The sequence below is a fragment of the Actinomycetospora sp. genome, assembly GCF_036497245.1.
In the GTDB taxonomy this organism is placed as follows: Bacteria; Actinomycetota; Actinomycetes; order Mycobacteriales; family Pseudonocardiaceae; genus Actinomycetospora.
Genome location: NZ_DASXJS010000076.1, coordinates 1 through 57671 on the forward strand (window position 1 = coordinate 1; position 57671 = coordinate 57671).

Consider the following 57671-nt stretch of genomic DNA (forward strand, 5'->3'; position numbering starts at 1 on the left):
CGTCGGGCTGGTCGCGCTCCTCGTCGTGCTCATCGTCCTGGTCGCGACGATCCTCGTGGTCCGCTCGCTCACCCGGCCGCTGCGCGCGCTGCGCCGCGGCGCCCTCGACGTCGCCGACGACCGGCTGCCCACGCTGGTCGGGCGGATGGGGCGCGAGGACCCGTCGGGTGTGGACACCGCCGTCGAGCCGATCGACGTCCGGTCCGACGACGAGATCGGCGAGGTCGCGCGGGCCTTCGACGAGGTCCACCGGGAAGCGGTCCGGCTCGCGGCGGCCGAGGCGCGGCGCCGAGCCGCCACCGGCGCGATCGTGGTCAACCTGTCGCGGCGCACCCAGTCGCTGGTGGAGCGCCAGCTCGCGCTGATCGACGACCTCGAGTCCGGCGAGGAGGACCCGGACCGCCTCGGCGACCTGTTCCGCCTCGACCACCTCGCGACCCGCATGCGCCGCAACGGCGAGAACCTGCTGGTCCTCGGCGGCGAGGAGCCGCTGCGCCGCTGGAACCGGGTGATGCCGCTGCTCGACGTGCTGCGCGCCGCCGCCTCGGAGGTCGAGCAGTACGAGCGCGTCGAGGTCCGGGCCATCCCCGAGGTGTTCGTGGCCGAGGACGCGGTGAGCGACCTGGTGCACCTGCACGCGGAGCTGATCGAGAACGCCACCGCGTTCTCCGCGCGAACCGCGCCGGTCCGGGTCGGGGCCACCGTGCTGCGCGACGGGACGGCGCTGGTCGAGATCAGCGACCGCGGCATCGGGCTCGCCGAGGACGAGCGTGACGCGCTCAACGAGCGCCTCGCCGTCGCCGGGGAGCCTGCAGACCTCGGGGCGGACGCCTCCCGCCGGATGGGCATCGTCGTCGTCGCCCGCCTGGCCGCGCGGCGGGGCGTGCGGGTCCGGCTGCGCCCCGGCGACGACGGCGGGACGACGGCGACCGTGTCGGTCCCGGCGCGGCTGTTCGCCTCCGACGGGCCCCGCGACGCGCCGGAAGCGGTCCGCGGACCGGACGCCCCGCGGCGCCCGTCCGCCCCGGTGCCCGCCGACGACGACGGCGCCCCCGGCTGGTTCGGTGGCTCCCCGCTCGCCGCGGGCGCCCCGGAGCCGGCACCCGCACCGTCGGGGTCGCCACCCGCCCCGACGTTCGTGCCCACCGCGGCGGGCACCACCGCCACCGGGCTGCCGCAGCGCGCCCCCGGCGCGAACCAGGTCCCGGCAGGCCGGGCGGTCGACGACGAGACCCCCTCGCCCCGGACCCCCCGGCCCGCGCCACGGCCGGCGCACGCCCGGTCGGAGGCGCCCCGGCCCGACGCCCCGACCTGGGACCGCTCGCCCGCCGCAGTGCGGCACCGCTACGCCGGGGTCGCGCAGGCCCGGGCCCGGGCCCGCGTCGAGCAGCCCACCGCGACCCCGTCCGCCGGGATCCCCCGGCCCGCCCCGTCCCCTGCGGCCGCGCCCGAGGCCACCGGCGCCGACCCCGTCGCGAACCCCGTCGCGAACGGCACCACCGCCGACGGCCTGCCCCGCCGCGCCCCCGGCGCCAACTACGTCCCCGGCGCCGCCCCGTCCGGGACGCCGCCCACCGGCCCGGTCACGGACCCGGCGGAATCCGGTCCGGCCTGGGACCGTTCGGCGGATGCCGTCCGTGCCCGGTTCGCCGGGTACCAGTCCGGCCGGGACCGCGCCCGCAGCAGCACCGCCCACCCCGAGGAGGCCCGACCGACATGACGAGCGGGGACCAGCACACAGCGGCGAGCGATCTCGACTGGCTCGTCACCGACTTCGTCGAGCGCGTCCCGGGTGTCGCGCACGCCGTCGTCGTCTCCTCCGACGGGCTGCCGATCGCCCGCAGCGCCGAGGTCCCGGCCGACCGCGCCGACCAGCTCGCCGCCATCACCTCCGGCCTGGCCAGCCTCACCGGCGGCGCGGCCAAGGTGTTCCAGGGCGGGCCGGTCGACCAGACCGTCGTCGAGATGCGTCACGGCACGTTCCTCGTCACCGCGATCTCCGACGGGTCCTCGCTCGCGGTGCTCGCCGCCCCCGGCTGCGACATGGGCCTCGTCTCCTACGAGATGGCGCTGCTCGTCGATCGCGTCGGGCACGGCCTGAGCCCCGCGGCCCGCCCGTGAGCGCGGCCCCCGGGCCGGAGTCGCGCGACGGGCCCGACGCTCCCGACGGCACCCCCCGGGCGCTCGTCCGGCCCTACACCGTGACCGGCGGTCGCACCGTCACGGCGGACTCGTGGCCACCGGAGACGGTGGTGTCGGCGACCGGCCGGGTGCCCTCGCCGCGCACGCCCCCACCGCAGCCGGGCCGTCCCGCGCCCGGACACGACCTCCCCGACGGCGACCTCCGCCGGCTCGCCGACCACGTCCGCGGCCCGGTGTGGCTGCCCGGCGACCCGGGGTTCGACGAGGAGATCGCGTCGTCGTACTCCAGCGTCGCGCACCGCCCGCTCGTGCTCGTCGGGGTGCGCGACCCGTCCGACGTCGCCGCGGCCGTGTCGTTCGCCGTCGAGCGGGGCCTCCCCGTCGCGGTGCAGGCGACCGGGCACGGGGCCGTCCGGCCCGTCGACGACGGCGTCATGCTCTCCACCCGGCGGATGCGGACGCTGCGCGTCGACCCGGACGCCCGCACGGCGACCGTCGGAGCGGGGGTGGTCTGGAGCGAGGTGATCGCCGCGGCCGGCCGCCACGGCCTCGCCCCGCTGTGCGGCAGCGCGCCCGCCGTCGGCGTGGTCGGGTACACCCTCGGCGGCGGCATCAGCCCGCTCGCGCGCACGTTCGGGTTCACCGCCGACCACGTGGCCGCCGCCGAGGTCGTCACCGCCGACGGGCGCATCCGCCTCGCCGACGACGCCCACGAGCCGGAGCTGTTCTGGGGCCTGCGCGGCGGCAAGGGCAACCTCGGGGTGGTCACCGCCCTCGTCGTCGAGCTGTTCCCGATCACCAGCCTCGTCGGCGGCGGTCTGTTCTTCGACGGCGACGCCGCCGACGCCGTGCTCCGCGCCTACCCCCGGTGGACCGCCGGGCTGACCGAGGCGACGACGACGTCGGTGTCGCTGTCCCACCTGGGGCACCGCAGCCGTGCCGGGAGCCCCCTGCCGACGGTGCACCTGCGGTTCGCCCACGTCGGCGCCCCGGACACCGCGGCCGACGTCCTCGCCCCGATGCGCGCGCTCGCCCCGACGCTGGACACCGTCGGTGAACTGCCCTACGAGGCCATCGGCACCATCCACGACGACCCGACCGAGCCCGCCGACGTCTGGAAGCGGGGACTGCTGCTCGGCGACCTGCCGCCCGGCGTCGTCGAGACCGTCCTGCGCTCCTGCGGGCCCGACGTCGCCGACCCCGTCGCGAGCATCGAGATCCGCCACCTCGGCGGGGCGATGGCCCGGCGCCCGCGGCCCGACAACGCCGTCGGCGGCCGCGACGCCCGCTACGGGGTGTTCGTGGTCGACGTGCACGGACCGGACGGCGACGCCCCCGAGCGCGGCAGGCGGCTCGTCGAGGCGCTGGAACCCCACTCGACGGGCGCCGCGGTGAACTTCCTCGGCACCGTCACCGACTCCGACGTCGTCGCCACCGCCTGGTCCCGGGAGGACTACACCCGCCTGGCCGCGCTCAAGGCGCAGGTCGATCCCGACGAGGTGTTCCGCTTCGGCTACGCCATCCCGGCGCGCCCGGACGCGGCGGTGGACGCCGGGCCCGGACCCGACGCCGGACCGCCCGAGGCGCGCGCCATCGTCGAGGCCGCCCGGCCCTGGCGCTCGCTCGCCGAGATCGCGGCGGGCACCCGACTCCCGCTCGGCGTCGTGCGCGTCCTCGTCACCGATCTCGCCGACGCGGGCCTCGTCCGCGTCCACCGCCCCGGCGCCGGGGCGGACACCGACCAGCTGGAAAGGGTATTGCGTGGACTCCAGCGACGGCTCTGATCCCTCGGCCCCCGGCCCGACCGTCACCGCGCTCAAGATCGTCGTCGCGGGTGCCTTCGGGGTGGGCAAGACGACGTTCGTCGGCGCCGCGTCCGACATCACGCCGCTGCGCACCGAGGAGGTCATGACGGCGGCGAGCGTCGGCGTCGACGACCTCTCGGCCACCCCCGACAAGCGCAGCACCACCGTCGCGATGGACTTCGGGCGCCTCGACCTGGACCCGGGCGACACCGACACCGCCGGCGCGCTGCCGCTCTACCTGTTCGGCACCCCGGGCCAGTACCGGTTCTGGTTCATGTGGGACGAGCTGGTGCGCGGGGCCGTCGGCGCGGTGGTGCTCGTCGACACCCGCCGGCTGCTCGACTCGTTCCCCGTCCTCGACTACCTCGACCGCACCGACCTGCCCGTCGTCGTCGCGGTCAACGGGTTCGACGGCGAGTACCCGCACGGCGTCGATGCGGTCCGGGAGGCCCTCGCGCTGCCCGCGACGACGCCGATCGTCACCTGTGACGCCCGTGACCGGGCGTCCGCGACCGGCACGCTCGCGCGGCTCGTCGAGCACGCGCTGACGGCGCGCGGCGGAGCGACCGGCCGGGAGCCGCAGCCGGTGGCGTCGTACCGGAGACGGGGCAACGAGGGGAGCACGCCGATAGGGGAGCTCGACCATCGAGACCGGCGCGATCCGCAGGAGACGACCACGGGAGGTGCCCGGTGACCCCGGCGGCGCTGATGCTCGACCTGCTGCGCGACGAGGGCGTCGACCGCGTCTTCGGCAACCCGGGGACCACCGAGCTGCCGTTGCTGCGCGAGCTCGCCGGCACGTCCGACCCGTCCTACGTCCTCGCGCTGCAGGAGTTCTCCGCGGTGTCGGCCGCCGACGGCTACGCGCGCGGCACCGGGCGGCCGGCGTTCGTGTCGGTGCACGCCGTGCCCGGCGTCTCCAACGCGCTGATCGGGCTGAACAACGCCCGTCGCTCCCGCACGCCGCTGGTGGTCACCGCCGGGCAGCAGGACCAGCGGTTCCTGCGCGACGCCCCGATGCTCGGCGGCGACCTGGTGGGCCTCGCGGGCCCGGCCTGCCTGTCCGCGGAGGAGGTCCACACCCCTGGCGACCTGCTGCCGCTGCTGCGCCGGGCGTTCGCGCGGGTGCGCCGCCAGCCGTCGGGACCCGCGTTCCTCTCGATCCCGATGAACCTGCTCGGCGGGGACGGGTCCTCGGAGGGCTTCCCCGAGGGCGGGCCGACGCTGCCGGGCCGGATCCCCGTGCCCGACGCCGGGCCCGCCACGACGGTCGACGCGGCCGCGGAGGTGCTCGCCGCCGCCGAGCGGCCCGCGATCCTCGCCGGCGACCGCGTCGGGGCGACCCGGTCGGTGGCGGAGCTGACCGCGGTCGCCGAGGCCCTCGGCGCGACGGTCTACCCGCAGCCGCAGTACGAGTACGTCGACGCCGACTCCGAGCACCCGCTGACCGCGCCCTCCCCGCACTTCACGGGCACCGAGATCGCCAAGGCCCTCGCTGGCCACGACGTACTGCTCGTCGCGGGGGCGGCGATCCGGCCGCACATCTGGACCGCGGAGGCCCCGATCCCCGACGGCATGCGGGTGGTCCAGCTCGACGACGACCCCGCCGAGCTCGGGCGCTCGTACCCCGTCGAGGTCGCGATGGCCGGCGCGATCGGGCCGTCGCTGGCCGCGCTGGCGTCGTCGTTGCGCCCCGGCACCGAGGCCCGTCGGGAGACCGTCGAGCGCCGCGCGGGCCGGACCGCCGAGGTGCTGGTCGCCCAGCGGCGGGCGTGGCGGGAGAGCGCCCGCTCGGGGCTGTCGGTCGCGGGCCCGGTCGACGCGGCGAGCGCCGCCCAGGCCGTCGCGGACGCGCTCACGCCGGGCAGCGTCGTCGTCGAGGAGGCCCCGACCAGCGGTCCCGCGCTGCGCCGGGCGCTGCCCCAGCGCGACGCCGGCGACTACCACAACTCGTCGGGCAACGGCGGGCTCGGCTGGGGTGCCGGGGCCGCCGTCGGGCTCGCGCTGGCGCAACCTCACCGGCCGGTCCTGGCGTTCCTCGGGGACGGGTCGGCGATGTTCGGCGTGCAGGGACTCTGGACCGCCGCGCGGGTCGGCGCGCCGGTCACCTACGTCGTCGTCGACAACGGCGGGTACCGGGCGGTGTCCGACGCGCTGCCACCCGGGTTCGCCGGGACGACGCTGGGCGGCGTGGACTGGGCGGCGCTCGCGGGCTCGCTCGGGCTGCACGGCACGCGGGTGGAGCGCGGCGAGGAGATCGGCCCCGCGGTCGCGGCGGCGCAGCGCAGCGGCGAGCCCTCGCTCGTCGTCGTGCCGATCAGCGCCGCCAACGAGACGACGGGCGGGGGTGCGTCGTGAGGCGCGCGCTGCTCGGGGTGCTCGCGGTGCTGGTCCTCGCCACGGGGTGCGCGTCCGGGGCGCCGACGGCCGCCGCGCCGGAACGCACGAAGGTGACCGTCACGAGCCTGCCGATCGTGGACGTCGCACCGCTCTACCTCGCCCAGCAGAACGGCTTCTTCCGCGACGCCGGGCTGGACGTGACGATCAAGCCGCTGACCTCCTCACCGCAGGGGCTCGCGGGCCTCGCCGACGGCAGCGTCGACATCGTCGCTGGCGCCAACTACGTCAGCTACCTCGAGGAGCAGGCGCGCGGGAACGCCGACCTGCGGGTGGTCGCCGAGGCGGCACTGGCGTCGCCGGGGCTCGACCAGGTCGTCGCCTCGCCCCGCTCGGGGATCCGGGACGCCTCGCAGCTCGCCGGGCGCACGATCGCGGTGAACACCCCGCCGCCGAACATCCAGACCCTGGCGCTGGACCGGGTGCTCGCCGCGCGCGGCGTGGATCCGCGGACGGTGCGCTACGTGCCGATGCCGTTCGCCCAGGCCGTGACGGCGCTGGGGAACGGCTCGCTGGACGCGGCGTGGCTGGTGGAGCCGTTCGTGACCCAGGCCGAGCAGGCGGTGGGCGCGCTGCCGGTGATCGACCCCGCGAGCGGGCCGACCGCCGCGCTCCCGCTCGACGGCTACTTCACCACCTCGCGCTTCGCCGAGCAGTTCCCGCGGACCGTCGACGCGTTCCGGTCGGCGCTGGCCCGGGGCGCGGCGCTCGCGGCCGACTCGCGCGCGACGACGGCGGTCCTGCCCGGGTTCGCCCCGGTCGACGCGCCGACCGCCACGCTCATCACACTGCCGAACTATCCGACGACGGTGGAGGCGGCGCGGATCCAGCGCGTCGCGGATCTCATGACCCAGGCGGGCATGATCGACCGGCGCCTCGACGTGGCGTCGCTGATCGCGGGGTGAGGCGACGATGACCGAATCCGAACGGATCGAGGGCGAGCAGCGGTACCGGGATCCGCCTCCGGCCGAGGTGCGGGACCCGCGGGACAGCGGCGCGCTGCCCGGCCTGATGTTCGACGACGTGACCGGGCGGGTGATCCGGACCGGGGACGGGCCCGTCCCGGAGGAGGAGAGCCGGCCCGGGGCGGACGGCGGATCGTCCTCGGAACCCGGACCGGCACACGTCCCGGATCGGGGACCCTCGCGGGTGCAGCGGCGGACCGACGGCCGAGCCATGATCCCGCTCCTGTCGCAGGCTCTGTCGTCGCAGCTGACCCAGCTCGCGGACGACGACGACCCGGTGCCTGGCGGCTGGTGGTTCACGCCGGACACGGACCGCTGAGCCCGGCGTCAGAAAAGTCCCGTTGCCGACGCTGAACGTCCGCAAGTCGTCGTTCACGACGAGCGGCTCGGCGTGGTCCGCGCCACACTCCTCGGGTGGGCGGGACGGCGGACGGCGAACCCTGCTGGGCGGACCTCGCGCTCGTCGAGGGCGCGGACACGGTCACCGCGTTCTACGGCGCGGTCCTCGACTGGACGTTCACCGACGAGGGCGCGGCCGAGCACCACGAGGCGGTGGCGCTCGCCGGTGAGCGCCGCGTCGCGGGTCTCGGCGCCCCCGACGGGAGCCCGCCCGGCTGGACGCTCTACCTCGCCGTCGAGGACGCCGCGGACGTCGCGGAGCGCCTGGTCGAGGCCGGCGGCATGCTGCTGCACGGTCCCGACGACGACGGGTGCGGCGGCCTCGTCGTCGTCGCCCTCGATGCCGGCGGGGCGACGGTCGGGCTCTGGGAGTCCGACGAGCCCGCCGCGCCACCTGCCTGGGTCGAGGCCGCGTCGGCGGATCCGGGGCTGACGAAGACGTTCTACGGCACCGTCCTCGGGTTCACCCACGAGCCGACCGACGAGCCGGGCACGACGACGCTGCACCGCGACGGCCCGGCCCTCGGCGCGGTGGTGTTCGCCGGTGACGCGCTGCCGCACTGGCTCGTGCACTTCGGCGTGGACGACGTGGACGCTGTCGCGGCCGCCGCCGAGGACGCGGGCGGCACCGTCGTCGAGGCTCCGACGGAGGCCACGTCCGGGCGCCGCGCCGTGCTCGCCGACCCGTCGGGTGCGCGGTTCGCGGTGATCACCCGGGGCTGAGCTCGGTCCGGCGAGGGCCTCAGCCGATCAGCTCGTCGAGCAGCAGGTAGATGAGGAACCCGACGAAGAAGCCGACCGAGCCCAGCGCCGTCTCACCCTGCTCGTGCGCCTCGACCAGCAGTTCCTCGGTGGCCAGGTACATGAACGCGACCGCCCCGAACGCGAGCACGCCCGCCAGCACCTGGGCCGAGACGTCCGCGAGCAACACTGCGCCGACCGCGGTCCCGGCCACGGTGAGCAGGGACAGCGCGGTGGGCGCGGTCGCGGTCAGCGTCCGGGAGGCGCCCCGGGCCATCGTTGCCGACAGCGAGAGCCCGACGAACAGGTACTCGACGGCGAGCGCGATCGCGAGCAGCAGCCCCGTGGTCGGGCCCGCGGCGAACCCCGCCCCGAGGACGAGCCCGTCGACGGCGAAGTCCACCCCGGTGGCGACCGCGAGCCCGACCGGCAGCGCGGGCCCGTCGGCGCGGCGGCGCCGCTCGAGCGCCGTTGATAGCGCGCGGAAGGCGAACATCACGACGATCCCGGCCGAGAACCCCACGACCGCGACCCACGGCTGTTCGCGCAGCACACCGGGGAGCAGCTCGATCGCCGCGGCCGCGAACACCACGCCCGCCGCGAAGTGCTGGATGCCGCTGGTGACCCGCCGGCCGGGCGCACGGATCGCCGCGACGATCCCCGAGACGCCCGCGGCCGCCACGGGGATCAGCGAGAACAGGACCGCGCGCAGGAGCACCCGCGAACGCTAGCCCGGCATCAGGACCCGTTCGGGATGCCCTCCACCGGGGCCTCGGGCGTGCCGATGTGCTCGCGGGTCATCGCCTCGACCTGCTTCTGCGCGAGCGCCGGGTCGGTGACCCAGGTCTTGTAGAAGTCGAACGGGCACTCCGCGACACCGGAGTCACCGCCCCCGGACTGGATGACGCCGGTGTAGCCGCGGTGCAGGAGCTTGAACAGGTGGTTCTGCGACTGCCAGTTCTTCCGGGCGTCCCGGATCATCGACACCGACAGCTCGGCGTACTGCACGCCCATCTCCTCGGTACCGCACTCGCCGAGCGTGCGGCCGTCGAACCCGACGATCGCGGAGTGGCCGAAATAGGAGTAGACGCCGTCGAACCCGGTGGCGTTGGCGACGGCGACATAGACGTTGTTCGCCCACGCCATCGACTTCGACATCATGATCTGCTGCTCCTTGGCCGGGTACATGTAGCCCTGCGGCCGGACGACGAGCTCGGCGCCCTTCATCGCGCAGTCACGCCAGATCTCGGGGTAGTTCCCGTCGTCGCAGATGATCAGGGCCATCTTGAGGCCCTTCGGCCCCTCGACGACGGTGGTGTGCTCGCCGGGGTACCAGCCCTCGATCGGCACCCAGGGCAGGATCTTGCGGTACTTGTTGACGATCTCGCCCTGGGCGTTGATCAGGACGAGCGTGTTGTACGGGTTCTTGTCGGGGTGGTCCTCGTGACGCTCGCCGGTCAGCGAGAACACGCCCCAGACCCCGGCCGTCCGGCACGCCTCGGCGAAGATCTCGGTCTCGAAGCCGGGACAGGTGGCGGCGTTGGTGAACATCTCGTCGCGGTCGTACATGATCCCGTGGGTCGAGTACTCCGGGAAGACGATCAGGTCCATGCCCGGGAAGCCCCGCTTGATCCCGACCACCATGTCCGCGATCTGTGCGCAGTTCGCGCGGATGCCCGCCTCGTCGTGCAGCCGGGGCATCGTGTAGTTCACGACCGCCACGCCGACGCCGTCGTTGCTGCTGCTGATGTCCCCGTGCCGCATGGAGAACCGCCGTCCCTCGTCGTCGCGTGCTGCCGTGGACCGACCGTACGAGCACGCACGGGCGCGGCAATGGTGCGAGCGAAGTCGTCATCGGAGCGCAATATGCGTCGCGATCCGGGCCCGGGTCACCGCCAGGAGGGCAGCCAGAGCTCCGCGTTCCATCGCGCCGCGGTGATCGAGGCGCCGACGAGGATCGGCCACAGCCACGCGAAGTTCGCGACGACGAGGCCGACGTAGATCGCGACCACCATCCGCCCCGTCGCGCGCCGTTCCGGACCGGACGTGCGGCGCCCCAGGACCTCGCCCAGCACCAGCGTCACCGCGAGCACCAGGAACGGGATCACCGGCGCCATGTAGAAGAAGTACATCTGCCGGTCGATGTCGGTGAACCAGGGCAGGATGCCCGCGCCGTAGCCCACGAGGACGGCGGCATAGCGCCAGTCGCGGCCCGTGATCCAGCGCCAGATCCCCCAGCCGAGCACCGGGAACGCGGTCCACCACAGCGCGGGCGTGCCGATCGCCATCACGGCCCCGACGCAGTCGTTCGTCCCGCAGCCCGGAGCGGCCGCACCCGACTCGTAGTAGTAGAGCATCGGGCGCAGCCCCATCGGCCACGTCCAGGGCTTGGACTCCCACGGGTGCGGGTTGCCGCGCGGCGTGAACAGCGTGGCGTGGAACTCCAGCACCTTCGACGAGAAGTAGGCCATGCCGCGCACCCAGTCGGGCAGCCAGTCCGGGAGCAGGGCGACCAGGGTGACGGCGTCCGCCTTGGCGTCGGGGACGTGCCGGTCGGTGCCGGTCTCGGAGGCGATCCAGGGCAGCCAGCTCGCGACGTAGATCAGGATCGGCAGGAGGAAGCACGCCCAGACGAGCGGCGCGAGGTCGCGCACCAGCGTCCCGACCCACGGGCGCGCCACCCCGGCGGCCCGCCGCGCGGCGACGTCGAACCCGATGATCAGCGCACCGAGGAAGACGATGTAGTAGAGCCCGGACCACTTGCTGGCCAGCGATGCCCCGATGCACAGCCCGGCCGCGAACCGCCACCAGCGCACTCCGAGCCGCGGCCCGAACGGGGTGTCGAGGATGCGTCCCTCGGCGACGACGACCGCCATGCGGCCGCGGACGTCGTCCCGGTCGGCGAGGATCGCGGCGAAGGCGCCGAGCACGAACAGCGTCGGGTAGATGTCGATCATCCCGACGCGGCTGGTCACCTGCGAGAGCCCCTCGCAGATCAGCAGCACGCCCGCGATGCCGCCGAGCAGCGTCGAGCGGGTGAGGCGGCGTGCGATCCGGATGATCAGCAGCACACACAGTGTCCCGGCGAGCGCGGAGACCACCCGCCAGCCGACCGGGTCGTAGCCGAAGATCCACTGCCCGACGGCCATGAGCTGCTTGGACAGCGGCGGGTGGACGACGAGCTCGTAGCCCGGGTTGTCCTCGTACCCGCCGTTGCGCAGCGCCTGCCACGTCTGCGGCACGTAGTGCTTCTCGTCGAAGACCGGGGTGCCGTTGTCGGTGGGCCGGCCCAGGTCCCACATCCGGACCACGCCCGCGATCAGCGTGAGGACGATCGTGACGATCCAGCCGCGCAGCCGGTCGGTGGGCATCGGGCGCCCGAGGAGGCTCTCGACGCCGCGCGGTCCCGGGGCGAGGACACCGCGCGGGTCCGCGACGGTGCCGGCCGCTGCCCTCCCCGTCGCGGGCCGTTCCATGGTGCTGCCGGCCGTCACGGGGGCCGATCGTACGGGCCGCGCTAGAGGAGCACTCGGCCGCCGAGTGGGCGCTGAGGGCTCGCTCGGCAACCGTGGGAGTCCACTGGCGGCGTGAGGGCGCCGTCCGGAAGCGCCGACGCGGCCACCGGCCGGGTCTGATCTAGGGTCGGGACCCGTGTCCGAGGGTGTCCTGCTGCTGGCGGCGACCCCGCTCGGCGACCCCGGTGACGCCTCCGCCCGGCTGCGGGACGCGCTCGCGACGGCGGACGTCGTCGCCGCCGAGGACACCCGGCGGCTGTCCCGGCTGACCTCCGCGCTCGGGGTGAGCGTGCGCGGCAGCGTCGTGAGCTTCTACGAGGACGTCGAGCGGGCGCGGATCCCGCGGCTGCTCGAGGAACTGCGCGGCGGCGCGACGGTGCTGGTGGTCTCCGACGCCGGGATGCCCGCGGTGTCCGACCCCGGCTACCGGCTGGTCGCGGCGTGCGTCGCCGAGGGCCTGCGGGTGCGCTGCCTGCCCGGCCCGTCGGCGGTGCTCGCCGCGCTCGCGGTCTCCGGGCTGCCCACCGACCGGTTCTGCTTCGAGGGGTTCGCCCCGCGCGCGGACGGCAAGCGCCGCTCCTGGCTCGCGACGCTGGCGGCCGAGCAGCGCACCACGGTGTTCTTCGAGTCCCCCCGCCGGCTGGCGTCGCTGCTCGCGGTGGCGGTCGACGTCCTCGGCGCCGCGCGGCCCGCCGTCGTGTGCCGCGAGCTCACCAAGACCCACGAGGAGATCGTCCGCGGCGGGCTCGGCGACCTGGCGGCGTGGGCGGGGGAGCGTGACGTGCTCGGCGAGGTGACGGTCGTGCTCGGCGGCGCCGTCGTCGTCGCCCCGGAGCCCGACGACCTCGCCGACGAGGTGCTCGCGCTCGTCGCCGGCGGGCGGCGTCTCAAGGACGCCGCCCGCGCGGTGGCGAGCGAGCGCGGGGTCTCGACGAACGCGCTCTACGAGGCGGCGGTGCGCCTGCGCGGCACCTGAGCGGACGGGATCATGCGGTGGTGAGCACGAGCTTCCCGCTGACCGCACCCGTGCGGTTGTCCTCCTGCGCCTGCCCCGCCTGCTCGAGCGGGTAGACGACCACCTCGGGCGCGCGGTAGCGGCCCGCGGCCAGACCGGCGACGAAGTCGGCGAGCGAGCCCTCGACCTCGCCGTCGGCCCCGGCGGAGAACGTCACCCCGTAGGTCCCGGCCTCCGGGTCGGCGATGGTGATCACGCGGTCCGCGGAGCCGGTGAGGGCGACGAGGTCGCCCAGCGCGCCCTTGCCCGCGGTGTCGAACGCGGCGTCCACGTGGGCGGTCAGCCCGCGTACCCGGTCCGCGAGGCCGTCGCCGTAGACGACCGGGGTCGCGCCGAGGCCCTTGACGACGTCCTGGTGGCGCTCGCTCGCGGTGCCGATCACGGTCACCCCGCGCGCCGCGGCGACCTGCGTGGCGACGACGCCGACGCCGCCCGACGCGCCGCTGATCACCAGGACCTTGCCCGCGGTGTCGTCGCCCTCGCCGAGGCCGAGCAGGGCCAGCCCGCGGTAGGCGGTGGTCACGACGACCGCCAGCGACCCGGCGATCTCCCAGCTCACGCCCGCCGGCTTGGCGACGAGCCGGGCCGCGTCCGCGAGGGCCCGCTCGGCGTAGGCGCCGCCGACGGCGTGGCCGAGCACCTCGTCGCCGACGCCGAACGCGGTCACCCCCTCACCGAGGGCCTCGACGGTGGCCGCGAGGTCGATCCCGCCGATCACGGGCTTCTCGGGCGCGTCGGAGGACGCCATGCCGCCGCTGCGCAGCTTCCAGTCGATCGGGTTGACGGATGCGGTGCGCACGGCCAGGCGGACCTGGCCCGGGCCCGGCTGCGGGTCCTCGCGCTCCACGATCTCCAGCACTTCCGGCCCGCCGAAGCGGGCGTACTGCACGGCTCGCGATGTCATGTGGTGCGCAACGCCGCGGGGCCGTCAGGGCTTCCGCCCGAGTGAGGCTCGTGGTCGTCAGGACGACGAGATGCGCTCACCGGCCCGGAGCGCCGCGGTCGCCCCGAGCTCCCAGGCCGCCTCGCGGTCGGCGGCCTCGACGGCCCCGGTGGTCTCGACGACGGCCGTGGCCTGCTCCCAGCCCAGCGCGCCGGTGATGCGCAGGACGTCGCGGACCGCGCCCGCGACGTCGTCGCCCCCGTGCACGTAGAGCCCGAACGGCAGCGCCCGGGTGTCCTGCAGGCACGGGTAGTAGATCTGGTCGAAGAAGTGCTTGAGCGCCCCGGACATGGTCCCGATGTTCGCCGGCGTGCCCAGCACGACCGCGTCGGCGGCCAGGACGTCGGCCGCTCCCGCGACCAGCGCGGGCCTCGTCGTGATCTCCACCGGCTCGGGCAGCTCGTCGGTCCCCGCACCCTCCAGGACGGCCTCGAGCAGTTCCTGGCACGACGGCGACGGGGTGTGGTGGACCACGAGCAGACCGCTCACGCCGGCGCTCCGTTCACGGACAGGGCCGCCGTCACGAGGTCCCGCAGCAGCCCACCGGTGCGCGCGGCGGCGGCGTGGACGGCGTCGAGGACCGCGAGGTGGTCGATCCCCTCGTCGGTGGTGCCGGCCGCGGGATTGCTGACCAGCGCGATCCCGGCGACCCGGGCACCCGCCGCACGGGCCGCGATCGTCTCCAGCACCGTCGACATCCCGACCAGGTCCGCACCCAGCGTGCGCAGCATCCGGATCTCGGCAGGCGTCTCGAAGTGGGGGCCGGGCAGCCCGGCGTAGACGCCCTCGACGAGGCTCGGGTCGAGGCGGCGGGCGGCCGTGCGCAGCCCCGGGTCGTAGGCGTCGGTGAGGTCGACGAACGCCGGGCCGACCAGCGGGGAGCGGCCGGTGAGGTTGAGGTGGTCGCTGATGAGCACCGGTTGCCCGACGGCGTAGGAGGGGTCGATGCCGCCCGCGGCGTTGGTGAGCACGACCGTGCCCGCCCCCGCCGCGCACGCCGTCCGGACCGCGTGCACGGCCTGCGCCTCGCCGTGGCCCTCGTAGAGGTGCGTGCGCCCGAGCAGGACCAGGACGTGGTGGCCCGCGACGGTGACCGAGCGCGCCGTCCCGCGGTGGTCCGGGGCCCCGAGCGGGGTGAAGCCCGGGAGCTCGGCGACCGGGACCTCGGCGTCCGCGACGCCGATCCCGTCGGCCGCCGGTCCCCATCCCGAGCCCAGGACGACCGCGACGTCGTGGGCATCGACCCCGGTGCGCCGTGCCAGTTCGGCCGCGGCGGCGCGGGCGGCGCCGTCGGGATCGGTGCGGGGACTCGTGGCGGCGACGTCGGGGCTCATCGAGGACGCAGGCTAGACCGGCGGCGTGAAGCTGTCGGCGACCGTCGCGAACTGCTCGGGGGCGCCGCCGGGCGCGGTGCTGGGCACCGTCATCCGCACCACCCACAGGTCGGTCCCCGACGGGATGAGCCGCGTCCACGTGGTCCGGTCGTCGGTGGGGCCGGAGCGCGCGCGGTAGACGGTCTGCTGCACCGGTTCCTCGGCGCCCGCCCGCGGGGGCGCGACGACGGTGAGCGGCTCGACCCGCACCGCGTCCGCCCCGAGCCGCGACGGGTCGCCGAGCAGCGCCACGTACGCCGCGGTGCGCTGGGCGGGGTAGAAGCGCACCAGCCGGTCGATGCGCAGCTCGCGGGTGGCGTCGTCGGACACGTAGCGCACCACGATGTCCCCGGTCGTCTCCTGCAGGCGGAACTGCTGCCAGCTGCTCGGCACGAGTGCGGTGAACCCCATGCCGGTGCCGCTGTACCGGGCGTTGTCGTCGCTGTGGGCCACCATGCGCTCGCCGTCGACCACTGGTCCGTCGGGCGCGAGCGACACCGAGAACGGTGGTTGCCCGCCGATCATCCGGACCGCTGCGTAGCCGCCGATCAGCCCGGCGAGGGCGAGCGCGACGACGAGCGCGACGACGCCCACCCGCCACCCGCGGCTCGGGGTGGCCGGGGCCTGGCGCGACGGGGCGAACGGCAGCGGCCCGGGGTCGGGCGCCAGTGCCTGCGGACTCCCGGGACGCCGGGGCGCGGCCATCGGCGCGCGGGGCGGCCGCTGGTAGGGCTGCGACCACGGACCCGGTGCCGACGGGCCTGCGGGCCGCGGGGCGGGTCGTGCCCCCTCGGGCACGCGTGGGGTGACCATCGTCGTCTCGGCAGCGCTCGGCTCGGGGACCGCCGCGTTCCCGGACGACGGCGTGGGCGTGCGCGGGTTGCCGGAGGACGGCGTGCTGGTGCGGGGGGTGCCGGACGACGGCGTGGGCGTGCGCGGGGTGCCGGACGGCGGCGTGCCGGGGCGGGGGGTGCCCGAGGACGGCGTGGTGGTGCGCGGCGTGCCCGAGGACGGCGTGGTGGTGCGCGGCGTGGCCGTGGACGGCGTCGCGGTGGGGGTGACCGGGGTGTCGTCGCCGGTCCGGCGGTCGTCGCCGGTCCGGCCGTCGTCATCCTCGGCGTCGGTGGCCGCGGCCGGCGTGGCCGCACCGGTGCCGGACGCGGTCGAGCCGGTCGACCCGCCGGTGGACGTCTGCTTCTTCGCCCCGGACTCCGACTTCGGCCCGGACTCCGACTTCGCCGCGGTCTCCGACGAGTCCTCGTCCGGTGTGTCGTCCGACCCGTTCCCCGCGATGCCGCCCGCCGTCGACGCGACGCCGTCGTCCGGCTCCGGTGCCGAGTCCTCCGGCGCTGTCGTGTCGGAGGTCGCGCGGTTCGCCGCGACGGCGGCCGCGCCACCCGCCGCGAGTGCCGCGGCACCGCCGGCCACGACGGCGGCCGCGCCTCCCGACCCGGCGTCACCGTCGTCGGCCTCGTCGTTCCCGGCGTCCGGGGACCCGTCGGCGTCCGGGGCCGTCGCGGTGGACTGCTCCCCGGTGGATTGCTCCCCGGTGGTCGGTGTGACGCCGGATCGCTTGCCGGCGTCGCCCGGACCGCTGGGCGCTGCGGCGGAGGCCTTCCCGGTTCCCTCGGCCGCTTCCGACGCGGAGACCTCGGCGACCTGCGCCCCGGCGACCTGCGCCTTGGCGTCCGTCGCGGAGCGGTGCTCGTCGTTCGCGGCCGGACCGTCCGAGGACTGCTTCGCCGACGCGTCGTCCGGCTGCTCGTCGGTGCTCACGGCGGTGTCCGGGACGTCGTCCTCGGCATCGCCGTCCGCCGCCGCGGCGTCGTCGGGCCCGTCGGTCGTGCCGTCGTCGTCGGCGCCCGGACCGTCCCCGTCGGGATCGTCGGTCCCGGAGGAGGACGCGGCGTCGCCGCCCGATGACGCGTCGCCCGCCGACGCACCTGCCGCGACCGCTCCGGCCGCCGCCGCTCCGGCCGCGGCCGCACCCGCGGCACCGTCGTCGGCGTCCTCGGAGGTCCCGGTCGACGGCGCCTCCGCGGGCGCGGCGACCGCGTCCACCGCGGCGTCGGAGGCAGGCTCGTCCGCCGGCGGGGCGGCGGGGGTGTCGCGCAGCGGCCCGGCGAACGGGGCGGTGCGCGGCGCGGGCGGCGTCGGGGACGGTCGCCGCGGCGCCGGGCCGGGCTGCGGAGGCCGCTCACCCGAGGGATCGGCGCCCTCGACCAGCGTCCCGCTGCGGCCGCGGACCGGGATGAGCCCGGAGCGGGGATCGTCGGTGGACGCGGGCGGCGTCTGCGGGAGGCGGAACTCCGTCGTGGCGGGCGACGGCGGCGCCGAGAGCATCGGCCCCTCGGGGTCGGCCATCAGCGGGCGCAGGCGCCGGCGCACGGCGGGCAGCGGCATCCGCAGGCCGGGGTCCTTGACCATCAGGCCGCGGATGACGTCGGCGACCGGTCCCTGCCCCGACGGGCGCGGGATGTCGCCGTGCACGACCGCGGAGACGGTCGAGACCGGGTCGCCCGCGTCGTACGGCGGGCGTCCCTCGAGGCAGGCGAACAGCGTCGCGCCGAGGCCCCACAGGTCCGCGGGCGGGCCGACCGCGCGTCCCATCGCCACCTCGGGCGCGATGTAGGGCGGCGAGCCGAGCACCGTGCCGGTCTGGGTCATGGACGACTCGGCGGCGTTGCGCGCGATCCCGAAGTCGGTGAGCTTGATCTGCCCGTCGGTGCCGATGAGGACGTTGCCGGGCTTGACGTCGCGGTGGGTGATCCCGGCGCGGTGCGCGGTCATCAGCGCCGACGCGACCGCCGACCCGATCTCCGCGGTCTCGGCGTGGCTCAGCGTCCCGCGCTCGCCGATGTAGGCGGCGAGGCTGCGCGAGGGCAGCAGTTCCATGACGACGTAGGGCTCGGAGTCGACCTCGACGACGTCGTAGAGGGTCACGACGTTCGGGTGGCTGAGCATCGCCGTCGCGCGGGCCTCGCGGAGGGTCCGCTCGCGCACGATCGCCCGCTCGGAGACGGGCACGAGCGAGAGTCGCACCTCCTTCACCGCGACGGGACGGTGCAGCACCTCGTCGTACGCCGACCAGACGGTGCCCATCGCGCCCCGCCCGAGCTCGGAGTCCAGGCGATAGCGCCCGACCAGGCGGCGGGTGTCGGCGGGGCGGGGACTCACGCCCCCCATGATGGCGCCCTGGTCGCCGGTGACCGTCGCCCCACCCGTCCAGCCGTGCCCCCCGGCGACCGACCGTGCGCAACCGGAATGAGGCCGCTCGTCACCGCCTGTGCGACCGCTCGTCGGGCGACGACCGGCGTTTGTGGGCCGCTGGCCCGGTGACCTGCACCGTTGCGCCGCTCGTCTCGTGGCTGACGGGGGTGTGACACCACTGACAGCAGCGTCCGGACCCCTCGGCGCCATCGGTGGCGGACGCCACCAGGAGGCCGTCCGGGGGATGCATGCTGGGCCTACCAGTCGCTGGACGGTCCTCGTCCGCGGCTCGAGGAGGTGGAACAGTGACGCTGCTGCAGACCCGTCCGGACGGCCCGACGTCGCGCGAGAGCGTGGCGGACCTCGGGAGCGGCACCGGGCCGCAGTGGCTCGACGCGTGGCTCGCCGAGCACGCCGGTGACGTCCTCGGCTGGCGGCGCACCATCCACGCGCACCCGGAGCTGGCGCGCTCCGAGCACGCCACCACCGCTCTCTGCGCCCGGGTGCTGGAGTCGGCGGGCCTGTCGCCCCGGCTGCTGCCCGGCACCGGCCTGATCTGCGACATCGGCACGGGGCCGCGCACCGTCGCGCTGCGCGCCGACATGGACGCGCTGCCCCTGCACGAGCACGCCGACGTGCCGTGGGCCTCGCAGACCCCCGGCGTCGCGCACATGTGCGGTCACGACGCGCACACCTCGGTGCTCCTCGGCGCCGGTCTCGCCCTCGCGTCGGTCGCCGACCGGCTGCCCGGGCGTGTGCGGCTGATCTTCCAGCCCGCCGAGGAGGTCCAGCCCGGCGGCGCGCTCGACGTCATCGCCGCGAACGGTCTCGACTCGGTCGACCGCATCTTCGCGCTGCACTGCGATCCGCGCCTCGAGGTCGGGCACGTCGGCACCCGGGTCGGCCCGATCACGTCGGCCTGCGACATGCTCGAGCTGCGCCTGACCTCCCCGGGCGGGCACACTTCGCGGCCGCACCTCACCGCCGACCTCGTGCACGCGCTCGGCACCGTCATCACCGGCCTGCCCGACCTGCTCTCGCGCCGGGTCGACCCGCGCTCGGGCACCGTGATGGTCTGGGGCCAGGTCGACGCCGGGCACGCCGCGAACGCCGTGCCGGAGCTCGGCACCCTGTCCGGGACGCTGCGCACCGCCCAGCACGCGACGTGGAACGAGCTCGAGCCGCTGGTGCGCCAGCTCGTCACCGCACTGCTCGCGCCGACCGGTGTCGGCTACGTGCTCGAGCACCGCCGCGGCGTGCCGCCCGTGGTCAACGACCCGGTCTCGGCCGACCTACTCGCCCGCGCCGCCGAGCGCGCGGCGGGCCCGGGCGCGGCGGCGGACACCGAGCAGTCGTCCGGCGGCGAGGACTTCGGCTGGTACCTGGAGCACGTGCCCGGCGCGATGGGCCGGCTCGGCGTCTGGTCCGGCGAGGGCCCGCAGTCCGACATCCACCAGCCGACGTTCGCGCTGGACGAGCGCGCGCTCCCGGTCGGCGTGCGGACGATGGTCCAGGCGGCGCTGCTCTCGCTCGAGGGCTGAGCCCCGCCCGGATGTCAGAAAAGTCCCTTTGCTGACACTGGACGTCCGGAAACCGTCGTCGATCATGGCGCTGCCACACGGGTTCCGGACGACAGGTGCCGGGCCCGGGCCTGACTGTCGGACCGGTGTTGCACGATGGCTCCTGTGACCGCGACTGCTGCTGCGACGCCCACCGCGCTGCCGCCCGTGCCGAGCCGTATCGCCTCCGAGCTGGAGGTCGGCGAGGGCCAGGTGCGCTCCGCGATCGAGCTGCTCGACGGCGGCGCGACGGTGCCGTTCGTCGCGCGCTACCGCAAGGAGGTCACCGGCGGGCTGGACGACGTCCAGCTCCGCACGCTCGACGAGCGCCTCGGGTACCTGCGCGAGCTCGAGCAGCGCCGGGCGTCCGTGCTCGAGTCGGTGCGCGAGCAGGGCAAGCTCACCGGTGAACTGGAGGTCGCACTCCTCACCGCGGAGACCAAGAGCCGCCTCGAGGACGTCTACCTGCCCTACAAGCCGAAGCGCCGCACCAAGGCGATGATCGCCCGCGAGGCCGGCCTGGAGCCCCTCGCCGACGGCCTGCTCGGCGACCCGACGGTCATCCCACGGGTGGCCGGCCACGCGTTCGTCGACGTCGAGCGCGGTGTACCGGACACCGATGCCGCCCTCGACGGCGCGCGGGCCATCCTCGTCGAGCGCCTCGCCGAGGACGCCGACCTCGTCGGTGAGCTGCGTGAGCGGATGTGGGCCCGGGGCCGGGTGGTCGCGGCGGTCCGGGAGGGCAAGGCCGAGGACGCCGCCGCGTCGAAGTTCTCCGACTACTTCGAGTTCGACCAGCCGTTCACCACGTTGCCCTCGCACCGGATCCTCGCGCTGCTGCGCGGCGAGTCCGAGGAGGTCCTGCAGCTGACCTTCGACCCGTCCTCCCTCGACGACGACGGCGACACCTCGGCCTACGAGGCCCGCGTCGCCGTGGCCGGCGGCATCGCCGACCGCGGGCGCGCGGCGGATTCCTGGCTCGTCGGCGTCGCCCGCTGGGCGTGGCGCACGCGAATCTCCTCGCGGCTCGTCGTCGACCTGCGGGTGCGCTTGCGCGAGGTCGCCGAGGAGGGCGCGGTCGTCGTGTTCGCGGGCAACCTGCGCGACCTCCTGCTCGCCGCGCCCGCGGGGGCCCGCCCGACGATGGGCCTCGACCCGGGGCTGCGCACCGGCGTGAAGGTCGCGATCGTCGACGGCACCGGGAAGGTCCTCGCCCACGACACGATCTACCCGCACGTCCCGCGCAACCAGTGGGACCAGTCGTTGGCCACCCTCGCGCGCCTCGCCCGGGAGCACGGGGTGGAGCTCGTCGCCATCGGCAACGGCACCGCCTCCCGCGAGACCCACAAACTGGCCCAGGAGCTCGCACGGTCGACCCCAGGGCTGATCCCGGCAATGGTCTCCGAGGCGGGCGCCTCCGTGTACTCCGCGTCGGAGGAGGCCTCGAAGGAGCTGCCCGATCTCGACGTGTCGATCCGCGGCGCGGTGTCGATCGCCCGGCGGCTGCAGGACCCCCTCGCCGAGCTCGTGAAGATCGATCCGAAGTCCATCGGCGTCGGCCAGTACCAGCACGACGTGTCCGCGACGAGGCTCTCGCGCTCGCTCGACGGCGTCGTGGAGGACTGCGTGAACGCCGTCGGCGTCGACGTCAACACCGCCTCGGCGCCGCTGCTGCGCCGCGTGTCCGGCATCTCGACGAGTCTCGCGACGACGATCGTCGGTTTCCGCGACGAGAACGGCCCGTTCCGGTCGCGGACCGCGCTGACGAAGGTCCCGCGGCTCGGGGCGAAGGCGTTCGAGCAGTGTGCGGGCTTCCTGCGCATCCCCGACGCCGCGGACCCGCTCGACCGCTCCGGCGTGCACCCCGAGGCCTACCCCGTCGTGCGCCGCATCGTCGCGGAGACGGGAACCGACGTGGCCTCGCTGGTGGGGAACTCCTCGCTCCTCGGCCGGCTCGACCCGGGCACGTTCACCGACGAGACCTTCGGTGTCCCGACGGTGTCCGACATCATCGCCGAGCTCGACAAGCCCGGCCGCGACCCGCGCCCGGCGTTCGAGACGGCGACCTTCGCCGAAGGCGTCGAGCAGATCACCGACCTCGCCGCCGGGATGGTGCTCGAGGGCGTGGTCACCAACGTGGCCGCGTTCGGCGCCTTCGTCGACGTCGGCGTGCACCAGGACGGCCTGGTGCACATCTCGGCGATGTCGAAGGAGTTCGTGTCGGACCCGCGCACGGTCGTCGGGCCGGGCGACGTGGTGCGGGTGAAGGTCCTCGAGGTGGACGTCCCCCGCAAGCGCATCTCGCTGACGCTACGGCTCGACGACGAGCCCGGCGCGGGCGGCGGCGAGCGGTCCGGTGGGCGTCGTGAGGGCGATCAGTCCGGCGGCGGCCGCGGCAAGGGTGCGCCGCGCGGCGGCGGCCGGCAGCCGCAGGGCGGCAAGCCCGGCCAGGGCGAGGGGAAGCAGCCGCAGGGCGGCAAGCCCGGCCAGGGCGACGGGAAGCAGCCGCAGGGCGGCAAGCCGGGTCAGGGCGACGGTGCGCGTGCCCAGGGCGGTAAGCCGGGTCAGCCCCAGGGCAGCGGCGGTTCGGACCGTCAGGGCGGCGGCACGCAGCCGCGTGGCGGTGGGGACGGTGGCCAGGGCACACAGCGTGGGGGCGGTCGGCGCGGTGGGAACGACCGCGACCGGAAGCCGGCACCGAGCGGCGCGATGGCCGACGCACTCCGCCGGGCCGGGCTCGACCGCTGACGACTCCCGACGAGGGGTACATCAGGCAGTTCTGAGGGCCTGGCGACCTGCGTGATGTACCACTCGATCTCGGGTATGGCCCCCACCGCTCCGCGAGGGGCACAAGGCGCAGCCTGAGGGGCCCGGCGGCCTGCGTGATGTGCCCGTCGACCACCCGGGCGTGCCCCGTCCGCCGGGCGTGCCCCGTCCGCCGAGCCTGCCCCGTCCGCCGGGGCCCTCCGGACTAGAGCGAGGTCCCGGGCCCGATCGAGCGGCACGGGCGCTCGCGCAGGGCCTGCACGTAGTCGTCGGGAGCGCCCGCGGCCTCGGCGGCGTCGGAGAGCACCCCGATGTAGCGGGCCGAGGGCAGGCCCCCCTCGTACGCGTCCAGCACGTAGACCCAGGCGAGCTGCGGTCCGGCCATCGTCTGGATACGAAGCCGCAGCTTCTTGTGCATGCCGAGCTCGCCGCCCTCCCAGCGGTCGAGCTGGTCGACGTCGAGCGGGCTGACGTCGTACAGCACGACGAAGACCCGTGATCCGGGGTCCTCGACGACGGTGGACAGCGCGCCCTCCCAGCCGAGGTCCTCGCCCCCGAACGTCAGCCGCCAGCCCTCGAGCCAGCCGGTCCCCGACACCGGAGAATGCGGCGCGCGTTGCATCATCTGCCCGGGATCCATGTTCGACCCGTAGGCGGCGTAGAGCGGCACGGCGGACAGGGTATCCACCCCGGGGGCGTTCGACCGACGCCGGAATCCCGCCCGTTACGCCGAACGGGCAGGATGGTCCGTGACCGGCAGGCCGGGCACCCCACCACCGCTGCCCGGCGCCACCACCCGAGGGCTCGCACCCGCCCCCGGCGCCGTCACCGAAACGGAGGACCCCCTTCCATGACCCGCATCGTGATCCTCGGCGGCGGACCGGCCGGGTACGAGGCGGCCCTCGTCGCCGCCCAGCACGAGGCCGACGTCGTCCTGGTCGAGGAGGACAGTGTCGGCGGGTACTGCGTGGCCTACGACTGCGTGCCGTCGAAGACGTTCATCGCCTCGGCCGGCGTGCGCGCGGGCTTCCGCCGCAACATCGACATGGGCATCGACGTCGACTCCGATGAGGCGACCGTCGACCTCCCCCGCGTGAACGGACGCGTCCGGGGGCTCGCGCTCGCCCAGTCGGCAGACATCAAGGTGACGCTGCAGCGGGCCGGGGTGCGGGTCTGCGACGGGCGCGGGCGGTTCCGCGCGAGCGACATCCACAGCGCCACGCACGACATCGAGGTCTCGCACTCCGACGGGCACGAGGAGGTCGTGACCGCCGACGTCGCGCTGATCGCCACCGGCGCCTCACCGCGCGTGCTCCCCGACGCCGTGCCCGACGGTCGGCGCATCCTCACGTGGCGCCAGCTCTACGACCTGGAGGAGCTGCCGGAGCACCTGATCGTCGTCGGATCGGGCGTCACGGGAGCCGAGTTCGTGTCCGCGTACGCCGAGCTGGGCGTGCCGGTGACCCTCATCTCCAGCCGCGACCGGGTGCTCCCGCACGAGGACCCGGACGCGGCGGCCACGCTGGAGGAGGTGTTCACCGAGCGCGGGGTGACGATCGAGCCACGGTCGCGGGCCGAGAAGGTCGTCGCGACGGCGGACGGGGTGCGGGTGACGCTCTCCGACGGCCGGGAGGTGTCCGGTTCGCACGCGCTGATGACGGTCGGGTCGGTGCCGAACACTCAGGACATCGGGTGCGAGGCGATCGGGCTCGACCTGCGCGACTCCGGCCACATCACCGTCGACCGGGTCTCGCGCACTTCCGTCCCCGGCGTCTACTCGGCCGGTGACTGCACCGGGCTCCTCCCGCTCGCCTCGGTCGCCGCCATGCAGGGCCGGGTCGCGATGTGGCACGCGCTCGGCGAGGGGGTCGCGCCGTTGCGGCTCAAGACGGTCGCCTCGGCGGTGTTCACCCGCCCCGAGGTCGCGACCGTCGGCATCGGGCACAAGCAGGTGGAGTCCGGCGAGTTCGCCGCCCGCGAGGTGCTCCTGCCCCTGGGGACCAACCCGCGCGCCAAGATGCAGGCCCTCTCGCGGGGCTTCGTCAAGGTGTTCTGCCGGCCGGCGACGGGTGTGGTCATCGGCGGCGTGATCGTGGCGCCGGTCGCGAGCGAGCTGATCCTCCCGCTCGCGATGGCGGTGCAGAACAACCTCACCGTGGACGACCTCGCCCACACGTTCTCGATCTACCCGTCACTGTCCGGGTCGGTCACCGAGGCGGGTCGCCGCCTCATGCAGCACGACGACCTGGACTAGGTGGCCTCCGGCCATGTGAGCACTTTCGGTCGCGATAGCGACCGAAAGTGCTCACATGCGCGAAGCGCACCTATGCCCAGTCGAACGTCCGGGTCACGGCCTTGCGCCACTGGCCCATCAGGGCGTCCCGGGCGGACGGCTCCATCGACGGGGTCCAGGTCTTGTCCTTGGCCCAGTTGTCGCGAATGTCCTGCTCGGAGGACCAGAACCCGACGGCGAGCCCGGCCGCGTAGGCCGCGCCCAGCGCCGTCGTCTCCGCGACGACGGGACGGGTGACCGGGACGTCGAGGATGTCGGCCTGGAACTGCATGAGGATCTCGTTGCCGACCATCCCGCCGTCCACCTTGAGCTCGGTCAGCGGCACGCCGGAGTCGGCGTTCATGGCGTCGATGACCTCGCGGGTCTGGAACGCGGTCGCCTCGAGCACCGCCCGGGCGATGTGGTTCTTGTTGACGTAGCGGGTGAGCCCGACGATCGCCCCGCGCGCGTCGGCGCGCCAGTACGGGGCGAACAGCCCGGAGAACGCCGGGACGACGTAGGCGCCACCGTTGTCCTCGACCTGTGCGGCGAGCGTCTCGACCTCGGGCGCGGAGGAGATCATCCCGAGGTTGTCGCGCAGCCACTGCACCAGCGAGCCGGTGACCGCGATCGAGCCCTCCAGCGCGTAGACCGCGGGCTGGTCGCCGATCTTGTAGCAGACCGTCGTGAGCAGGCCGTTCTTGGACTCGACCTTCTCGGTGCCGGTGTTGAGCAGGACGAAGTTGCCGGTGCCGTAGGTGTTCTTGGCCTCGCCGACGTCCAGGCACGCCTGCCCGAACGTGGCCGCCTGCTGGTCGCCGAGGATGCCGGACACCGGGACGTCGCGGAACGTGCCGCGGGCACGGATGGGCCCGTAGTTCTCCGACGACGAGCGGATCTCGGGAAGCATCGCCATCGGCACCCCGATCTCCTCGCAGAGCTGGGCGTCCCACTCGAGGGTGTCGATGTTCATGAGCAGGGTGCGCGAGGCGTTCGTCGGGTCGGTGACGTGCAGCCCGCCCTCGTTGCCGCCGGTGGCGTTCCACAGCACCCAGGTGTCCATGGTCCCGAACGCGAGCTCGCCGCGCTCGGCCCGCTCCCGCGCGCCGTCGACGTGGTCGAGGATCCAGCGCGCCTTCGGCCCCGCGAAGTAGGTGGCCAGCGGGAGGCCGGTCTTCGAGCGGTAGCGCTCCGCGCCGCCGCCGAGCGCCCCGAGCTCCTCACAGATCTGCTGGGTCCTGGTGTCCTGCCAGACGATGGCGTTGTAGATCGGCTCGCCGGTCGCGCGGTCCCACACGACGGTGGTCTCGCGCTGGTTGGTGATCCCGACGGCGGCGATGCTCGACGGGTCGAGGTCGGCCCGGGCGAGGGCGCCGCCGCACACCTGGCGCGTATTGCCCCAGATCTCCGCGGCGTTGTGCTCCACCCACCCGGCCTGCGGGAAGATCTGCTCGTGTTCGAGCTGGTCGACGGCGACGACCCGCCCGGAGTGGTCGAAGATCATGCACCGCGTCGACGTGGTGCCCTGGTCGATCGCCGCGACGTACTGCGCCATCTCGTATCTCCTCCTGCTTGCCTGAGCGTCCGCGCTCTGGCTGTCGACGGTTGCCCACCAGGTCCGTCTTGACAAGGGGTTGACGCAGGTCACACGCACGCGCTTGCCTGGACCTGCAGAACCGTGCGCTCCGTGCGGGTCGGCACTCATGGAGGAGGTGGCAGCTGTGACCCGTGCGCAAAAGCCGGCTGGGTGGCGATCCGGGACCGGCGGGGAAATGTTGTCGGAGTTCCTCGGGACTTTCGTCCTGATCATGTTCGGTCTCGGGTGCGTGGCCGTCGCGGTGGTGGGTCTCCCAGGGTCGGGCCGCCAGACCGTCGACTTCGGGCCGGCCAACTGGATCATCATCGGCTGGGGGTGGGGGCTCGCGGTCGTGTTCGGCGTCTACATTGCCGGCGGCGTCAGCGGCGCCCACATCAACCCGGCGGTGACACTGGCCTTCGCCGTCCGGCGCGGGTTCCCGTGGCGGAAGGTCCCTGCCTACTGGCTCGCTCAGGTGGTGGGTGCGTTCGCCGCAGCCGCGCTCATCTATGCGGTCTACTACCCGGCGATCAACGCGTACAACGCCACCAAGGGTGTTGCCTCGCGGGCCGCCGCGCAGGACACCTTCTCGATCTTCGCGACATTCCCGGCCAAGTACTTCGGCGGCGCGCTGTGGGGCCCGTTGTTCGACCAGATCGTGGGCACAGCGCTCCTGGTCGCCTTGATCGCGGCGATCATCGACCAGCGCAATCAGGCGCCGACCGGCAACCTCGGGGCATTCATCATCGGCCTGGTCGTCGTCGGCATCGGGTTCAGCTTCGGGACCGACGCGGGCTACGCCATCAACCCGGCCCGCGACCTCGGTCCGCGGCTCTGGACCTACATCGAGGGCTGGGGTCCGCTCGCTTTCCCAGGGGCAGGCACGTATTTCGACAACTACTGGTGGGTCCCCATCGTCGGCCCGCTGGTCGGAGGCGTCATCGGCATCATCGTCTACGACCTGATCATCGGCCAGGTACTCGACGCCCGGGCCGAAGCGGCCGGCGGTCACGAGCCGCCGCCGCCTCCGGGACGGACCGGGGACGCCGCGGGACCGGCGCGGGTCGCGCGTGAGGAGGCGACGACGAGCGGCGAGGAGCGAGCCGGGCCCGAGCAGGTGTGATCACCGCACCGGAACGCGTGCGGAACGACGGCGAGGGGGATACCCCACTGTCAGTTGATTGAGTACGAGGAGGTTCGAGGTGGCCGCGAAGTCCCCCGAGCACGACACGGCACAGCAGTCCGCGACGGACGCCGACGACCTCGATGCCGCGGTGGAACCCTCCCGCCTCGGTCCGGCGGAGCGGGAGGCCGCCTGGGAGCGGCTCGCCACGGAACGATTCGACGTCGTGGTGGTCGGCGGCGGCGTGGTGGGCGTCGGCGCGGCGCTCGACGCGGCGACCCGCGGTCTCACGGTGGCGCTCGTCGAGGCCCGCGACCTGGCGTCCGGGACCTCGAGTCGGTCGTCGAAGCTCTTCCACGGCGGTCTGCGCTACCTGGAGCAGCTCGACTTCGGCCTGGTGCGCGAGGCACTCCGCGAGCGGGAGCTGAGCATGACCCGGCTCGCCCCGCACCTGGTCAAGCCGGTCAGCTTCCTCTACCCGCTGACCAAGCACTGGGAGCGGCCGTACGTCACCGCCGGCATCACGCTCTACGACACCATCGGCGGCACGAGCTCGCTGCCGCACCAGAAGCAGCTGACCCGCTCCGGCGCGCTGCGCATGGCGCCGGCGCTCAAGCGCGACGCCCTCGTCGGGGCCATCCGCTACTACGACGCCCAGGCCGACGACGCCCGCCACACGATGATGGTCGCCCGCACCGCCGCGCAGTACGGCGCGGTCGTGCGCACGTCGACGCAGGTCGTCGACTTCCTGCACGAGGTGGACCGCGTCGCGGGTGTGCGCGTGCGCGATGTCGAGACCGGGCGCGAGACCGAGGTCCGGGGCCACGTCGTCGTGAACTGCACCGGCGTCTGGACCGACCAGATGCAGCACGCGGCTGGGACCCGGGGCCGCTTCAAGGTGAAGGCGTCGAAGGGCGTGCACTTCCTGGTGGCCCGGGACAGGATCCCGTCGGACGTCGGGATGATCCTGCGGACCGAGAAGTCGGTCCTGTTCGTCATCCCGTGGCGCAACCACTGGATCGTCGGGACCACCGACACCGACTGGCATCTGGATCTCGCGCACCCGGCGGCCACCCGGCACGACATCGACTACCTGCTCGAGCACATCAACAGCGTGCTGGTCACGCCGCTGAGCCACGACGACATCGAGGGCGTGTACGCCGGCCTGCGTCCGCTGCTCGCGGGGGAGAGCGAGGAGACCTCGAAGCTCTCGCGCGAGCACGCGGTGTCGCGGGTGATGCCGGGCATGGTGTCGATCGCAGGCGGCAAGTACACGACCTACCGCGTGATGGCCAAGGACGCCCTCGACGCGGCCGCGGAGGACATCCCGGCCCGCGTGGCCCCCTCGATCACGGACCGGGTGCCGCTCATCGGGGCGGACGGCTACTTCGCGCTGGTCAACCAGGCCGAGCACATCGGGCTCCGGTACGGGCTGCACCCGCACCGCATCCGCCACCTGCTCGACCGGTACGGCTCGCTGTTGCACGGGCTGCTGGCGATGAGCGAGGACGACAAGTCGCTCCTGGAGCCGGTGCCCGGTGCGCCGGACTACCTCAAGGTGGAGGTCGCCTACGCGGTCGCCTACGAGGGCGCGCTGCACGTCGACGACGTCCTCACCCGCCGCACGCGCATCTCCATCGAGTACGCGCACCGCGGGGCGGAGTCGGCCGCCTCGGTCGGTGACCAGATGGCGGTCCTGCTCGGGTGGGACGAGGCCACCCGCGAGCGTGAGGTCCGCTCGTACGTCGAGCGGGTCGAGGCTGAGCGCCGCTCGCAGACCGTCGACACCGACGAGGAGGCCGACAAGCTGCGGATCTCCGCGCCCGATCCCCGCGCCGAGCGTCTGGCGGCGCTCGGGACGGCCTGAGGGCCTCCGACGCCGGGAACGTCCTCCGGTCGCCCGCACGGGCGACCGGGGGATGTCCCGCGTCAGGCTCCGGCGGCGGGCTCCGGCTCGCGCCGCGAGGAGACCGGGCCCGGCGAGGCCGGCTCGGCCGCGACGGGCAGTGGGACGTCGTGGGTGAGCACCGAACCGGTTCCCTGCGCCACGAGGCGGGCGGCGTGCGGCGCGTGTCCGGGGGCGCTGACCACGAGCAGCCAGGCCCCCGGTGAGGGCAGCGCGATCTCGTAGTCCCCATTCCGGGTCCCGGCGCGGCCGTGCTGGGCGCCGTGCTCGTCGACCAGCGTGACCACGGCCTCGCCGGGCCCGGCGAGGTCCACCTGCCCGCGCACCACCGTGCCCGCGCCTGCCCCGCCCGACGGGACCACCGGCCCGCGGGCCGGGGCGTCAGCCGGGACGGTGTCCACCGAATCCGGGCCCGCCCACGTCGCGCCTGCCGCCCCGTCATCGACGGCGGGCTTGCCGCCCATGAACAGCGACACGATGACCGCCAGCACCCCGATGACACCCGCGGCCATGAAGCCCACCCGGAGGCCCTGGGCGTCGGGAGTGCCGCCCAGCGAGGCCGACGCGATCGCCGAGATGGTCACGAAGGCGGCCGTACCGAACGCGCCCGCCACCTGCTGCAACGTCGCCAGGATCGCGCTCCCGTGGGAGTACAGCGACCCCGGCAGCGAGGAGAGCCCCTCGGTCATCAGCGGCGTCATCATCAGACCCAGCCCGGCCATGAGCAGGACGTGGATCCCGACGACGGCGCCCAGCGACGATCCCGCCCCGAGCAGGGTGAACAGCCACAGCGCGACCGCCATCATGATCGAACCGGGGATCACCAGCGGCCGTGCCCCGACCTTGTCGTAGATCGCCCCCACCGGACGGCCGAGCAGCCCGAGCACGAGCCCGCCGGGCAGCACCGCGAGACCCGTCCAGAACGTGCCCTCGCCGAGCACCGTCTGGAGGAACAGCGGCAGCAGGATCGCTGCGGCGCCCAGCAGCGACATGAACAGCAGCGCGATCAGGATGATCGAGACCACGAACCGTCGATGGGTGAACGGCCGCAGGTCCAGCAGCGCCGCGTTGCGTTTCTGCAGGGCCAGCTGGCGGAGGACGAAGACCACGAGGGCCACGGCGCCGATGACGATCGACACCCACGGCGGGGGCCCGGATCCGCCCGCCTCCCCGATCGTGGAGAAGCCGTAGAGGATGCCTCCGAAGCCGATCGCCGAGAGCAGCACCGAGCCCACGTCGAGCGGGACCCGGCGGGTCTCGCTGGGCAGCCGCAGCAGGATCGCACCGACGATGAGAGCGGCCACGGCCAGCGGCAGCACGATCCAGAACATCCAGCGCCAGCTGAGCGAGGCCAGCACCGCGCCACCGATGGTGGGACCGATCGCCGGTGCGACCGCGATGACGATCGTGATCGTGCCCATCGTCGAGCCGCGGCGCTCCGGCGGGACCAGACGCATGATCGACGTCATCAGCAGCGGGATCATCACCGCCGTGCCGCAGGCCTGCACCACCCGCCCGACGAGCAGCACCGCGAAGCCCGGCGCGAGCGCGCTGATGAGCGTGCCGAGGCTGAACAGCGTCAGTGACGCGAGGAAGACCTGGCGTGGGGTGAAGCGCTCGAGCAGGTAGCCCGTGGTCGGGATGACCACCGCCATCGTGAGCAGGAAACCGCTGGTCAGCCACTGCACCGTCGTCGTCGAGACCCCGAGGTCGACGGTGAGGTCCTTGAGCGCGACCGACAGGATCGTCTCGTTGAGGATCATGACGAACGCGGACACGACGAGGACCGCGATGACCACGCCTGCGCGCGTGGTGCCCGGCGGAGTGGCCTGCGGTGCCGAGGCGTCCGGCGTCTGGCCGTCGGCCGAAGCCTCCGGCGTGGTCGGGGCCGAACTCATGGAGAGAACCTCTCGGGTCACAGGGAGCGGCATGCGGGCTGCAGTGGGTCGGCGGGAGGGGCTTCGTCGCCGACGCTGTCCAGAGAACCACGACCCCCCGACAGCCGACGACCGGATTCGTCCCGCACGTGACGCGGATCCGCTCCCGGCGCACCCGTTCGGAGGCAGGAGGCCCGGGGATCAACCGCCGTGGCGGTGTCCCAGATAGCCGAGGAGGGCGATCGCGAGGGGCACCAGCAGGAACACCTGGGGGAAGCGGAATCCCGTCAGCACGAACAGGCCGATCGCGATGACGGGTGCGAGCGCGGAGAGCTTGCCTGCGTTGCGCCCGAGCCGGGCACCGAGCGGGGCGACCAGCTCCGGCAGGTCCTTCTCGGGCCGGTCGTCGTGCACGTCCGTCGTCGGGGGCGCCGGGGACGAGGAAGCCTTCGACGGTGCGGGGGCGTCCGCCTCGGGGGTGACCGGGGCCGTCACGGGGGTGGAGGGAAAGGCCGGGTGCGGGGCGGGCAGGTCGGTGAACAGGGCGTCGAGCTCGGAGCGGAACCGCGCGTCGGACGCGACGGCCGAGCGCTCGGCGTACTCGCCGGGGTCGAGGCGGCCCTCGCGCAGGTGCTCGTCGAGGGCGCCCATGGCGAGCTCGCGCTCCCGGGTCCCGATCCGCATCTCGCCCACCGCATCCAGGGTAGGCGCCGTGAACGACGCTTTTCAGACGTTGAGTGTCTGCAACGAGACTTTTCTGACGTCAGTCGGCGATCTCGCAGATCACGGCACCCTGGTTGACCGACGCGCCCGCCTCGATCGACAGCCCGGTCACCGTGCCGTCCTTGTGCGCGGTCACCGGGTTCTCCATCTTCATGGCCTCGACGACGAGCACGAGGTCGCCCGAGGACACGGTGTCGCCCTCGGAGACCGCGACCTTGACGACGGTGCCCTGCATCGGCGAGGTGACCGCGTCGCCGGAGACCTTCGCGCCGCCGCCGGTGCGCTTGCGGGACTTCTTCTTGGCTGCCGGCGCCGCGCCACCGCCCCCGCCCAGGGACAGCCCCGCGGGCAGCGAGACCTCCAGCCGCTTGCCGCCGACCTCGACGACCACGGTCTGACGGGCGCCCGCCTCGTCGTCCTCGTCGTCGCCCGCGCCATCGGCGACGAAGGGCTCGATCTGGTTGTCGAACTCGGTCTCGATCCAGCGGGTGTGCACCAGGAACGACGACGCGCCCTCGGGGGCCGCGAACGCCGGGTCGTCGACGACGACGCGGTGGAACGGGATGACGGTCGGCATGCCCTCGACGACGATCTCGTCGAGCGCGCGGCGCGAGCGCTGCAGCGCCTGCTCCCGGTCCTCCCCGGTGACGATCAGCTTGCCGACCATCGAGTCGAACTGGCCGCCGATGACGGTGCCGGACTCCACGCCCGCGTCGACGCGCACGCCCGGCCCGGCCGGCGCGACGAAGCGCGTGACGGTGCCCGGGGCGGGCAGGAAGCCGCGGCCGGCGTCCTCGCCGTTGAGGCGGAACTCGATCGAGTGGCCGCGCGGCTCGGGGTCGGAGTGGAAGCGCAGTTCCTCGCCGTTCGCGATGCGGAACTGCTCGCGCACCAGGTCGAGCCCGCTGGTCTCCTCGGAGACCGGGTGCTCGACCTGCAGGCGGGTGTTGACCTCGAGGAACGAGATCACCCCGTCCTCGCCGACGAGGAACTCGACGGTCCCCGCACCGGAGTACCCGGCCTCGAGGCAGATGTCGCGGGCGGAGGTGTGGATGCGCTTGCGCTGCTCGTCGGTCAGGAACGGCGCGGGCGCCTCCTCGACGAGCTTCTGGTGGCGACGCTGCAGGGAGCAGTCGCGGGTGCCGACGACGATGCAGTTGCCGTGCTGGTCGGCGAGGACCTGGGCCTCGACGTGGCGGGGCCGGTCGAGGTAGCGCTCGACGAACGACTCGCCGCGGCCGAACGCCGACACCGCCTCGCGCACCGCGGCGTCGAACATCTCGGCGATCTCGTCGCGCTCCCGGGCGACGCGCATGCCGCGTCCGCCACCGCCGAAGGCGGCCTTGATCGCGACCGGCAGCCCGTGCTCGTCGGCGAAGGCGATCACCTCGTCCGCGTCGGCGACCGGGTCCTTGGTGCCGGGGACCAGCGGCGCTCCCGAGCGCTCGGCGATCTTGCGGGCGGTGACCTTGTCGCCCAGGTCCCGGATGGCCTGCGGTGAGGGCCCGATCCAGATGAGGCCCGCGTCGAGGACGGCCTGCGCGAAGTCGGCGTTCTCCGAGAGGAAGCCGTACCCGGGATGGATGCCGTTGGCCCCGGCCTCCTTCGCGGTGTTGATGATCTTCTCGATGTTCAGGTAGGTGTCGACCGCGGTCTCACCACCGAGGGCGAAGGCCTGGTCCGCGAGGCGCACGTGCGGCAGGTCGCGGTCGGGATCGGCGTAGACGGCCACGCTGGTCAGCCCGGCGTCCTTGCATGCCCGTGCCACGCGGAGGGCGATCTCCCCGCGGTTGGCGATCAGCACGGTGTGCAGCGGAGCCTGCTGGGCCGGCGTTGCCATCGGACTGCCTCCTGGGGCGGGCGCATCGTTGCGTGGACAAAGGGGTGAATCCGCGCGCAGTGTAGGGGCGACGTCGCCGCCCGACCTGTCGGGTCAGGGTCGAACGGTCGGCCGTGACCGTTCGGGCGACTCTCCCGCACCTCGCGACGACGAACCACCGGTGTGCGCGGTGGTCATGGCCACAGCTGACGGGGACGGCGGTGGCGGGCCCGTCGGCGGCGGTCGCTACCGTCGGTCCCCGATGAGCCGACGCGAGACCGAGCGCAGCGGAGCAGGACTCCAGGCCGGGGGGACGACACCCCCCGGTGGGTCCGGTGCGGGCCGCTGGTGGGGGCGGGCCGTCGTGGCGTGCGCCTCGGTGGCGGCGCTGGCCGGCACCGTGGCCGCGGTGGCGACCGCCGCCGGGGCCGACGGCGACCAGGCCGACCGCACCGAGGCGGCCGCCCGGGACGCCGCGGACGCCTCCCGCCTGCCCGCCCCCCGCCCGGCCGCCGACACGGCGACGGCCGCGCCCGCCGTCACCACCAGGCCGTCGGCAGGCCCGGAGCGGGTCGGCGCCGCGCCTCTCGGGGCCACCGTCGAGGTCCCCGCCGGATGGGACCCGGTGCCGGGCCAGGACCTCGTGCCGGTCCCGCCCGGCCGCTTCCCGACCGTCGTGGCCCGCCCGGACCGCGCGGCCGTGCTGGTCGGGCGTCTCGACGCGGCGCGCGGCTTCGGGCCGGACGCACTCGCCGACGAGGCGCGCCGTCTCGTCGGGGCGTTCGCCGACGGGGCGATGCGTCAGGATCCCGGCGACGGCGGGCGGATCGCGGACGTCTCCGACGACGCCGGCCGCCTCGACGGGCGCGATTCCCACACCGTCGTCCGGCGGGTGACGGTGGCCGGCCGTCCCGGGCCGCTGGTCCGCGTGACCACGGTCGCCGGGCAGGGCGGCGAGCCCGGCCTGGTGCTGCTCGCGGTCGCCGCCGCCGGGCCCGGGCAGGGCGCCGACGCGGCGGCCGCGGACCGGATCGTGCGCTCGCTGTCCTCGGCCCCGCCCGACGCGCCGCCGCGCAGCGGCCGGGCGCAGGCCCCGCCCGCGTCGGCCGCGCCGGGGCTCCCGCCGCGTGGCGCACCGGCGTCCCGGGCGCCGGTGTCCGCGTCGCCCCGGTCGCCCTCGCGCGCTCCGGTCAGCCCGCCGCCGGGCCGCCCGGCGCCCCCGGCGCCCACAGATCGTTGATCCCGACGCCCAGCTCGGCGAGCAGGTGGCGGGTCAGCGGCAGGCTGATCCCGACGACGTTGGACGGGTCGCCCTGGATGCCCTCCACGAACCACGCGCCGAGCCCGTCCAGGGTGAACGCGCCCGCGACGGCCAGCGGCTCGCCGGAGGCGAGGTAGCCCTCCAGCTCGGCCTCGGACGGCGTCCCGAAGGTCACCATCGTCGCGGCGTGCCCCGAGATCTCGGCGTCCGGCAACCCGCCGCGCAGGCGGATGACGGCGTGCCCGGTGACGAGCTCGCCGTGCCCGCCCGCCAGCTGCTGCCAGCGGGCCCGCGCCGCCTCGGTCGTCCCGGGCTTGCCGACCAGCTCGCCGCCCACGTCGAGCATCGAGTCGCACCCGACGACGACGCCGTCGAACCCGCCGTCGACCTCGGCGGGCACCCGCCCCGCGACCGCCCGCGCCTTGGCCATCGCCAGCGCGGTGACCTTCTCCGCCGGGCTCGCGTCACCCAGCTCGGCGAGCAACGCCTCCTCGTCGAGATCGGAGACCACGACGACGGGCTCGACACCGGCGGAGCTCAGCACGGCACGGCGGGCGGGGGACGCGGAGGCGAGGACCAGCTGCACGGGCCGGGACCCTACGGGGGCGCAACGATCACCCGCCCGGCACGGCGAGTGAGGGGCCGGCTCAGCGCGGCAGCGCCGACGCCCGCCAGGCCCCCGGGCCGGGGGTGAGCGGACGGCGGACCAGCGACTCCCGCTCGACCCACACCGACGCCGGGCCGGTGTCCTCGGGCTCGCCGGATCCCCCGGAGGCAGCCGCGAGGACGGCGGTCAGCGCGGCCACCTCCTCGGGCGTCGGGTCGCCGCGCACGATGCGCAGGACCGGGCGCCGCGGCGCGTCGTCGGGAACCTCATCGGTGTTCTCCGGCCCGGTCACAGCGGGATGTTCCCGTGCTTCTTGGGGGGCAGCGTCTCGCGCTTGGTGCTCAACGAGCGCAGCGTCCGCGCGACGTAGCCGCGGGTGTACGACGGCGGCACGACCGCGTCCACGTAGCCACGCTCCGCCGCGATGTAGGGGTTCGCGAGGGTGTCCTCGTACTCCTGCTGCAGCTCGGCCCGGCGCGCGGCGACAGCGTCCTCGTCCCCGGTCTCCTCGACCTTCTTGAGCTCCTTGCGGTAGAGGATGCTCACCGCCCCGGAGGCGCCGGTGACCGCGATCTGGGCGGTCGGCCAGGCGATGTTCACGTCGGCCCCGAGGTGCTTGGAGCCCATGACGTCGTACGCGCCGCCGTAGGCCTTGCGGCAGATGACCGTGATCAGCGGGACGGTGGCCTCGGCGTAGGCGTAGATCAGCTTCGCGCCGCGGCGGATGATGCCGTTGTACTCCTGCTCGACGCCGGGCAGGAATCCCGGCACGTCGACGAAGGTCAGCACCGGGACGTTGAACGCGTCGCAGGTCCGGACGAAGCGGGCCGCCTTCTCGCTGGCCCCGATGTCGAGGCAGCCGGCGAGCTGGCTGGGCTGGTTGGCGACCACGCCGACCGCGCGGCCCTCCACGCGGCCGTACCCGACCACGATGTTCGCCGCGTAGAGCTCCTGGACCTCGAGGAACTCCTCGTCGTCGACGACGCCGCGGATGACCTGGCGGATGTCGTAGGGCTGGTTCGGCGAGTCCGGGATCAGCGAGTCGAGCTCGCGGTCGGCGTCGGTGACCGCGTCCTCGACCGCTCCGGTCTCCTCGTCGGCAGGCAGCCGCGGCGCCTCGGAGAGGTTGTTCGACGGCAGGTAGCCCAGCAGCTCCTGCACGTAGGAGATCGCGTCGTCCTCGTCGGAGGCCAGGTAGTGCGCGTTGCCCGAGGTGGTGTTGTGGGTGCGGGCGCCGCCGAGGTCCTCGAACTCCACGTCCTCGCCGGTGACCGTCTTGATGACGTCCGGACCGGTGATGAACATGAACGACGTCTCGTCGACCATGACCGTGAAGTCGGTGAGCGCGGGGGAGTACACCGCACCGCCCGCCGCCGGGCCCATGACGAGCGAGATCTGGGGGACGACGCCGGAGGCGTGCGCGTTGCGGCGGAAGATCTCGCCGTAGAGCCCGAGCGCGACCACGCCCTCCTGGATGCGCGCGCCGCCGCCGTCGTTGATGCCGATCACCGGGCAGCCGATCTTCATGGCCACGTCCATGACCTTGACGATCTTCTCGCCGTAGACCTCGCCGAGCGCCCCGCCGAACACCGTCGCGTCCTGGGAGAACACGCACACCGGGCGGCCGTCGACGGTGCCCTGGCCGGTGACGACGCCGTCGCCGTAGGGCCGGTTCGCCTCCAGGCCGAAGTTGGTGGAGCGGTGGCGCGCCATGGCGTCGAACTCGAGGAAGCTGCCCTCGTCGAGCAGCAGGTCGATGCGCTCACGGGCGGTCTTGCGACCGCGGGAGTGCTGACGCTCGACGGCGCGCTCGGAGCCGGCGTGGACCACGTCCTCCTGCCTGCGGTGCCAGTCGGCGAGCTTCCCGGCGGAGGTGTGCACGTCGGGAGCGTCGGCGGCCTCATCGGGCTCGGGCGGCGGCTTCGTCGCGGCGGTCATGAGCGCGGACCCTAGCGACACCGGGACGGGCGCACCCAGACGAACCGGGTAGTGAGACCAGCCACGTCCGGGGAACGCGGGTGTCGGAGGCGCCCGCTACCGTGCGTGCATGCTCCCCGGGATACAGGAGGCCGCGGCGTGGGCCGCGCTGCGGCAGACGGCCGTCGCACCGGAGGGCCCGTGGGCCCGTATCGACGTCGTCGACCGGACGGGCTCGACGAACGCCGACCTCGTCGCGGCCGCGGCCGACGGTGCGCCCGACCGCACGGTGCTGGTGGCCCACCGCCAGGACTCCGGGCGGGGACGCCGCGAGCGGGTGTGGGAGTCCGCGCCCTCCGAGGGCCTGACGTTCTCCGTGCTCCTGCGCCCGTCCGAGGTCCCGGTCGCGCAGTGGGGGTGGGCGCCGCTGATCGCGGGCCTGGCCCTCGTCGTGGCGTTGGAGGACTACCGGCCCGCGGCGGGCGACGCCGCGCTCCCGGTCGCCCTGAAGTGGCCGAACGACCTGCTGATCGGCCCCGGCCGGCGCAAGGGCGCGGGCATCCTCTCGGAGGTCGTCGACGGCGGCGCCCGGAACGGGGGCTCGTCGGCGCAGGCCCTCGTCGTCGGGATCGGGATCAACGTCGCCACGCCGGAGGCCGAGCTGCCCGAGGGCGGCACCTCGCTGCTCGCGCAGAGCGTGCGCCGCTCGCGGCCCGACGTGCTGGGTGACGTGCTCGCGACCTTCGCCTCGCTCGACGCCGACTGGCGCGCCGCTCGGGGCGACGCCGCCCGGGCCGGCCTGCTCGCCGGCTACCGCCGTCGCTGCGCGACGCTCGGGGCCACCGTGCGGGTGGCTCTCCCCGGTGACCGGGTGCTCGAGGGCGTCGCGGAGGAGATCGACGACGACGGACGCCTCGTGGTGCGCGGACCCGACGCGTCACTGACGACGGTCTCCGCCGGGGACGTCGTGCACGTGCGCACGGTCGGGTCGTAGCTGTCGGCGGCCTGCCCGTGCGGTGGGCCCGCCCGGCGCGGCGCTCGGATCCCGGCCTCCTCGCGGATACGCTCGAACGGACCATCTCGAGCGTGAGGGGGATCCGTGCCCTACCCGGAGCGCCTCCTCGTCGCCGGGGAGCGGGTCGCGCGGCACGTGCGGCCGCACTGGCGGATGCTCGTCCTGCCCGCCCTCCTCCCGCTCGTGGTCGCGTTCCTGGGCGCCTGGCTGGTGGCCCTCGCCCGCGGGACGTCCTGGTCGATCACCGTGCTCGTCGCGGTCCTCGTGGTGGGGATCGGGCTCGTCGGGTGGTTCTCGGTGGCCCCGGTGATGCGCTGGCGCGCCACCCACTTCGTCGTGACCGACCGCCGCATCCTCGTGCGCGAGGGGGTGTTCTCCCGCAGCGGCGTGGCCGTGGTCGGGGCCTCGATCACCGCGGTGCGCACCACGCGGACCGTCTCCGACCGCTTCCTGGGCTGCGGGACGCTGGTCGTGGCCGTGGACGACACCCGGGAGCCGTGGCAGTTCGACGGCATCGGGCGCGTCGACCGGGTCGCGTCCGAGGTCGAACGCATGGCCCGGCGCCGTGGCGGCCTGCGCCCCGACCGGTGGGGCGCGTGGCGGGGTGACGACGCCGGCGACGCCGATGAGGACGACGATCCCGAGGACTGGGACGACGACGCCGACTGGGATGACGCGGACTGGCACGACGAGGACGACGACGACGCGCGCGACGACGAGCGCGACGGCTCCCTCGCGGACGACGAGCGCGACGGCGCCCTCGCGGACGTGCCCGCACCCCGTCCTCGGCGACGCCGGCTGCCGTTCACCCGCCGTCGTGCGCTCACCGCGGGCCGGTAGGCCTGCGCTGCTTGATCAGGAGCACTCGGGGCAGGCTCGGGGCGCTCCTGGGCTGGGTGGTGTGCCCTTCGCGGAGACGGGGTGGGCTCGGGGCGGTGCCGTTCCGCGCCCGACGGAGATCAGGAGCACTGGAGGCAGCCACCGGGCGGCCCGGGGCTGGGTGGTGTGCCCCTCGCGGCGGGACGGAACCGTCAGCGGGCCCGCGTCGTCGGAACCGGTGTGGGAGTCGATGTTCTGCCGGGCTGGCTCGAGGCGCTGGGGCTGCCGCCGCCGACGGTGCTCGTCGCGCGGGAGCCCGGCGCGATCCCCGACGACGCCGACCACATCTGGTGCGTGGTGTCCGGCCCCGAGGGCTGGGACGTGTACTGGGTCGAGGGCGGGCAGCGCTGGTCGTGGACCCGGTTCGACGAGGAGTCGACCGCCTGCTTCCACCTCTTCGGGCGGCTGGCGTGGGCGCAGATGATGCGCGGCGCGCTACGTCCGGGGTGATCCCACGATGTTCAGCACCGCGTCGTGCACGAGGCCATTGGTCGACAGCGCCTCGCCGCCGTCGATGCGCGCGGTGCCGGTGAAGTCGGTCAGCCGTCCGCCGGCCTCGCGCACGACGACGGCGGGCGCGGCCAGGTCCCAGGCGCTCGCCCCGGGCTCGACGGCGGCGTCGAGGAGACCCTCGGCGACGAGCACGTGGTGGAAGAAGTCGCCGAACGCGCGGCTCTCCCAGGTCGCCTCGGTCAGGGCGAGCCAGCGGTCGCGGGTGCCGATCTCGCGCCAGTAGTCGAGGTCCGTGGTGGAGATGTACGCGTCGGCGAGGTCGGACACCGCGGACACCCCGATCGGGGCGGCCTCGACACCGCGCGCGACGTCCGAGGTGAACGCGCCCAGCCCGCGCGCCGCCCACCACCGCCGGCCCAGCGCGGGGGCGCTCACCACCCCGACGACCGGTTCCCCGTCGGCGACCAGCGCGAGAAGCGTCGCGAACACCGGGACGCCGCGGGAGTAGTTCTTCGTCCCGTCGATCGGGTCGACGATCCAGTGCCTGGCTCCGACATCGGCCGAACCACCGCGCTCCTCGCCGAGCACGGCGTCGTCGGGACGGTCCACCGCGAGCAGCCGCCGGACCTCGTCCTCGCAGGCGATGTCGGCGTCGGTGACCGGGGTGCGGTCGGGCTTGCGGTCGATCGCGAGGTCGCTCGCCCGGAAGCGGCCGCGCGTCACCGCGTCCGCCGCGTCGGCGATCCGGAGGGCGAGGTCCAGGTCGGCGGCGAGGGAGTCGGTCACGGGCGCGCATCTTGCCAGGGGCGAGCGAAGCGACGGGGGATGACGCAGCCGGCCCGCCGCCGCACGGAGATCATGCATCCGGCGGACTACGCTTCGCGTCCATGACCACCGTGCTGCTCGTCGAGGACGATGCGGCGATCGCCGGACCGCTCTCCCGCGCGCTGACCCGCGAGGGCTACGAGGTGGACTTCATCGACGACGGCCCGTCGGCGGTGACGCGGGCGGGGGAGGGCGAGGTCGACCTCATGGTGCTCGACCTGGGCCTGCCCGGGATGGACGGTCTCGAGGTGTGCCGCCGGGTCCGCGCGGGCAAGCCGGATCTCCCGGTGCTGATGCTGACCGCGCGCACCGACGAGGTCGACTTCGTCGTGGGGCTGGACGCGGGCGCGGACGACTACGTGGGCAAGCCGTTCCGCCTCGCGGAGCTGCTGGCGCGCGTCCGGGCCCTGCTGCGGCGTCGCGCACCGGAGATCCTCGACGCGGGCGGGGTGCGGATGGAGCCGTCCGCGCGCCGGGTGCTCGTCGACGGCGTCGAGGTGGGGCTGGCGAACAAGGAGTTCGAACTGCTGCGGGTGCTGCTCGCGCACGCCGGGCAGGTCGTCTCCCGCGAGGAGATCCTCCGCGAGGTCTGGAACGACCCGGAGATGAAGACCTCGAAGACCCTCGACATGCACATGTCGTGGCTGCGCCGCAAGCTCGGCGACACCGACGGCGGGCCCGCTTCCGGCAAACGGATCTCGACGGTGCGCGGGGTCGGGTTCCGCTTCAACACCTGAGAACGACATGCGCCGCCGGATCCTGGTCTCGACGCTGCTCGTCGTCGCGATCACCGTGACCGTGCTGGGTGGCCCGCTGGCGTTCACCACGTGGCGCCTGGTGGAGGACTTCACGCACGCCGAGCTGGCCGGGCGGCTGCGTCAGGTCGTCAACACCCTCGACGCGCAGGTGCAGTCCGACCGGCCGGTGGACCTCGCCGCCGTGTCGATCGCCGTGCCGCCGGGGGGCTCCCTCGTCGTCCGCACCCCGCGGGGGACCAGCGCCATCGGCGACACCACCGACGCGACGCAGGTGGCCGAGACGCTGCCGTTCGGGCTGCAGGGTTCCGCGGTGCTCTCCGAGCCGGCCGCGGAGATGCGGGCGCGCCAGCTGCAGGCCACCGCCCTCGTGCTCTCGGCCGTGCTGCTTTCGGTGGCCGTCGGCGCCGTCGTCGCGACCCTGACCGCGCGGCGCCTCGCGGACCCGCTGCAGCAGGTCGCGGGCCGGGCGGCGCGGCTCGGCGCGGGTGACTTCCGGCCCACCCCGCACCGTCACGGGATCCCCGAGCTGGACCGGGTCGCCGACGTCCTGGACTCCTCGGCGGTCGCGCTGGCCGAGTTGCTGCAGCGCGAGCGCGACCTCGTCGGGGACGTCTCCCACCAGCTGCGCAGCAGGCTGACGGCGTTGCAGCTGCGCCTCGACGAGCTCTCGATGCACCCCGATCCCGACGTCTCCGCCGAGGGAGGCGCCGCGCTGGAGCAGGCCGAGCGGCTCTCCGAGGTCCTCGACGAGCTGCTCAGCTCCGCCCGGGAGGCCCGTGCGGCCAGCGCGTCACCGCTGGAGCTCGACGGCGAGCTGGCGGCGGTCCGGGACGAGTGGCAGGGGCCGGTCGGCGCCGAGGGACGGACGCTGCGGGTGCGGATCGGCGAGGGGCTGGTGGCGCGCGCGACCTCGGCGCGGCTGCGCGAGGCGCTCGGCGTGCTCGTCGACAACGCCCTGCGACACGGCGCGGGCACCATCACGATCTCCGGCAGGCACTCCGACAAGGACACCATCGTCGTCGAGGTGTCCGACAACGGCGACGGAGTGCCGTCCGAGCTGGCGCCGCACGTGTTCGACCGCGGCGTGTCCGGCGCGTCGTCCACCGGCGTGGGCCTCGCCCTCGCCCGTGCGCTCGTGGAGGCCGACGGCGGGCGGCTGGAGCTGGCGCGGACGCGGCCCGCGGTGTTCGCGGTGTTCCTTCCCATGCCGCGCACCGACCAGGTCGTGGCGACCCCGCGTCCGTTGCCGGCGACGGGCCCGCGCTGACCCAGGTGTCAGCGATGCGGCATCGCTGACACCCGACGTCAGCAGCTCCACATCCTCGCGAGCGCGGGGCGGGCCCCGGGTCAGTCCGCGAGCGCCGACGGGAAGACCCACCGCCGGAAGGCCCACCAGCGGAACGCCATGGCGAGCAGGGTGCCCACCACCTGGGCGCTGACGAGATCGGCCGCCTGTTCGGCGAAGTCCGAGACGTACGGCGCCGCGAGGTGCAGCACGTAGCGGGAGATGCCCAGCGGCGCCGCGTTCACCAGCAGCGCGATGCCGGAGACCACGAAGTAGAGCGTCGCCTCCCGGGGCCGGGCGAGCCCGCCACGGGCGCGGAACGACCACTCGCGGTTGGCGAGGTACCCGACGATCGTCGCGACGAGGACCGCGAGGATCTTCGCGGTGACCGGCTTCGGCTCGAGGATCGTGTTCTCGAGCAGGAGGAACATGCCGGTGTCGATGACGAAGGTGCTCGCGCCGACGACGGCGAAGCGGACCAGCTCGCCGTGCCTGCCCACCAGGGCCTGCAGGCGCGGGCGCGCCAGGGTGCCGTCGATCCGCATCGAGCCCGAGTCTAGGACCGGGGCCGTCCGCGCATGCGTCGACCGCGCGCATTCGTCCGAGCGGGTCGCCGGCACTCGACGGGCAGGCTCGGGCCCCTCACCCGCACCACGGGCGGCCGGCGACGAATTCAGCGCTGATGAAGAGCAACGAGACTGGTGCGGCCATTCGAGTGGCGCCAATGATGCTCATCGGCACATATGGGACTGTGAGTGACAGTCGACGCGAGTAGCGCGCCCGCTGTGATCTCTTAAGGAGCAACATGTACGCCGTCATTGTGACTGTTCGAATTGACCCGGCGCGCGCGCAGGAGGCCGTGGAGGGTCTCGCCACGCACGTGGTTCCGCACGCGAAGGCGGCTCCGGGGTTCGTGAGGGGCACGTGGTGCGGAGATCAGGACTCCGGACACGGGATGATCCTCTTCGACTCCCGCGAGCATGCCGAGCAGATGGCCACGACGAGGAGCCTGCCGCCCGGGACGCCCGTCGAGCTGGTCAGCATGAAGACGTACGAAGTGCACGCCGAGGCCTGAGACCAGTCGATCCATGAGCGCTGTCGTACACACCCCTGATGCCCCACCGGCGGCGACGGACCCGATGCGGGGGACCGCCCGCCTCGCGGGGGTGCTCTACCTGCTCACGTTCGTGTCGATCCCGACTCTCGTGCTCTACCAACCCTTCAAGGGCCACGCCGACTTCGTCCTCGGTTCCGGGAGTGCCACCGGTCTGATGTGGGGGGCCCTCTCCGAGATCGTCGTCGCCGTGGCCGGCATCGGCACGGCCGTCGTGCTGTTTCCGGTCCTCAAGGGGCAGAGCGAGACCGCCGCCCTCGGCCTCGTGACCGCCCGGGTCGTGGAATCGAGCCTCATCGTCGTCGGCGTCGTCAGCGTGCTCACCGCGGTGACGTTGCGGAACGACCCCACCGGCACCGACCCCGCTTCACTGGTCACGGCCGGGCATGCGCTCGTCGCCGTCTACAACTGGACCTTCCTGCTCTCGCAGAGCCTCATGCCCGTGTTCTGCGACCTGCTCCTGGGCTATGTGCTCTACCGGTCCGGCCTCGTGCCGCGCATCCTGCCCATGATCGCCTTCGTCGGCGCCCCGCTGCTCCTCGCCTCGGACCTCGCGGTCTTCTTCGGCGCGTACGCCCAACTCTCGCTGCCGGCCGCCCTCGCGGCCCTCCCGGTCGCCCTCTTCGAGTTCTCCCTCGGCATCTGGCTCCTCGTCAAGGGCTTCAACCCCAGCTCACCCCTGCTGGCACGGCCCGCCGTCGCCGGTCTCCCCTCGTGAGATCGCGCCCGTCCCCTCGTCGTTCACCCGACCGTCGACGCCGAGGGTTGGCAAACGCTGTCTCTGCCGCATACGCTTTCCATACGGAAAGTGATTGCCGGGGAGGGCGACATGACGCACGACGCGATGGCGCAGGTGACGGCACAGCGCGAACAGCTCGCCGAGAAGGCGCGCATGCCCTGGTGGTTCTGGGTGCTCTTCACGCTCGCGACGGTCGGGCTGATCGGGGGGCCGCTCTTCTCGCGGGCGCTGCCGGGCGACCTCTCGGACTACGCGATCTCATTGCCGTCGATCCTGATCTACCTGGTCGCCGACCGGCTCGTGCGCTGGCGTCGGGGGATCAGCATCTCCTCCCGGATGACGGCCTATCCCTCCGCGAAGGGAGCGGGGATCGCCTTCGTCGTGCTCGGCATCGCCGGGATCGTCGGTGTGTCCACCCTGCACGGCCCCGGGCAGCTCCCGTGGGCGGTCGCCGTCGTGGTCGTCGCGACGGTGCTGCTGGTCGGGACCATGGTGGTCGTGCAGCGGGCGATGCTCGCCGACATCCGTGACGGCCGAGCGCGGGCGTGACGCCGGCCCGGGATCCACTCTTCGAGGTCGGCCCCCGCCTCGCGATCGGTGCTCTGCTCCAGGGGGCGCGGTGGGCCGACTTCGCGACGGTGCGCGACACCGTCGGAGCGGGCGACTCGGTGATCTCCAAGCACACCCGCACGCTCGAGGAGGCGGGCTACCTCGAGGTCCGGAAGGGCGCCGTGGGGCGTCGGGCCCGCACCTGGTTCCGGCTCACCGACGCCGGCCGCGAGGCGCTGACCGCCCATCTCGCCTGGCTGACGAGCCTCACGATGTGGGCTCCGCCCTAGTGCTCACCAGCGCGGAGCGCCCCTAACAGGCCTTCGCCAGGTCGCAGATCAGCCCGGCGACCCGGGGGACGCCCCAGCCGGTCTGGTAGTCCCAGCCCGGCAGCGACGGGTAGACGCCGTTGGTGCTCGGCACGCCGGTCCCGACGTCGGTCGAGCTGATGTCGTGGAAGTCGCGGGCGTAGGACGCCGGGTCCTTCCCGACGCGGTAGAGGCCGAAGTCCGCGAAGCCGAGTCCGCCCCCCGAGCCGGGCGCCGCCGACTGGATCCGGGCCCACATCCCCGCCCAGAGCGGTGAGGACAACGACGTCCCGCCGCCCCCGCCGTCGGTGAACTCGCCGTTGGTGACGATGTCGTAGCCGTTGCCGAGGACGTCCCCGGACTGCGCCGAGACGTCGGGGATCCCGCGGCACACGGTCGTCGGTGCCGTGACGCACGGGATGGTCAGGCCCGGGGTGCCCTGCTGGTAGGCGGGCGCCGGGGTGAAGAGCGACGTGCCGCCGCCGCCGTGGGTCCAGCCGTACTCGCGGGCCCGCCCGCCGCGGCCGTCGGTGTAGAGCACCGTGCCGCCGACCCCGACGACGTAGGGCAGCGAGGCGGGTGAGTTGGTCACCGGCACGCCCTGGTTGAGCACGCCGTTGCCCGCGCCGACCACCGGCAGCGACGCCACCGGGCACGACGACCCGGTGTCCCCGGTCGACGAGAAGATCGTCTTGCCCTCGAGCGCGGCCTGCCGGGTGATCGCGGTGAGCGTGGTGTCGAGGTCGTTGCCGAGGCCCTGCGCGACCGGCGGCGGCGGGGTCGGGTTCGTGACCGGGTTGTTCAGCAGCCCGGACACCGCAGGCACCGACTCGCACTCGCCGTAGCTCGCGGACGCCTGGCGCGGCGAGTTCTGGTCGTCGGTGAACTGGCTGAAGACCTTCGCGACGTCGGCGTCGGAGAGGTCCGTGCCGAAGTACAGGTCCAGCCCGGCGAGCCCGGGCGCCATGCCGTGGGACGCCTGGGTGTCGATGTTCCACTCGGTGTGGCCGGAGTCGTCGGAGAAGTCGGTGTCGCCGGCCGGGCGCTTCACCGTCACCGGCGGGTTCCCGAGCCGGAAGCGGTTCTCGAAGCCGCGGAGGTCGGAGATCACCCCGTCGGTGCGGCCGCTGCCGAAGATCGCGACCCGCTCGCCCGCCCCGGTGTGCGCGGGCGGCTGCTCGTAGACCGACCAGAGATCCGCGGGAGTGGTGCCGCCGGTGCACGCCGCCCCCGGCAGGCACGTCGACTGCAGCGGACCGCGGTTCAGCGGATGCGGCGTGTGCATCTGCTGCAGCGTGTTCAGCCCGACGACGTTGACGATGCCCAGGTTCCCGGGCAGCCGCGGGGCGGCGGTGTTGGCGAGGAACCGGCCGTCGGGCGAGTCGAACCCGTGCAGTGGGGTCGCGAACAGCTGCGACACCGATCCTGCCGGGCCGTCGGCGGCGATCTGGTCGCGCGCCGCGGACACCGAGCTCACGTGCATACCGGTGGACGAGAGCCAGGCCTCGGCGGCGTCGGCGGTCGCGGCCGGCACCCCGAACCGGTCCGCGAACGCCCCGACCGACATCGGAGCGGCCTGCCCGTCGCGCGTGGCGGCCAGCGCCGCTTCCTCGCCGGCCACGTCCGGACGCTGCAGCGTCACCATGACGTGCATCGGCGCGGCCGCAGGCGCGTCGCCCAGGTCGGTGGCCTTGGCCAGGCCGGGGAGCACGTTGCGCGTGGAGACCAGGCCCGGAGCCGGGACCGGGCCCGCGTCAGCCGCACCCGGGACGAGCACGGACGCGACGACGGCGAGCGCGGCGGCTGCGGCTACGGGCAACAGTCGAGTGGTGACCGACACGGATGGACGAACGAGCGGGCGCCGTCCGCGGTGCGTCGGGCGGCGTGACGATCATGTTGCTCGGTGTCGCCACCCCCGTCTCCACCCCGGTCTCCACCCCGGCTCCACCCACAGAGCGACGTCGAGGGATCGCCGTCTTCCTAGCGTCGTCCACGGCCGCCGGGACACGGCGGGACGACGATCGGGGAGGACGACATGGCCGCCACCGTCATCGAGCAGGACCGCCCGCGACCGGCCCACGCCGCGACGACCGGCGGCCGGGTACGCCGCGCGCTGCGGCACGCCGCGAACCCGACGCTGCTGTGCGGGGTCGTCGCGCCGTTCGCGGTCTACGAGCTGCTGAGCGGGCGGACCTCGGAGGTGACCGCGCTCGCCGTCGGGGCCGTGTTCCCCGCCGCGGCGACGCTGTGGACCCTCGTGCGCACCCGCCGTCCGGACCCGATCGCCCTCATGACGCTCGCGGGGATCGTCGTCGGGCTCGCCGGGGCTCTGCTGTTCGCCAGCCCGCTGTTCCTGTTGCTCAAGGAGTCGGTGGTCACCGGCGTGGTCGGGCTGGTCTTCCTCGGCTCGCTGCTCGCCGCGCGCCCGCTCACCTTCATCATGGGCCGCACCATGATGGCCACGACCGACGCGGAGCGGTCCGCGTTCGCCGCCACCTGGGACATCGGGGCGGTGCGGGCGGGGCACCGGCGCACCACGCTCCAGTGGGGCGCCGCGCTCATCACCGATGCCGCGCTGCGGGCGGTCCTCGCGTTCCTGGTGACGCCCGGCACGTTGTTGGTCGTCTCGCCGCTGATCGCCGCCGCCGTCATCGGACCGGTCGCGATCGCGACCCTGCGCCGGCGCCGCCGGGCGGCCGCACGGATGGCGGCCGCCCGGGAGCAGGCGTGACGGGGAACGAGGCTCGATCCGTCGGGCCGGGAGCGTCAGCCCTTCTGGCTGGTCACGAGCGAGCTCTGGCCGTTGAGCCGCTGGGTGAGGGTGTCGAGGTCGCGGCCGTAGGACTTGGCCACCTCGATCGCGACCTGGGTGTCGGTGGTCCAGCCGCGCTCCCGCAGCCAGGCCGCGGCGTCCGGCCGCTCGTCGGTGTAGATCAGGTCGGCCATCTCGACGCCCATGGTCGTGGCGATGCGCTCGAAGGCCGGGTCGGACATCTGCTGGCCGATGTTGGTGAAGTCCTCGATGGCCCACTCGGAGCCCGGCGCGGAGCGCTCGTCGATGGCCTTCATCAGCGCGTCCTGCGCCTCCGGGGGGAGGTAGGGCAGGAGCCCCTCGGTGAGCCAGGCCGTGGGCGCCGTCCGGTCGAACCCGGCAGCTTCCAGCGCGGCGGGCCAGTCGTCGCGCAGGTCGGCCCGCACCGTGCGGCGCTCGCACCGCGGAACGGCGCCCTGGGCGTCGAGCACCTGGTCCTTGAACTCGATCATGAGGTTCTGGTCGACCTCGTAGACGACGGTGCCTGCGGGCCAGTCGAGGCGCTGCGCGCGGGTGTCGAGGCCGGCGGCGAGCACGACGACCTGCCGGATCCCGCGTGCTCCGGCGGCGGCGAAGTACTCGTCGAAGAACCGCGTCCGGGTCCCCATGTACCCGGACATCATCTGCCAGGTCTCGTCCTCGGAGTCGTTCTTCGGTTCCGTGGGCCGCACCGGGAGCGGGTGCGGCGGGTTCGCGGCGGCGACGAAGGCCTCGGCGTACGGGTCGGAGATCAGGCCGTCGGGGCGGTGCGTGTCCACGGCGCGGCCCGCGGCCACGACGAGCGCGGTGAGTCCCACGCTCGACACCACGTCCCACTGCTCGAACCGGTCAGCCTCGGGTCGGTCGGCCGCCATTGAATGCCTCCAGGCAAAGGTTGTTAGCGTCAACAACGAGCGTCCGGGATGGCCTCCGCGCGGGCAAGCGGAGGGTGACGATATCGACACGCGCGGTGCTCGAACGCCCGCGACCGTCCGATTCGTGCTACCCGACGCGGCCGGGCCGATCGGCGGGCTCGTCGGTCCCGCGGGTCCCGGGCCGGGGTGTTCTGGCCAGAACCATCGCTTCTGGCACCGGTCACGACTGTGTCTTGGACTTCTGATGGCCGCCTTCCGATGATGACCTCATGACGAGCACCGAGACCGACTTCCTGTCCGGCGTCCGCGGCTCCGTCCTGCACCGCGGCGACGAGGGCCTGCCCGGCGAGGTCGCCGGATTCCAGGCCGCGGACCCGCACCGACCCGACGTCGTCGTGGGCGCCCTCGACGCGGACGACGTCGTCGCCGCCGTGCGCCACGCCGCCGCGCACGACCTGCCGGTCGCCGTGACCGCGACCGGCCACGGACACACCTCCGGGCTCGCGCGCGGGGTCGTCGTCACCACGGGCCGGATGCGCGGGGTGAGGGTCGACCCGGCGTCGCGGACCGCGCGCGTCGAGGCCGGCGCCCGCTCGGCGGACCTGGTCGCCGCGGCAGCCGAGCACGGGCTGGCGCCGGTGTCCGGGTCGTTCCCGGGGGTCGGCGTCGTCGGCTACACCCTCGGGGGTGGGCTGGGCCTGCTCGGGCGCGAGTTCGGCTGGGCGTCCGACCGGCTGCGCGCCGTCGAGATCGTCACCGCGGACGGCGTCCTGCGCCGGGTCGGGGCCGGGGACGAGCTGTTCGCGGCCCTGCGCGGTGGGCGGCCCGCGGTGGGCGTCGTGACCGCGATGTCGGTCGACCTGGTGCCGGTCGGTGCCGTGGTCGGCGGCGGGCTGTTCCTCGACGCGGCCGACGCGGACGAGATCCTGCCCGTGGTGCGCCGGCTCGGGGTCGGCGCCCCGGACTCGCTGAGCCTCTCGGTCGGCGTGATCCCGATCCCGGACCTGGAGGCCGTCCCGGCGCCGATCCGCGGCCGGACGGTGCTGCACGTGCGGCTGGTGGATACCGACGGTGCGGCGGCCCGCGCGGCGGAGGCCGCGCTCCGGGCGGCGTCGCCGGTGCTGCTCGGCGGATTGCGGGAGCTGCCGTGGACCGAGAGCGGCTCGATCTTCGCCGAGCCCGAGGTCCCGCATGCCTACGAGGGCACGAACCTGCTGGTGTCCTCGCTCTCCGACACGGCGCTCGGTGCGGTGGTGGCCGCCGCGCGCTCGGCGTCGGTGGGGTGCGTGGTCGACGTCCGGCGGCTGGGCGGGGCGCTGTCCCGGCCGGCCGACGGGGCCGATGCGGTGTCGTTCCGTGAGGCTGGGTGGATCGTGCGGGTGCTGTCGACGACGGACGGGGTTCCCGAGGCGGAGACGCGGGCGGCGCACACGGCGGTGCTCGCCCCGCTCGACGACGTGCGGCTGGGCCGGATGGCCGGGTTCGTCTACGGCGCGGCACCGGTCGAGGCCGATGAGCTGTACACCCCCGCGGTGCGGTCGTTGCTCGCGCGGGTGCGGGAGGCGGTCGACCCGCGGAGGATGTTCGCCGGCTGAGCGCGCGGCTGTCGGCCTGGCCCCTCGCTCGCAATGGGGTCTCGACGGAGCGGGTCGGGCCGGGCGGCGAGGTCAGCGCAGCAGGACGTCGAGCGCGGGCTCGAGCAGCCCGCGGTGCGACGCGCGGGCCCCGCGGATCTCGGTGCCCAGCCCGAGGACGCGCAGGCCGACCAGCGGGGAGCGCGTGGGCCGGTCATCGCCGACCGGGTCGTCGTGACTCGGTCGCGACCCCGCGCCCGACGGCGCCGCGGGGCGCGCGGCGCGCGGTGCCCACGTCCCGGAGGTCACGGAGCCGCTGCTCGCGACCTCGGTCCGCCGCGCCGACGGGTCGTCGGCACCGGAGGTCTCGCTCGTGGCGGAGGTGCCCGACCGGCGTGCCGACGAGGCCTCGACCACGGGTCGCGCCGCCATCTCAGGAGAGCGCGCCGACGAGCCGCCGGCCGAGACGCCGGGCCCATTCGCTCCGGGCGCAGTCACGCCCGGTGCCAGGGACACCCCCGGCCCGGGCACGCCAGCCTCGGGGACCCGGGGCCCCGGACGGGCCGGGACCCCGGGCAGCACCGCCCCCGGGAACGTCATCGGCGGGGCCGCCTCGGGGACCGCCGGGGTGCCGGAGCCGAGCGCGGTCGCCGTCGCCACCCCCAGCCCGGCGAGCCCCACGGCCGCCGCCCCGAGGCGGCGGGCCCGCGGCACCTCGGCGGTCCGGACCACACCTCCGACCGAGCCGAGCACCCCGAGCACCCCGCCGCCGGCCACGAACCACTCCGCGGTCGTCGGCCACGCGCCGGTGAAGACCCCCGGGGCGGCGCGGTCCGCCAGGTAGCCGACGAGCGCGGCACCGAGGACCAGCGGCGCGATCGTCGAGCGCAGGATCCCGGAGTTGACCTCCCGGAGCTCCGAGGCGAGCGCCCGGCACTCCGCGCACTCGCGCAGGTGCTCCTCGACCTTGACCGCGTCGCGCTTGGACAACCCACCCCGCGTGTAGGCGCCGAGCTTCTCCTCGGCCTCTCGGTGCCTGCGGTCGCGCGGTGGGGTGGCGGCGCCCCCACCCGCGAGGTGCTCCTGCAGGTACGCCTGGCGCAGACCCTCGCGGGCGCGGTATCCGAGGGCCGAGACCGCGTTGGCGGTGAGACCGAACAGGGGCGCGATGTCGGCGGGCGAGTCCCCTTCGACCTCGAGGTGCCACAGCACGGCCTGCCACCGCTCGGGCAGCGTCGCGAACGCCCGGGCGGCCAGTGAGCGCTCGAGGCCCGCGACCGCCGGGTCGGCGAACGGGACGACGGTGCGCTCGGGGTCGACGCCGATGACGTCGCCCATGTCCTCGGTGAGGTCGAGGCGGCGTTCGGCGCGGGTGCGGTCGTAGGCGAGGTGGCGCAGCGAGGTGAGCAGGTAGGCCCGGAACGCCTCGGTCGGTCCGCCGCCCGCGCGCAGGATCTCCAGCAGGCGGGCGAAGGCGGCCGAGACCAGGTCCTCGGCGTCGGCGGGGGAGCGGGCGAGCTGGCGGGCCAGACCGCGGGCCGCGTCGCGATGGCGGTCGTAGAGGGTGCCGAAGGCGCGTGAGGAGGCCTGGTCGGCGGGGCGCCCCCGGATGACGGCGAGCAGTTCCGCGTCGCTGCGGGCGTCCGCGCGTCCGGACCCGTCGTCCGGCTCAGCGCCGGACACGGGCCCGGGAGCCGGACCACCGCCGTCCGCCATCGTGCGCACCACCCCCTCGCCGGGAGTGTGCGGCCGCACGCGAGAGGATCCCGGCAGCGTCACCGTCACGGATGACCGTCTCGCGCGTCGCCACCACAGGGTCCGGTGATGGTGTACGGGCCGACGGACGAGAAGGAGGGCCGTGGCATGACCCTCGCGGACGAGCGGACCGAGGACCTTGCGTTACCGGACGACCGGGCGGTCGGCGACGCCGTGACCCGTCGCCCGGGCCGCGGTCTCGCTCTCGAGACACTGCGCGAACGGTGGTTCGCCTGCAGCAACGCGCTGGGCTGGTCGGTCGTCTCGGAGTGGCCCGATCCGGCTGTCGACGAGGTGTGTGAAGCCATCCTCGAGGGCCGCACGGGCCCGCCGCTGGAGCGGGCGCTGACCCACTGGGCGGGCGCCCGCGCCACCGCCGGCATCGGGCTCGACGAGACCCTCTCCGACCTGGCCGCCCTGCACACCGCGGTCAGCGGCGCGCTCGGTGAGCTCGGGCCGCGTCGCCGGCTCGCCCTCCCGGGCGCGGACGGGTCGCGGCTGGTGCGGGTCGTGTCGCTGGGCTGGACCGACGTCGCGTGCGGGGACCTCTCCGAGACCGCGGCCGTCGACCCGCTCTCCGGGCTCGCCAGCTCGCGCTACCTGCTGACCCGCCTCGCCGAGGTGCACCGCGCCGCCCGCGCGGGCGGCACCCGCGTCCCCGAGACCCACGCCCTCGTCGCGGTGACCCTGTCGGTGGCGGGGTGGTCGCGCGTCGCGCCGCTGACGGTCGCGGGGGACGCGGCGTCGGTGGTGTTCGACGCCGGCGAGACGATCGCGGTCGTCGGGCGCTCGACGGTCGTGGTGCTCGCCCCGCGCGCCGGGCTGGCGGCGCGGGTCCGGGTGCTGCGCGGGCTGCTGGCGCGACGGCTGTCGGGTGCGGTCGGGGTGACCGGGACGCCGGGCGCGCGCATCGTCGCGCTGCCCGCCTCCCTCGACGGCGCCCGCGACACGCTCGCCCGGCTGCGCGACGCCGAGCCGCCCGCCCCGCGCCGTGACCGCATCCTCGGCCTCGACGTCCCCGTCACCGGAGGCGGGGACGGCCCGGGAGCCGATCCGGAGGTCGACATCCACGCCGACGAGGACCCCGTCACGACGACGCCGGGTCCGCCTGAGGCCCCCGGCCCGGACTCCGGATAGTTTTCCTGCTCGTGGAGAAGCGCACCGGCCTGCCCGTGGTCGCGATGGTGGGTGGCGGTCAGCTCGCGCGCATGACCCACCAGGCCGCGATCGCCCTCGGCCAGTCGTTACGGGTCCTCGCCCTCGGTCCGGACGAGCCCGCGGCGCTGGTCAGCCCCGATGTCGTCCTCGGCGACCACCGCGACCTCGACGCGCTGCGCCGGGTCGCCGCCGGAGCGGAGGCGCTGACCTTCGACCACGAGCACGTGCCGAGCGAGCACCTCGAGGTGCTGGTGGCGGAGGGCGTCGCCGTCCATCCCGGGCCGGACGCGTTGCGCCATGCCCAGGACAAGCTGGTGATGCGCAGGCGGCTCGCGGAACTGGGCGTGCCGGTGCCGCCGTTCGCGCCCGTCGCGGACGTGGCCGACGTGGAGGCGTTCGCCACCGAGCACGGGTGGCCGGTGGTGCTCAAGGCCGTACGCGGGGGCTACGACGGCCGCGGGGTCTGGATGCTCGACTCACCGGAGGAGGCCGCCGCGACCGTCCCGGAGCTGCTCGAGGCAGGCACCCCGCTGATGGTCGAGCAGAAGGTGGTGCTGCGCCGCGAGCTGGCGGTGCTGCTCGCCCGCTCGCCGTACGGGCAGGCCGCGGTCTACCCGACGGTCGAGACGGTGCAGGTCGACGGCATCTGCACCGAGGTCCTCGCCCCCGCGCCGGGTCTGTCCGACGACGCGGGCGAGGCCGCCGAGGAGCTCGCGATCCGGATCGCGGCCGCTCTCGGCGTCGTCGGGCTCCTCGCGGTGGAGCTCTTCGAGACCCCCGAGGGCCGGGTGCTGGTGAACGAGCTGGCGATGCGCCCGCACAACTCCGGGCACTGGTCGATGGACGGCGCGGTCACCGGGCAGTTCGAGCAGCACCTGCGCGCCGTCCTCGACTATCCGCTGGGCTCGACGTCGACCCTGCGCCCGGCGTGCGTGATGGCCAACGTGCTCGGTGCCGGGGGCGAGCGGAGCGACGGGGAGAGCGGTGCAGCTCCGGTCCCGGCCACCGGCCCCGACGAGCGGCTGCACCACACCCTCGCGCGCTTCCCCGAGGCGCGGGTGCACCTCTACGGCAAGGCCGAGCGACCCGGCCGCAAGATCGGACACGTCAACATCACCGGGGACGACATGGACGACGTCCGGCGCCGGGCGCGCCTGGCGGCCGACCATCTCGCGACGGGCGTCTGGACCGACGGATGGAGCGCGCACTGATGTCCAGTGAGGTCGAGGTGACCGATCGCAGGTTGCCGCCGCTGGTCGGCATCGTCATGGGCAGCGACTCGGACTGGCCGACGATGCAGGCCGCCGCGGAGGCGCTCGACGAGTTCGGGGTGCCGTGGGAGGCGCGCGTGCTCTCGGCGCACCGGACCCCGCGGGCGATGCTCGACTGGTCGGAGTCGGCGGCCGAACGGGGTCTGCGCGTGGTCGTCGCCGGGGCGGGTGGCGCGGCGCATCTGCCGGGCATGGTGGCCGCGGCGACCGTGCTCCCGGTGATCGGCGTCCCGGTGCCCCTCAAGCACCTCGACGGGATGGACTCCCTCCTCTCGATCGTGCAGATGCCGGCGGGGGTCCCGGTTGCCACGGTGTCGATCGGCGGGGCCCGCAACGGCGGTCTGCTCGCGGTGCGCATCCTCGCCGCGGCCGATGCCGGGCTGGCCGCGCGCATGGCCGATTTCCAGGCCGACCTGCGGACGTCCGTGGCCGGCAAGGACGAGGCCGTGCGCAAGCTCGGACCCGGCGGGTCCTGAGCCGCGCGCTCGGATCGAGCTCTGGGGTCCGGGGCTCGGGGTTCCGGGGCTCGCGTGTGGCGGCGAGGTCGTCGTCGATCTCGCCGTGATGGGTCGGGACGGGCGGACGCTGCGCCTCGGAGCTCGTGGTGGTGGGCCCCTCGCTGACGTCGGCCCGGGACGCACCCTGATTCGAGGCGGTCGTTCCGCGACATCGATCATGTCTCGTCGTCGAGCGACAGGAGCGATCGCGTCCGCCCCGGAGGGCTCGGAAGCACACCGCTGCGTGGCGCCCACGAGCGGCTGCGCCGACGTCATCACGGCGTCCGCCGCGGAAGGCGTGTCCATGCGTCCATCGCTCTGTGCCGGGACCGGGCGGGCCACGATCGGAAGGTCCGGCTCCGTCGTCAGGCGGGGGCCGGCCGCGTCGATCAGGTCGTCCACGAACGCGTCCAGCTCGTCCACCGTCATGGCGCAGGCCCTGGCGACGAGAGCCTCCTCGGCCTCGTCGTCCGAGGACGGCAGAAGATCGAGCGCCTCGCACAGGACGGTCGCTGCCTCGAGCTCCAGCCGACCCTCGAGCACGGCGCGCGCGACCCGCGGACGGACGCGCGCCAGTTCCGCGCCGATGCCGACGATCGTGGCGAGCTCTCCCTGCTCCATGCCGTGAACTCTAGAGTGCACCCCCGACAGTCACGGTTCCATGATCACCCGCCGGCGCCCGCCCGGCGGATAGGGTGGACCCGGTGGACCTGAGGATCTTCACTGAACCCCAGCAGGGCGCGTCCTACGCCGATCTTCTGCGCATCGCGCGCACGGCCGAGGACGCCGGGTTCGACGCGTTCTTCCGCTCCGACCACTACCGCGCCATGGGCGGGGTGTCCGGTGAGCCGGGCCCGACCGACGCCTGGACCACGCTCTCCGCGCTCGCGGTGCAGACCGAGCGGATCGCACTCGGCACGCTGGTCACGTCGGCCACGTTCCGGCTGCCCGGCCCGCTCGCGATCGCCGTGGCGCAGGCCGACCAGATGTCCGGCGGACGGATCGAGCTGGGGCTCGGCGCGGGATGGTTCGAGGCCGAGCACACCGGCTACGGCATCCCGTTCCCGCCGCTGGCGGAGCGGTTCGACCGGCTCGCCGAGCAGCTCGAGATCGTCACCGGGCTGTGGGGGACCCCGACGGGCGAGACCTACTCCTTCGACGGCGAGCACTACACGGTCGTCGACTCGCCGGCTCTGCCCAAGCCGGCCCACCCGATCCCGGTGATCATCGGCGGCAAGGGCCCGCGCCGCACCCCCGCGCTCGCCGCCCGGTTCGCCTCCGAGTTCAACATCCCGTTCGCCCCGCTCGACGAGGCCGCGTCGCAGTACGAACGGATCGCGCAGGCCTGCACCGCCGCGGGCCGCGACCCCGCGGAGCTCGTCCTCTCGTGCGCGCACACGCTCGTGATCGGGTCCGACGACGCCGAGGTCACCCGCCGTGCGGGGAACCTCGGCCTGGATACCGACGAGCTGAGCACCAACCCGCTGGCCGGGACGCCGGCGCAGATCGTCGACGCGCTCGGGCGCTGGCGTGAGCGCACCGGCATCAGCCGCGTCTACCTGCAGACCCTCGATCTCGCCGACCTCGACGCGCTCGAGCTCGTCGCCTCCGCGGTCGCGCCCCAGCTCGCCGGGTGACGGTGGCTCGCCCGGTGAGCGCGGCGGTCCGGGCGACGACGGGTCCGGGCGAGGACGGGTCCGGTCGAGGGGGGCGGGGGCCGGCCGGGTCACGGCGCCGGCCGGGTCACGGCGCCAGCCGGGCCAGCGCGTCGTCCACGATCGCCGTGGCGTCGTCGGGTGTCAGGTCCCCGAGCAGGAGCGGTTCCTTGAGGCCGTTGACCAGCGCGAACAGTTCGACGGCGACCGCGCGCGGTTCCCGCCCGGCGTCGAACGCGCCCTCGTCGCGGGCCACCGT

48 protein-coding genes and 2 pseudogenes (1 of these 50 running past the window's edge) are annotated in these 57671 nt (G+C 74.4%); 29 read left to right on the plus strand and 21 right to left on the minus strand.

Translation table 11 applies throughout. The annotated features are described in order from the left end of the window. The 8 genes and pseudogenes from VGI02_RS08155 to VGI02_RS08190 all read left to right on the plus strand — a co-directional run. Positions 1-1720: ATP-binding protein (locus VGI02_RS08155; protein WP_331626804.1), on the plus strand; the 1720-nt coding region annotated here is incomplete at its 5' end. Beyond that, complete coding sequence (locus VGI02_RS08160) at positions 1717-2121, plus strand: roadblock/LC7 domain-containing protein (protein WP_331626805.1); 405 nt, start codon at positions 1717-1719, stop codon at positions 2119-2121. The genes VGI02_RS08155 and VGI02_RS08160, both read left to right, overlap by 4 nt. Continuing rightward, positions 2118-3926, plus strand: a complete 1809-nt coding sequence (locus tag VGI02_RS08165; protein WP_331626806.1) for an FAD-binding protein — start codon at positions 2118-2120, stop codon at positions 3924-3926. The genes VGI02_RS08160 and VGI02_RS08165 overlap by 4 nt, the downstream gene beginning before the upstream one ends. Beyond that, positions 3904-4503: pseudogene (locus VGI02_RS08170) on the plus strand (GTP-binding protein); the annotation flags it as partial. The gene VGI02_RS08165 and the pseudogene VGI02_RS08170, both read left to right, overlap by 23 nt. A 134-nt stretch (positions 4504-4637) precedes the next feature. Then, positions 4638-6305, plus strand: coding sequence for a thiamine pyrophosphate-binding protein (locus VGI02_RS08175; RefSeq protein ID WP_331626807.1), 1668 nt, complete (start codon positions 4638-4640; stop codon positions 6303-6305). Continuing rightward, positions 6302-7249 (plus strand): ABC transporter substrate-binding protein, encoded by a 948-nt coding sequence (locus tag VGI02_RS08180; RefSeq protein ID WP_331626808.1) that lies wholly within the window; start codon positions 6302-6304, stop codon positions 7247-7249. The genes VGI02_RS08175 and VGI02_RS08180 overlap by 4 nt, the downstream gene beginning before the upstream one ends. A 7-nt stretch (positions 7250-7256) precedes the next feature. Continuing rightward, positions 7257-7628 carry a hypothetical protein gene (locus VGI02_RS08185; RefSeq protein WP_331626809.1) on the plus strand — a complete coding sequence of 124 codons (372 nt, stop codon included), beginning with the start codon at positions 7257-7259 and terminating at the stop codon, positions 7626-7628. 95 nt (positions 7629-7723) lie between these two features. Then, positions 7724-8431 (plus strand): VOC family protein, encoded by a 708-nt coding sequence (locus tag VGI02_RS08190; protein ID WP_331626810.1) that lies wholly within the window; start codon positions 7724-7726, stop codon positions 8429-8431. Between the two features lie 19 nt (positions 8432-8450). Here VGI02_RS08190 and VGI02_RS08195 read toward each other — a convergent pair whose 3' ends face one another. The 3 genes from VGI02_RS08195 to VGI02_RS08205 form a co-directional block, all read right to left on the minus strand. Continuing rightward, complete coding sequence (locus VGI02_RS08195) at positions 8451-9167, minus strand: ZIP family metal transporter (RefSeq protein ID WP_331626811.1); 717 nt, start codon at positions 9165-9167, stop codon at positions 8451-8453. Between the two features lie 20 nt (positions 9168-9187). After that, positions 9188-10213, minus strand: a complete 1026-nt coding sequence (locus tag VGI02_RS08200; protein ID WP_331626812.1) for an aliphatic amidase — start codon at positions 10211-10213, stop codon at positions 9188-9190. 125 nt (positions 10214-10338) lie between these two features. Continuing rightward, on the minus strand, positions 10339-11925 hold the full coding sequence (locus tag VGI02_RS08205) for a dolichyl-phosphate-mannose--protein mannosyltransferase (protein ID WP_414638219.1): 1587 nt from the start codon (positions 11923-11925) through the stop codon (positions 10339-10341). Between the two features lie 175 nt (positions 11926-12100). On the opposite strand from VGI02_RS08205, the gene rsmI reads away from it, so the two are divergent. Further along, the gene (rsmI, locus tag VGI02_RS08210; RefSeq protein WP_331626814.1) at positions 12101-12940 is read left to right on the plus strand and encodes a 16S rRNA (cytidine(1402)-2'-O)-methyltransferase; all 840 of its coding nucleotides are present in this window, start codon (positions 12101-12103) and stop codon (positions 12938-12940) included. A 10-nt stretch (positions 12941-12950) separates the two neighbouring features. On the opposite strand, the gene VGI02_RS08215 is transcribed toward rsmI, so the two are convergent. From VGI02_RS08215 to VGI02_RS08230, 4 genes are all read right to left on the minus strand, one after another. Further along, entirely contained in the window at positions 12951-13868 is a 918-nt protein-coding gene (locus VGI02_RS08215) for an NADP-dependent oxidoreductase (RefSeq protein ID WP_331626815.1), read from the minus strand. A gap of 72 nt (positions 13869-13940) precedes the next feature. Beyond that, a complete protein-coding gene (locus VGI02_RS08220; protein WP_331626816.1) occupies positions 13941-14411 on the minus strand; it encodes an NAD(P)H-dependent oxidoreductase in 471 nt (156 codons plus the stop codon). After that, positions 14408-15256 (minus strand): purine-nucleoside phosphorylase, encoded by an 849-nt coding sequence (locus tag VGI02_RS08225; protein ID WP_331626817.1) that lies wholly within the window; start codon positions 15254-15256, stop codon positions 14408-14410. Before VGI02_RS08225 ends, VGI02_RS08220 begins: the two co-directional genes overlap by 4 nt. 12 nt (positions 15257-15268) lie before the next feature. Further along, positions 15269-18472: a serine/threonine protein kinase gene (locus VGI02_RS08230; protein ID WP_331626818.1), complete on the minus strand. Its 3204-nt coding sequence runs from the start codon at positions 18470-18472 to the stop codon at positions 15269-15271. Between the two features lie 338 nt (positions 18473-18810). Here VGI02_RS08230 and VGI02_RS08235 point away from each other — a divergent pair, with 338 nt between their 5' ends. Both VGI02_RS08235 and VGI02_RS08240 read left to right on the plus strand, forming a co-directional pair. Then, on the plus strand, positions 18811-20046 hold the full coding sequence (locus VGI02_RS08235) for an amidohydrolase (protein ID WP_331626819.1): 1236 nt from the start codon (positions 18811-18813) through the stop codon (positions 20044-20046). Between the two features lie 144 nt (positions 20047-20190). Next, positions 20191-22812, plus strand: coding sequence for a Tex family protein (locus tag VGI02_RS08240; protein WP_331626820.1), 2622 nt, complete (start codon positions 20191-20193; stop codon positions 22810-22812). A 223-nt stretch (positions 22813-23035) separates the two neighbouring features. Here VGI02_RS08240 and VGI02_RS08245 read toward each other — a convergent pair whose 3' ends face one another. Then, positions 23036-23500 (minus strand): gamma-glutamylcyclotransferase family protein, encoded by a 465-nt coding sequence (locus tag VGI02_RS08245; protein ID WP_331626821.1) that lies wholly within the window; start codon positions 23498-23500, stop codon positions 23036-23038. A 180-nt stretch (positions 23501-23680) separates the two neighbouring features. Here VGI02_RS08245 and VGI02_RS08250 point away from each other — a divergent pair, with 180 nt between their 5' ends. Next, positions 23681-25084, plus strand: a complete 1404-nt coding sequence (locus tag VGI02_RS08250; protein WP_331626822.1) for an NAD(P)H-quinone dehydrogenase — start codon at positions 23681-23683, stop codon at positions 25082-25084. A 70-nt stretch (positions 25085-25154) separates the two neighbouring features. On the opposite strand, the gene glpK is transcribed toward VGI02_RS08250, so the two are convergent. Continuing rightward, positions 25155-26657 (minus strand): glycerol kinase GlpK, encoded by a 1503-nt coding sequence (glpK, locus tag VGI02_RS08255; protein ID WP_331626823.1) that lies wholly within the window; start codon positions 26655-26657, stop codon positions 25155-25157. Between the two features lie 217 nt (positions 26658-26874). On the opposite strand from glpK, the gene VGI02_RS08260 reads away from it, so the two are divergent. Together VGI02_RS08260 and VGI02_RS08265 are read left to right on the plus strand one after the other, a co-directional pair. Then, positions 26875-27801, plus strand: a complete 927-nt coding sequence (locus VGI02_RS08260; protein ID WP_331626824.1) for an MIP/aquaporin family protein — start codon at positions 26875-26877, stop codon at positions 27799-27801. Between the two features lie 151 nt (positions 27802-27952). Beyond that, entirely contained in the window at positions 27953-29668 is a 1716-nt protein-coding gene (locus VGI02_RS08265) for a glycerol-3-phosphate dehydrogenase/oxidase (protein WP_331626855.1), read from the plus strand. Between the two features lie 485 nt (positions 29669-30153). Here VGI02_RS08265 and VGI02_RS08270 read toward each other — a convergent pair. The 3 genes and pseudogenes from VGI02_RS08270 to VGI02_RS08280 all read right to left on the minus strand — a co-directional run. Next, positions 30154-31605 (minus strand): annotated as a pseudogene (locus VGI02_RS08270) (DHA2 family efflux MFS transporter permease subunit); the annotation flags it as partial. A 180-nt stretch (positions 31606-31785) separates the two neighbouring features. Next, entirely contained in the window at positions 31786-32268 is a 483-nt protein-coding gene (locus tag VGI02_RS08275) for a DUF1707 SHOCT-like domain-containing protein (protein WP_331626856.1), read from the minus strand. 79 nt (positions 32269-32347) lie between these two features. Next, the gene (locus VGI02_RS08280) at positions 32348-34147 is read right to left on the minus strand and encodes an acetyl/propionyl/methylcrotonyl-CoA carboxylase subunit alpha (RefSeq protein ID WP_331626826.1); all 1800 of its coding nucleotides are present in this window, start codon (positions 34145-34147) and stop codon (positions 32348-32350) included. A gap of 241 nt (positions 34148-34388) precedes the next feature. On the opposite strand from VGI02_RS08280, the gene VGI02_RS08285 reads away from it, so the two are divergent. Further along, entirely contained in the window at positions 34389-35366 is a 978-nt protein-coding gene (locus VGI02_RS08285; protein ID WP_331626827.1) for a hypothetical protein, read from the plus strand. Here VGI02_RS08285 and VGI02_RS08290 read toward each other — a convergent pair. From VGI02_RS08290 to VGI02_RS08300, 3 genes are all read right to left on the minus strand, one after another. Then, positions 35317-35973 (minus strand): Maf family protein, encoded by a 657-nt coding sequence (locus VGI02_RS08290; protein ID WP_331626828.1) that lies wholly within the window; start codon positions 35971-35973, stop codon positions 35317-35319. The genes VGI02_RS08285 and VGI02_RS08290 overlap by 50 nt on opposite strands. 61 nt (positions 35974-36034) lie before the next feature. Continuing rightward, entirely contained in the window at positions 36035-36286 is a 252-nt protein-coding gene (locus tag VGI02_RS08295) for an acyl-CoA carboxylase subunit epsilon (RefSeq protein WP_331626829.1), read from the minus strand. Then, positions 36283-37932: an acyl-CoA carboxylase subunit beta gene (locus VGI02_RS08300; protein WP_331626830.1), complete on the minus strand. Its 1650-nt coding sequence runs from the start codon at positions 37930-37932 to the stop codon at positions 36283-36285. The genes VGI02_RS08295 and VGI02_RS08300 overlap by 4 nt, the downstream gene beginning before the upstream one ends. Before the next feature lie 109 nt (positions 37933-38041). Between VGI02_RS08300 and VGI02_RS08305 the strand changes: the two genes are divergently transcribed. The 3 genes from VGI02_RS08305 (at position 38042) to VGI02_RS08315 (ending at position 40255) form a co-directional block, all read left to right on the plus strand. Then, positions 38042-38905, plus strand: a complete 864-nt coding sequence (locus VGI02_RS08305; RefSeq protein ID WP_331626831.1) for a biotin--[acetyl-CoA-carboxylase] ligase — start codon at positions 38042-38044, stop codon at positions 38903-38905. Positions 38906-39010: 105 nt separating this feature from the next. Beyond that, a complete protein-coding gene (locus VGI02_RS08310; RefSeq protein WP_331626832.1) occupies positions 39011-39766 on the plus strand; it encodes a PH domain-containing protein in 756 nt (251 codons plus the stop codon). Between the two features lie 219 nt (positions 39767-39985). Next, positions 39986-40255 carry a hypothetical protein gene (locus VGI02_RS08315; RefSeq protein WP_331626834.1) on the plus strand — a complete coding sequence of 90 codons (270 nt, stop codon included), beginning with the start codon at positions 39986-39988 and terminating at the stop codon, positions 40253-40255. Here the strand turns inward: VGI02_RS08315 and VGI02_RS08320 are convergent. Next, on the minus strand, positions 40241-41044 hold the full coding sequence (locus tag VGI02_RS08320) for an inositol monophosphatase family protein (protein ID WP_331626835.1): 804 nt from the start codon (positions 41042-41044) through the stop codon (positions 40241-40243). The two genes, VGI02_RS08315 and VGI02_RS08320, sit on opposite strands and share 15 nt — an antisense overlap. 101 nt (positions 41045-41145) lie before the next feature. Between VGI02_RS08320 and VGI02_RS08325 the strand changes: the two genes are divergently transcribed. Together VGI02_RS08325 and VGI02_RS08330 are read left to right on the plus strand one after the other, a co-directional pair. Next, positions 41146-41820: a response regulator transcription factor gene (locus tag VGI02_RS08325; protein ID WP_331626837.1), complete on the plus strand. Its 675-nt coding sequence runs from the start codon at positions 41146-41148 to the stop codon at positions 41818-41820. A gap of 7 nt (positions 41821-41827) precedes the next feature. Then, positions 41828-43108, plus strand: coding sequence for a sensor histidine kinase (locus VGI02_RS08330; RefSeq protein ID WP_331626838.1), 1281 nt, complete (start codon positions 41828-41830; stop codon positions 43106-43108). Positions 43109-43188: 80 nt separating this feature from the next. Here VGI02_RS08330 and VGI02_RS08335 read toward each other — a convergent pair whose 3' ends face one another. After that, entirely contained in the window at positions 43189-43671 is a 483-nt protein-coding gene (locus tag VGI02_RS08335; protein ID WP_331626839.1) for a GtrA family protein, read from the minus strand. 543 nt (positions 43672-44214) lie between these two features. Between VGI02_RS08335 and VGI02_RS08340 the strand changes: the two genes are divergently transcribed. From VGI02_RS08340 to VGI02_RS08350, 3 genes are all read left to right on the plus strand, one after another. Further along, positions 44215-44958, plus strand: a complete 744-nt coding sequence (locus VGI02_RS08340) for a DUF4386 domain-containing protein (RefSeq protein ID WP_331626840.1) — start codon at positions 44215-44217, stop codon at positions 44956-44958. 111 nt (positions 44959-45069) lie between these two features. Continuing rightward, entirely contained in the window at positions 45070-45528 is a 459-nt protein-coding gene (locus VGI02_RS08345; RefSeq protein ID WP_331626841.1) for a hypothetical protein, read from the plus strand. Beyond that, positions 45525-45818: a winged helix-turn-helix domain-containing protein gene (locus VGI02_RS08350; RefSeq protein WP_331626842.1), complete on the plus strand. Its 294-nt coding sequence runs from the start codon at positions 45525-45527 to the stop codon at positions 45816-45818. The genes VGI02_RS08345 and VGI02_RS08350 overlap by 4 nt, the downstream gene beginning before the upstream one ends. 22 nt (positions 45819-45840) lie before the next feature. Here the strand turns inward: VGI02_RS08350 and VGI02_RS08355 are convergent, their stop codons facing one another. Next, positions 45841-47655 (minus strand): S53 family peptidase, encoded by a 1815-nt coding sequence (locus VGI02_RS08355; protein WP_331626843.1) that lies wholly within the window; start codon positions 47653-47655, stop codon positions 45841-45843. A gap of 216 nt (positions 47656-47871) precedes the next feature. Between VGI02_RS08355 and VGI02_RS08360 the strand changes: the two genes are divergently transcribed. Beyond that, the gene (locus VGI02_RS08360; RefSeq protein ID WP_331626844.1) at positions 47872-48567 is read left to right on the plus strand and encodes a VC0807 family protein; all 696 of its coding nucleotides are present in this window, start codon (positions 47872-47874) and stop codon (positions 48565-48567) included. 35 nt (positions 48568-48602) lie between these two features. Here VGI02_RS08360 and VGI02_RS08365 read toward each other — a convergent pair whose 3' ends face one another. After that, positions 48603-49502 (minus strand): class I SAM-dependent methyltransferase, encoded by a 900-nt coding sequence (locus VGI02_RS08365; RefSeq protein ID WP_331626845.1) that lies wholly within the window; start codon positions 49500-49502, stop codon positions 48603-48605. 269 nt (positions 49503-49771) lie between these two features. Here VGI02_RS08365 and VGI02_RS08370 point away from each other — a divergent pair, with 269 nt between their 5' ends. Further along, entirely contained in the window at positions 49772-51097 is a 1326-nt protein-coding gene (locus VGI02_RS08370) for an FAD-binding oxidoreductase (protein WP_331626846.1), read from the plus strand. 72 nt (positions 51098-51169) lie between these two features. Here VGI02_RS08370 and VGI02_RS08375 read toward each other — a convergent pair whose 3' ends face one another. Further along, positions 51170-52759, minus strand: a complete 1590-nt coding sequence (locus tag VGI02_RS08375) for a sigma-70 family RNA polymerase sigma factor (RefSeq protein ID WP_331626847.1) — start codon at positions 52757-52759, stop codon at positions 51170-51172. A gap of 180 nt (positions 52760-52939) precedes the next feature. Between VGI02_RS08375 and VGI02_RS08380 the strand changes: the two genes are divergently transcribed. The 4 genes from VGI02_RS08380 (at position 52940) to VGI02_RS08395 (ending at position 57394) form a co-directional block, all read left to right on the plus strand. Next, the gene (locus tag VGI02_RS08380) at positions 52940-53968 is read left to right on the plus strand and encodes a GGDEF domain-containing protein (RefSeq protein ID WP_331626848.1); all 1029 of its coding nucleotides are present in this window, start codon (positions 52940-52942) and stop codon (positions 53966-53968) included. An 11-nt stretch (positions 53969-53979) separates the two neighbouring features. Then, positions 53980-55200, plus strand: coding sequence for a 5-(carboxyamino)imidazole ribonucleotide synthase (locus VGI02_RS08385; protein WP_331626849.1), 1221 nt, complete (start codon positions 53980-53982; stop codon positions 55198-55200). A gap of 32 nt (positions 55201-55232) precedes the next feature. After that, entirely contained in the window at positions 55233-55736 is a 504-nt protein-coding gene (gene purE / locus VGI02_RS08390) for a 5-(carboxyamino)imidazole ribonucleotide mutase (protein ID WP_331626857.1), read from the plus strand. Positions 55737-56461: 725 nt separating this feature from the next. After that, the gene (locus VGI02_RS08395) at positions 56462-57394 is read left to right on the plus strand and encodes an LLM class F420-dependent oxidoreductase (RefSeq protein WP_331626851.1); all 933 of its coding nucleotides are present in this window, start codon (positions 56462-56464) and stop codon (positions 57392-57394) included. A gap of 106 nt (positions 57395-57500) precedes the next feature. Here the strand turns inward: VGI02_RS08395 and VGI02_RS08400 are convergent, their stop codons facing one another. Continuing rightward, positions 57501-57671, minus strand: the end of a protein-coding gene (locus VGI02_RS08400; RefSeq protein WP_331626852.1) for a TetR/AcrR family transcriptional regulator. It continues 417 nt past the right edge of the window; 171 of the gene's 588 nt are visible here — the last part of the coding sequence; the start codon falls outside the window, past its right edge; it ends in the stop codon at positions 57501-57503.

Coding starts and splice junctions, on each gene's coding strand:
- VGI02_RS08160 (WP_331626805.1), top strand. CDS start 1,717: ATGACGAGCGGGGACCAGCACACAGCGGCGAGCGATCTCGACTGGCTC.
- VGI02_RS08185 (WP_331626809.1), top strand. CDS start 7,257: ATGACCGAATCCGAACGGATCGAGGGCGAGCAGCGGTACCGGGATCCG.
- VGI02_RS08200 (WP_331626812.1), bottom strand. CDS start 10,213: ATGCGGCACGGGGACATCAGCAGCAGCAACGACGGCGTCGGCGTGGCG.
- VGI02_RS08205 (WP_414638219.1), bottom strand. CDS start 11,925: ATGGAACGGCCCGCGACGGGGAGGGCAGCGGCCGGCACCGTCGCGGAC.
- VGI02_RS08225 (WP_331626817.1), bottom strand. CDS start 15,256: ATGAGCCCCGACGTCGCCGCCACGAGTCCCCGCACCGATCCCGACGGC.
- VGI02_RS08250 (WP_331626822.1), top strand. CDS start 23,681: ATGACCCGCATCGTGATCCTCGGCGGCGGACCGGCCGGGTACGAGGCG.
- glpK (WP_331626823.1), bottom strand. CDS start 26,657: ATGGCGCAGTACGTCGCGGCGATCGACCAGGGCACCACGTCGACGCGG.
- VGI02_RS08260 (WP_331626824.1), top strand. CDS start 26,875: ATGTTGTCGGAGTTCCTCGGGACTTTCGTCCTGATCATGTTCGGTCTC.
- VGI02_RS08275 (WP_331626856.1), bottom strand. CDS start 32,268: ATGCGGATCGGGACCCGGGAGCGCGAGCTCGCCATGGGCGCCCTCGAC.
- VGI02_RS08280 (WP_331626826.1), bottom strand. CDS start 34,147: ATGGCAACGCCGGCCCAGCAGGCTCCGCTGCACACCGTGCTGATCGCC.
- VGI02_RS08285 (WP_331626827.1), top strand. CDS start 34,389: ATGAGCCGACGCGAGACCGAGCGCAGCGGAGCAGGACTCCAGGCCGGG.
- VGI02_RS08300 (WP_331626830.1), bottom strand. CDS start 37,932: ATGACCGCCGCGACGAAGCCGCCGCCCGAGCCCGATGAGGCCGCCGAC.
- VGI02_RS08305 (WP_331626831.1), top strand. CDS start 38,042: ATGCTCCCCGGGATACAGGAGGCCGCGGCGTGGGCCGCGCTGCGGCAG.
- VGI02_RS08325 (WP_331626837.1), top strand. CDS start 41,146: ATGACCACCGTGCTGCTCGTCGAGGACGATGCGGCGATCGCCGGACCG.
- VGI02_RS08330 (WP_331626838.1), top strand. CDS start 41,828: ATGCGCCGCCGGATCCTGGTCTCGACGCTGCTCGTCGTCGCGATCACC.
- VGI02_RS08335 (WP_331626839.1), bottom strand. CDS start 43,671: ATGCGGATCGACGGCACCCTGGCGCGCCCGCGCCTGCAGGCCCTGGTG.
- VGI02_RS08340 (WP_331626840.1), top strand. CDS start 44,215: ATGAGCGCTGTCGTACACACCCCTGATGCCCCACCGGCGGCGACGGAC.
- VGI02_RS08345 (WP_331626841.1), top strand. CDS start 45,070: ATGACGCACGACGCGATGGCGCAGGTGACGGCACAGCGCGAACAGCTC.
- VGI02_RS08360 (WP_331626844.1), top strand. CDS start 47,872: ATGGCCGCCACCGTCATCGAGCAGGACCGCCCGCGACCGGCCCACGCC.
- VGI02_RS08365 (WP_331626845.1), bottom strand. CDS start 49,502: ATGGCGGCCGACCGACCCGAGGCTGACCGGTTCGAGCAGTGGGACGTG.
- VGI02_RS08370 (WP_331626846.1), top strand. CDS start 49,772: ATGACGAGCACCGAGACCGACTTCCTGTCCGGCGTCCGCGGCTCCGTC.
- VGI02_RS08380 (WP_331626848.1), top strand. CDS start 52,940: ATGACCCTCGCGGACGAGCGGACCGAGGACCTTGCGTTACCGGACGAC.